Consider the following 52,260-nt stretch of genomic DNA (forward strand, 5'->3'; position numbering starts at 1 on the left):
CTAGTGTAATGCCTCGCAAATAGCTTGACAGAGGGAGACGCGGGAGGTAGCCTCCCGTCGTGTGGCATCCTGCCGCTGCGGTGGCGATCTCCGAGGGGGACCGGGCGCTCCTGGAGCGATGGGTGAGGGGCGGGAGCACCCCCCAGAGCGTGGCCACCCGGGCCCGGATCATCCTGGCCGCCGCCGAGGGGATCCCCAACGCCCGCATCGCCGCCCAGGTGGGGGTGTCCCGACCGACCGTGATCCTGTGGCGCCGGCGGTTCGCCTCGGCCGGGCCGAAGGCCCTCGCCAAGATCGAGGAGGGCCGGGGACGCAAGCCCTCCATCCCCCCCGAGAAGATCGCCGAGGTCATCTCGCTGACCACCAAGACCAAGCCGAAGGGCCAGACCCACTGGTCCACCCGATCCATGGCCCGGGTGGTCGGGATCTCGCCGGCCACGGTGGGGCGGATCTGGGACGCCGCGGGCCTGCAGCCCCACCGGGTGGAGACGTTCAAGTTGTCGAACGACCCGCGGTTCTTACAGAAGCTCACCGACGTGGTCGGGCTGTACCTGAACCCCCCGGATCGTGCCGTGGTGCTGTGCGTGGACGAGAAGAGCCAGATCCAGGCCCTGGACCGGACCCAGCCTCAGCTTCCGATGAAGCGGGGCCGGGCGGGGACGATGACCCACGACTACAAGCGAAACGGGACCACCACCCTGTTCGCCGCGCTCAACACCCTGGACGGGCGGGTGATCGGGAAGTGCCTGCCCCGGCACCGCCACTCGGAGTTCCTGACGTTCCTGCGGGTGCTGGACCGGGAGTTCCCCCGGAGCAAGGACCTGCACCTGATCGTGGACAACTACGGGACCCACACCCACCCCAACGTCACGGCGTGGCTGGCCAAGCACCCCCGGTTCCACCTCCACTTCACCCCGACCAGCTCCTCGTGGCTGAACCTGGTGGAGCGGTGGTTCCGGGAGCTCACCCAGAAGGCCATCCGTCGCGGCGTGTTCCCGAGCATCGAGTCGTTGATCGAGGCGATCCACGCCTACCTCGACGCCTACAACGAGGCCCCCAACCCGTTCGTGTGGACGGCGACCGTGGCGTCAATCGTGGAGAAGGTCAACCGTTGTAAAGCCATTTTGCAGGCGGCGCACTAGCGGCGGGGCCTTCGTCACGGGATACCACATCTACCGCGCCGACCAGGGCCCCACCCCGATCGCCACCCTCGGAGGGTCCACCACCACCTACACCGACGCCGGGCTCACCGACGGCACGGCCTACTCCTACACGGTGACCGCGGTGAACGCGGTGGGAGAGGGAGCGGGCGCGTCCGTGGGGACAATGCCCAATCCACTCGCTCGCCTGACCATTTCGCCGGCCACCGCAACCTTGCCGGCCCGAGCGTCCCAGGCCTTCACCGCGCAAGGAGCCGACGCCGCCCACCACTCCCTGGGTGACGAGACGGCCGCCGCCACCTTCTCCATCTCCCCCAACGGCACCTGCACCGGAGCCTCCTGCACCGCCACCGTGGCCGGGGACCACACCGTGACCGCCACCCTCTCCGGCAAGACGGCCACGGCCACCCTGCACGTCAACCCGGGCCCCCTCGACCACCTGTCGCTCTCTCCCGCCACCACTACCATCGCCCCGGGCGGGTCCCAGGCCTACACCTCCCAGGGCTTCGACCAGTTCGGCAACTCCTTGGGTGACGAGACGGCGAACACCACGTTCTCCATCGCCCCCGACGGGAGCTGCAACGGAGCCACCTGCAGCGCCACCGCGGCGGGCGACCACACCGTGACCGGCGCCATCAAGTACTCAGCCGTCTCGGCTGGGACCAATGCGACATGCGCCATCACTGCGGTGGGAGGGCTGAAGTGCTGGGGTGACAATGCTTTCGGGGAGCTCGGGAACCCGGGGGTCACAGACTCCTGCAATATCTTTACGTACGATATCTGCTCCTCTGTCCCGGTCGATGTGCCCGGGCTCACCGGCGCCGTGGCGTCGGTCTCTGCGAACACGTGGCACGCCTGTGCAGTCACGACGGGCGGCGGGGCGAAGTGTTGGGGCTGGAACCTCAACGGCTGGCTCGGGAACGGGACGCTCACGAACTCCTCCGTGCCCGTTGACGTCGCGGGGCTCACCATCGGCGTGGCCGCAATCTCGACGGGGTATGACCACACATGCGCCCTCACCAGCGGAGGCGGGGCGAAGTGCTGGGGGGCGAACAGCGAATATGAGGGCCCGGGGGGACTCGGCGATGGCACGAGTAACGACTCGCTTGTTCCCGTCGACGTCTCGGGCCTCTCGAGCGGCGTTGCATCCGTCTCGGCTGGCACCGGCTTTACTTGCGCCCTCACCACTGGGGGAGGGGTGAAGTGCTGGGGGGCAGAGGGCCGGGGCCAGCTCGGAAACGGGGTCAGCAACTGCTTCCCCTGCGGATCCCTAACCCCGGTCGACGTCTCGGGACTCACCAGCGGCGTGGCGGCGATCTCGGCGGGCGGCAACCACGCGTGCGCCCTCACAACCGGGGGCGGGGTGAAGTGCTGGGGCCAGAACTACTACGGAGAGCTCGGGGACGGCACCACCACCGATTCCAGCGTGCCGGTCGATGTGTCGAGTCTGACAAGCGGGGTCAAAGCGATCTCGGCAGGGCCGACCGACACCTGCGCCGTCATGACCGGTGGCGGAGTGAAGTGCTGGGGCCTCAACGACTACGGTGAGCTCGGGGATGGAACGACCACGGACTCCGACGTGCCCGTCGACGTGTCGGGACTCACCACCGCCCTGGTCGTCTCGGTGAGCAATTTCCACACCTGCGTAGTCACCACCGACGGCACGGTGGAGTGCTGGGGGAAACACGGGTTCGGGGAACTCGGCGACGGCACCACCGACAACTGCCCACCGCGCACGTGCCCCTCCGTCCCTGTCGACGCCATGGCCACCTCGGCGACGGCGACCCTCCACGTCCAGAACGTGAGTGCGGACCTCTCCATCGCGATGGCCAGGTCGCCCAACCCGGTGGTCGCTGACAGCCAGCTCACCTACACCCTCACCGTGGCCAACGCCGGAGGCTCCGGGGCCACCAACGTCGTGGTCACCGACCCTCTGCCCAGCCCGGTGATCTTCACCTCGGCGACCGCCAGCCAGGGTTCCTGCTCCGGCACGAGCACCGTGAGCTGTGCCCTGGGATCGGTGGCGAGCGGAGGATCGGCCACGGTGACCATCAAGGTCACCCCGATCCAATCGGGGACCCTGTCCAATACGGCCACCGTGGGGGCCACCGAGCCCGACCCGAACTCGGCCAACAACTCTGCGACCGCCTCCACCACGGTCAAGGCCCAGCCGAAGACCGTCTACGTCTCGGTGACCGACGCCGGGTTCTCGGCCGCCACCACCAAGCCCGTCCAGGGAGGCACCGTGCAGTGGAACGTCCTCGGCCCCTCCGCCAACGGGGCGGTGGACGGGACCGGGATGGGCCTGTTCGACTCCGGGAGTCTCTCCCCCGTCGCGTACTACCGGTTCACGTTCATCGGCGGCGGCCAGTACCGGGTGAACGACAAGCTGGGGCACCACCAGACCGTCGCCGTGCCGATCACGGTGAGCCCCAAGTCGGGCGGGACCACGACGAGCTTCACGGTCACCTGGTCCTCGGCCGCCGCCCCCGCCGGGTTCGCGTTCGACGTGCAGATCCAGCGGCCCGGCTCGACCTCGTTCGTGAACTGGATGACGAACCAGACCGCGGCAAGCGCGAGCTTCGTGCCGGATGCGGGGACCGGCACCTACAAGTTCCGGGCGCGGGTTCGGAATACGGGGAACAGCGCCGCTTCCAGCTACTCGACGGCGGTGGCGATCTCGGTCTCGTAGTGCCGTTTCTTCCCAATCCCCGGCCTCCGGTGTAGAAACCGGGGGACCATGGGAACCGACTCGCGGATCGGCACGGATCTGGCCGGCTACCGGATCGAATCCCTGCTGGGCCGGGGCGGGATGAGCCTGGTGTACCTGGCCGAGGACCGGCGGCTGAAGCGGCGGGTCGCGCTGAAGGTGATCGCCCCCGAACTGGCGCAGGACCAACTGTTCCGGCAGCGGTTCGTGCGGGAGTCGGAGCTGGCCGCCTCCCTCGACCACCCGAACATCGTCCCGATCTACGAGGCAGGCGAGGCGAATGGCGTCCTGTTCATCGCCATGCGTTACGTCGAGGGCATCGACCTCAAGGCGCTCGTCGAGCGGGACGGGCCCCTGGAGCCGGGTCGGGCGGTGGGGATCCTCCGGCAGGTGGCGGGTGCGCTCGACGCCGCGCACGCCCGGGGCCTGGTCCACCGCGACGTGAAGTCGTCGAACGTCCTGGTGGCCACCAGCGAGGGCGAGGAGGAGCACGCCTACCTCTCCGACTTCGGGCTGACCAAGCGGTCCGCGTCGGACACCGGGGCGCTCACCGGCACGGGCCAGTTCCTGGGAACGGTCGACTACGCGGCCCCCGAGCAGTTCCAGCGGGGGAAGCTCGACGGGCGCACGGACCAGTATTCCCTGGGCTGCGTGGCCTACGAGTGCCTGGTGGGCGAGGTGCCGTTCGCCCGCGAGCACGAAGTGGGCACGATGTACGCCCACCTGAACGACCCCCCGCCGCGCCCAAGCGAGCATCGGGCGGATCTGCCTCCAGCAGTTGACGCGGTCATGGCTCGGGCCCTGGCCAAGGACCCGGCGGACCGGTACGGCTCCTGCCGGGAGTTCGTCACCGAGTTGGCGGGGGCGCTCGAGACTTCGTCGGGACCGCGAACGGCGTCCGCAGCCGGCGACGTTCCGGCCGGCCGGCGACGCAGGTGGACGTCGCTGGTGATCGGGCTGGCGGCAGCCGCCGCGGTGGTCGCCGGGGTGCTCATCGCCACGCTCCACGGACACGGAGCGCCCGGGCCCGGGCCGGCGGCGTCGGGATCTCCGAGCCATTCGGCATCCCCCACAGTGCCCGCCTCCGTCGGCTCGCCGACCCCGCCGTTCGCCGTCCAACCCGGCTCGGTGCTGAAGATCGACCCGTCGTCGTCGCAGGTCGTGGCCCAGTACCCCCATGGCCTCGACTTCGTCCAGTTCGCGGACGGGAAGCTGTTCGTCTCCCAGCCGGACCAGACCATCGCGGTCATCGATCCGGCCACCGGCAAGCTGCGGGACAGCATCGCCGGGCTCCTCCGCCCGGAGATTCCCACGGCGTTCGATGGGGACCACACCCTGTGGGTGCCGACCTACCACTCGGTCACGCCGGTCAACACCCGGTCGCTGAGGCCCGGGCTGCCGGTGCCCCTTCCACAGGTGCTGTTCGACCAATGCCGGACCATCGTGGTGGGGACCTCGCTGTGGGTGACCCAGGGATGCAACATCCCTCGCGGGAACCCTGCGGAGCAGGACCCCGGGGTGCTCCTGCGCGTCGACACCAGGACGAAGAGGGTCGTGGAGCAGAAGGCGGTCGGCCAGGCGCCGCTGGCCATCGCGTCCGGCGACGGATTCCTGTGGGTGGCGAACTACGGCTCGGGGGGCGTGAGCCAGATCGACCTCTCCACGGGGAAGCAGACCCTCCTGGACATCGCGTCCAGCCCCAATGGGCTGGTGTTCGCCGACGGCGAACTCTGGATCACGAACTACGGGGACAGCACGGTCGTCGAATACGACCCGATCCTCCATCGGACCGTGAACGTCGCCCACCTCGACAGTTGGGCGGTGGAGCCCCAGGTGGGGTTCGGTCACATCTGGGTGATCCTCCCCACCTACGAGGAGGTCGACGAGATCGATCCCGGGACGGGCCAGGTGATCGAGCACATCTCCACGGGCAGCGCGAACCCGACGAGCATGGCTCTGGGTGCGGGAGCCGTGTGGGTGACCACCGAGGCACCCTAGCCGGAGAGAGACACGTGGCGGACCTCGCACCGGGAAGCGTGCTCGGCCGGTACCGGATCGAGCGGGTGCTGGGCCGGGGCGGCATGGGCGTCGTCTACCTGGCTCGGGATGCGGAGCTGGACCGGCAGGTGGCCCTGAAGGTCCTCGCGCCCGAGCTGGCCGGCGACGCCGCGTTCCGGGAGCGCTTCATCCGGGAGTCGCGGATCGCGGCGAGCCTGGAGGACCCGAACGTCGTCCCCATCCACGAGGCCGGCGAGCTGGACGGGTTCCTGTTCATCGCCATGCGCTACGTGCCCGGGACCGACTTCCGCTCCCTGATCGAACGGGAGGGGCCGCTGCCGGCGGAGCGCGCGGTGGCGATCGTGGCGCAGGTAGCCAGCGCGCTCGACGCGGCCCACCGGCGCGGGCTGGTGCACCGGGACGTGAAGCCCGGGAACGTGCTCGTGGCGGGACGCGACGGGTCCAGGGCGGAGCACGTCTACCTGACCGACTTCGGCCTGGTCCGGCGCATGGCGCAGGGCACGGCGCTCACCAAGACCGGGCAGTTCATGGGGTCGATCGACTACGTGGCCCCCGAGCAGATCCGGGGCGAGCCGGTGGACGGCCGTGCCGACGTCTACTCGCTGGGGTGCCTGCTGTACGAGTGCCTGACCGGGATGACCCCGTTCAAGAGCGACCGCGAGGTGACGGTCCTGTATGCCCACCTCGAGGAGGCGCCGCCGAGGGTCACGGATGCGCGGCCGGACCTTCCTCCGGCCATCGATCGCGTGGTGGCGAGGGCCATGGCCAAGCGGCCCGCCGATCGGTACGCGACGGCGAGCGAGCTGGCAGACGACGCCAGGAAGGCCCTTTCGGCCGGGGCTCCTGCGGCCCCGCCGTCGCGCCGTCGGCTGATGGTCGCCGCTGCCGCGGCGGCGGTCGTCGTCGTTGGCGTCGCAGCCACCATCTTCTCGCTCGGGCGGCATGCGGCCACCACGGTCCCCCCGCCCAAGCATGGGAGCTCCGCAAGCGCTCCTGGTAGCCCGGCGGCACCTGTGACGATCGCCAACGGCATCGTGGCGTTCGACCCGAAGACCGATCGAGTGACGAAGACGGTCGCGGGCACCTTCGGCAGGGGCGCGTTCGCACGCAATAACTTCCTGGAGGCCGGCGAGGCGGGGGTGTGGACCTCCGATGCGGACGCCAACCTGGTCCGCATCGATCCCGGGACGGGCGCCGAACAGACCGTTCCACTGAGCCACGTCCAGAACCCCGTCGACGGCATCACTGTCGGGGAGGGCTCCGGGTGGTCCTGCGGCCATCGGGCGGGGTCGGCTATCTGTTCCGCGTCGATCCGGCCACACTGACCGTCCTCCATCAGTACCCGTTCCAGTCCGCGGTGGGCGAGGAAACGGGATTCGGGGTCGGGTTTGGCTCTGCATGGATGTCCTTCGCGCAGGGAGTGGTCATCCGGATCGACCTGGCGACGAAGAGGGTTGTGCGCATGACCATGCCGTCGGACGCACTCTCCGTTGGCCCCGACGGCGTGTGGGTCGCAGACGGCCTCCACGACACCCTTCGCCGGATCGAGCCCACCGGCGAGGTGGGACCTCCGGCGACAGTACAGGGAGGCCTGGACGGGGTCACGGACGAGTCGGGTTCCCTGTGGGTCCTTCAGAAGTTCTCCGGCCAGGTCGTCCAGGTGGATCCCCGAACGCGCCGGGTCGTGGGCAACCCCATCCGGGTGGGGAGCGATCCCACGAGCATCTCGGGGGGCCTCGGCGCCGTGTGGGTCACCGACATGAGCGGCGACCTCTGGCGGATCGACCCCACCACGGCGACCTCGAAAGCCATCCACCTGGGGGGCGTGCTCGCCGCCGCAGCCCCCGACGACACGAACAAGGTGGTATGGGTACTGGTCGGAGGGACTTCGGGATGATCGACCTGGCGGCGGCCTACAGCGAGACCCACGAGCATCTGGTCGAGGTGCTCCGAGGGCTACCCGAGGACATGCTGGCCCGAACCGTGGAGGCAACTCCGGACTGGGACGTGCGAGACGCGATCGCGCACGTCACGGCGGAGGCCCACATCGCGGCCACCGGCGACGCCCAGCCCGACCTCAACCTACTGGAGTCGTTGCGTGATCAGGAACAGGCGGACCGACGCGACGCCTGGAACGCCCGTGAGGTCCAGTCCCGCCGGGGGCGTCCCCTGGACGCTGTGCTCGAGGAGTGGGCCGGGCTGGCCGGGCGCCTCGCGCCGATGCTCCGTGGCGAGGAACCCTTCCCGTACGAGCACCCCTTCCTGGGGGCCATCGTGGTCACGGACCTGGCCATGCACACCCAGGACGTCCGGACCACGGTCGGCGTGCCCGGGGACCGGGAGAGCGCCGGCGTCGGGGTGGCGCTCGCCGCGTTCAGCTACAGCCTGGACATGCGGCTTCGCGCCCTCGGCGTGCTCGGGCTTCGGGTGCGCTACGGGGAGAAGGTGCGCGTGCTGGGCGAGGAACCGGTCGGGGCCACGGTCACGGCCGACCGGTTCGACCTGGTCCGGGCGCTGGCGGGGCGCCGAAGCTCGGCCCAGATCCGGGCCATGCAGTGGGAGGGGGACCCCGAGCCGTACGTGCCGGTCATCCCGGCCTACGGCGAGCGGGACGACGACATCATCGAGTAGGCCTTCGTGGCCGGGGCCGCCTCAGCGCGGGAGATCGCCCAGGCCGCGAACGCGATCTCGGCCTGGCCGGCCCGGCGGCCTCAGTCGAGCTACCGCTCGATGCGGAACCTCACCCGTACGTGGGTGTGGTACTCCTTGATCTGGTCGCCTTCCACGGTGGCGCTGGTGTCCAGCACCTCCATGCCCTCGATCCCCCGCAGGGACTTGGTCGCTTCGGCCAGGGCCTGGGCGGCGGCGTCCCGCCAGGACTCGGTCGACACCCCCACCAGGTCGATCGTCTTGATCACCGCCACGGTGAGCCTCCTTGGTCGGTCGTTCCCGCGATTCTAGAGGACGGCGAACCGGCCGTGAAACGAGGCCGGGCTCAGCCCCCCGTCGCGTGACCCGCGAGCACGATCTGCCGGGCGGCCGGGTCCGGATTGAACCCCGCGACGCACGGCCACTGGCTGCTGAGCTGGTGGTCGATGGTCACCGTCCAGTCCGAGAATCCCGCCGCGTCGACCGCGTCCTGGACCCGCCGGAGCAGGTCTGCCTGCGGGCCGCAGCTGTCCCGGTCGATCGTGCCCTGGACGGCGTCGGCGAGCTCCGGCCGGATGGCGGCCTCCAGCGTGGCGATCCCGTTGACCGGATCGAGGTCCGGCCGGCCGCACGGCGCGTCGTCGCTGAACCGGCCGGCCCGAACGGTCCAGCTCGTGTAGCCGTGGTCGTCCAGAATCCGGCGCGCCGTCTGCATACCTGCCGCCCGGCCGATGCATTCCGACTCCGGGAACGAGGCGAACATTTCCTGTTCCAGAGCCGCGTATCGAGCAACCGCCTCGCCATAGTCCGGCGGGAGCGGCTGGAGCCCGAGACGCCCGCACAGGCCGGCGTCCTCACTGGGGAACACGTCCACGCCGCCGGCCTGGCCCACGCACGCGATCCACACCGCGGGCGCCGGACCCGGGGCCGGGGAGGTGATGCCGCCGGAGGTCCAGGCGTGCTCGCACTGAGCCGCGAGGCTCTGGCCGGCCGCCGAGGGAAACCCGGCCGCGGCGGAACCGAGGTCGGGGGCCGCGAAGCACGTGACCTCGTCCGCGACCTGATCCGCCGTCCGCAGTGCCCCCGAGGCGACGGCGACCGCCGTCCCGAGCAGCGCAGCCGGGACCAGGACCAGGGCGACGCGCCAGGAGCGGCGGCGTCGCTTGATCGGGCCGCCGCCGGAGGCGCCCGTGCCCGCCGCGTGCTCGACCAGCGCTCGGCGATGCGCGGCCAGCCGCCCCGAGGGGAGGTCGCGCTCCTGTTGCGGCGCCAGCAGGGCCAATTCGTCGTGCATGTCAGGCCTCCTTCCGTTCCGTGAGTGCGCGAGGCAGCTCGGGAGGATCCTCCGAACCGGTGTCCGGCGAGAGCGAGCGGCGAAGCCGTTCCCGGGCCCGCGACAGCCGGGACCGGACCGTCCCCACCGGGACACCCAATGCCACGGACGTCTCCTGGTAGGACAACCCCTGCCAGACGCACAGGCTGAAGATGTCCTGGTCGTCCTCGGACAGCGCGCGAAGGCGCTCCAGTACCTCGGCCATGCGCCGCTCGGCGTCCAGCCGGCCGGCCACGTCGTCGGCCGGATCCGCCGACGACGCCGACGCCGACGCCGACGCCGCATCCGCCGCGCCCGGTTCGACCCCGGAGACCCGTTCGACCAGCGAGCGGTCCCGGTCCGCGCGCCGGCGCAGGTTCCGGACCAGGTTGGCCGCGATCCCGTACAGCCACGGCAGCACGCTGGCGCCGTCGAACCGGACCTCGGACCGCCGCCGCCATGCGTGCATGAACGTGGTGGACATGACGTCCTCGGCCAGGGCCCAGTCCGCCGTCCGGCGGAAGCAGTAGTTGTAGATGGCCCTGGCGTGGCGTTCGAACAGGCCCCCGAACGCCTCCGGCTCACCGCCCACCGCGCGGCGCCACAGCTCGATGTCCGTGGATCCGCCCACCGGGTCGCGCGCGTTCGTCATCGACCGGTACATGTCGGGAACGGCGCCCGAGTTCCCGGTCAGGCCACGGAATCGGGGCTGGCGAGCGGGAGCCCGAGCCTCAGGCCCCGGAGGCCTCCCGGTAGACGTCGATCATCCGGCGGTAGTTCGCCGCGATCTTCGCGGCGGCGTCCTCCCGAGGGGATTGCCCGTCCACGAACGCCTTCAGCGGGTCCCACCAGATGGTCCGCCCGATGGCGAACCCGATGTAGCCGGGAACCCCGGCGCCCTGCCGGAGCCAGTGGATGACGGCGTCGTCGCTCGCGCCCCGGCCCAGCACCACGCACGCCACCCCGTCGCGGCCCCCGGCCCGGGTCTGCTCGGCGATCATCTGGCAGTCCTCGCGCCGGTCGAGGCCCTCGATCTTCCAGATGTCGGGCTCCACGCCGTCGTCCTGGAGCGCGGCGATGGCCTGGCGCATCAGCCCGGGCCGGAGCTCCTTGTCGAAGCGGTCCGCGTCGCCCCCCACCTGGTCCAGCTGCGACTGCTCCGCCGGCACCAGAAGCTCGAAGAGGAACTTCCGGTCGCGCTCGTGCAGCCAGTCGGACAGCCGGCGCAGCCGCTCGGTCTGGCGCCCGTTCATCTCCTGGTCGCCCTCGACGTTGTAGCGGACCAGGACCTTCGTGAACACCGGGTCGAACTCCTCGATGTGCGCCCCGAAGTCGTCCCCGTAGTCGAAGTCGAACTCGTCCTGCCCGCTCTTCTCGACGGGCATGGCGAAGATGAAGCCTTCCTTCTTGGCCGTGCGCGCGATGTCGGCGCCGAACTGCTCGTCGACGAGGAGCCCGCACGACTCCTTGGGCGCTCCCTCCTCCACCGCCCGTCGGAATCCCTCGAAGATCACCGTCTTCGCGTCCGCGATCCGCTCGGTCTCCTCCGCGTTGGGCTGTCCGGAGAGGCCGAAGAACTTCTTCACGAACGAGCCGCGGTGGTCGAACGCCAGGACGTACAGGGACCGGTCGTAGCCCAGGGCCATGGGACTCCCTCCTCCAGGTCGATCCGTTGGATGAGCCGTGAGACCCCATTCTTCCAAGTTTGGGGCGGCGCCGATACCCTACGAACGTCCCCCCGCGGTTAGGTCATCTCGAAGGGGTTCCGTGGCTCCAGCAGCTCCACCTGGACCGGCGAGGACTCCCGCCGGAACGTCTCGGCGTCGGCCGGCGTGCCCACCACGAACCCGTAATGCATGGGCACCGCGAGCTGCGGCGAGATCGCTTTGGCCGCCTCAGCAGCTTCCGGGGCCGTCATGGTGTAGGTCCCGCCGATGGGCAGGAACGCCACGTCCGCCTTGACCTGGGCGAGCTCCGGCGTGTGGTCGGTGTCGCCAGCGTGGAAGTACGAGTTCCCGCCCAGCTCCAGGATGTAGCCGACCCAGTTGTTGGCCCGCGGATGGTTCTCCAGGCGGTCCTCCACCACGTTGTACGCCGGGATGGCGTGGCCTTTGATCCCCTCCACCTCGAAGGAGTCGCCCGGCGCGACGGCGGTGACGTCGCCGGAGAGCTCCAGGGCGATGTCGCGGGGGGCCACGACCTTGGTCCCGCCCCGGCGGACCTTCTCGAAGTCCTCAGGGTTGTAGTGGTCGAAGTGCGCGTGCGTGATGAAGATGACGTCGGCGGGCGGGTCGCCCGTCACGCCCCACGGGTCGATGTAGACGTTTTGGCCGTCGCCCTTCCACAGGTAGGCCGACTGCCGGTACCAGGTGAACCGCTCCAGCATGGTCGTGCTCCTTTCTCCGTGGGCGCTCGTCCTCCTTAGTAGTCTGGCCCACCGCCATGGAACCTCGCGAACTGGAAAGCCTGGGCATCCCCCGAAGCGGCCTGCGCGGCGGGCTCTCCCTGCTCTCCCGCAACGCCGACTTCCGCAACCTGTACACCGCCCAGCTGATCTCGTTCGCGGGGGACTGGTTCCTGCTGGTCGCCCTGTACGGCCTGATCCTGGACGTGACCGGGTCGCCCGTGATGGCGTCGCTGGTGCTGATCGCGCAGCTCGTGCCCAGCTTCCTGGTGTCCCCCATCGCCGGCGCGCTGGTCGACCGGATGAACCGCCAGGTCCTCATGATCGGCGCCGACGCCACCCGCGCCGTGCTGTGCCTGGGGTTCCTGTTCGTTCGGCACCCCGGCGACATCTGGATCGTGTACGTGCTCCAGGTCCTGCTGGCGGTGTTCGGGGCCGTGTTCGAGCCGGCGTCCTCGGCCGCCGTCCCCAACCTGGTGGACCCCGCCGACCTGGCCATGGCCAACACGCTGGTCGGCTCGGCGTGGGGGACCATGCTGGCGGTGGGAGCCGCCCTGGGAGGGCTGGTGGCGGCGACCCTCGGACGGCACGCCGCCTTCATCGGTGACGCGGTGTCGTTCGCGTTCTCCGCGGCCCTGCTCATCCAGATCCGGCGGGCGTTCAACGAGACCAGGGCCGAGGAGCAACCGGGAATCGTCGCCGCGACCGTCGAGACGGTTCACTACGCGCGCCGGGACCACCGCGTGCTCGCGCTCCTCGCCGTGAAGGGCGGGTTCGGGCTGGCCGGCGGCGTGCTCGTGCTGCTGCCGGTGTTCGCGAAGAAGGTCTATCACCAGGGCGACGCCGGGATCGGGGTGCTGTACGGCTTTCGCGGGCTGGGGGCGCTGATCGGCCCGTTCATCGGCCGGCGGATCGCCGGGAACACTCTGCGCGGCCTGTTCATCGCCATCGGCATCGCGCTGGCGAGCTTCGGCGTGTTCTACGGGGTCTTTCCGCTGATGCCCACGCTCCTGGCGGCCGGGCCACTGTCCGCGGCCGCGCACCTGGGCGGCGGGGCGCAGTGGACGCTCTCCACGTACGGACTCCAGACCCTCGTGCCCGACCGGATCCGGGGACGGGTCTTCGCCTTCGACTTCGCCCTGGTCACCCTCACCATCACGCTGTCGAACCTGGCCGCGGGGTGGGCTGCCGAGGCCTTTGGCCCCCGGGTCGCCATGGCCGCGCTGGCGGGCGTGGCACTGGTGTACTCGGCGGTGTGGTGGCTCGCCACCCGTCGCCTTCGCGCGGAACTCCGCTAGGAGTTTCTCGGTCTCCGGGTACACGTTCGAAGCACGATCCGGCCCTGGGGAAGGGTGGACCCGGTGTGAGCGTGGAGACCCGGCGCGATTTCGCGCGGCTGTACGAACAGGAGGGCCGGCGGGTGTGGCGGGCCGTCTATGCCTTCGCCGGCGACCGAGAGGTGGCGAGCGACGCGGTGGCCGAGGCCTTCGCCCAGTGCATCAGGCGTGGCGAGGCCGTGCGCGATCCCAGGGCCTGGGTGTGGCGGACGGCCTTCCGGATCGCTGCCGGAGAGCTGAAGGAGCGACGCCGCCGGACGACATTCACCAAGGAGCCGACGTACGAGATGGACGAGCCTCCAGGGCCGCTGCTGGCCGCCCTCGCGGCGCTGCCCGGGAACCAGCGGGCCGCCCTCGTGCTCCGCTACTACGCCGGACACGACACGGCCGCCATCGCGGACGCGCTGGGGTGCAGCCGGGCCACGGTGCGGGTCCACCTCAGCCGGGGGAAACGAAGCCTCCGCGGGATGCTGGAGGGACAGACATGATCGACCTCGAACGCGAGCTTGCCTCGCTCGACCTGCTGGAGGCGCCGGACCTGTCGGTGGAGATCGATCGCCGGGCCGGGCGACCGGACCTGGACGTTCCCGGGGAGCGCGATCGGCGGCGAGCTCCGCTCCGGCCGGGGCCATTGGTGGCGGCGGCCCTTGCCCTCGCAGCGGGCGTGGCTGCGGCGGTCCTCCTGATGCTCGCCTTCCGCCCGCCACCGTCGGGGTCTCCGGCCACCACCCGGCCGACCCCATCGAGCATCGCCACGACAGCGCAGGACCCCTGGGAGTCGCTCCCGGCCGGATGGACCAGGGTCGCCAACCTCCCGGGCCACCGGACCGGTGCCGTCACGGTGTGGACCGGCCGCCAGCTCGTGTACTGGGGCGGGGTCACCGACGCCGGGACCGGTCCGCCCGACGGCTTCGCCTACGACCCGGTGGCCGGCACATGGCACCCGCTTCCCGAATCGCCGCTCTCGGCACGGGAGGAGGCATGGCCCTTCTGGACCGGCACCGACGTCCTGATCTGGGGCGGCCGGTCGTCCGGAGGGTTGCCCCTCATGGATGGAGCCGCGTTCGACCCGTCCACGGACACCTGGCGGACGATCCCGAAGCCTCCGCTCAATCCAAGGTTCCCTGCCGCGGTGGTGTGGACCGGCAGGGAGCTCATCGTGTGGGGAGGGGGGCCCGATCGAGCACAGACGTATCGGGACGGGGCCGCGTTCGATCCGGAGTCAAACAGCTGGCGAACGATCGCGCCCGGTCCTCTCCTCCTGAACCTGGCCACGTCGGTGTGGACGGGAAGGGAGGTGATCGCGTTCGGCGCCGACCTCGACGGCGGCAACCAGGCCAATACCGACTTCGCTCGAGGAGCCGCGTACGATCCGGCCACCGACTCCTGGCGGGTGATCGCACCCTCGGACCTGTCGCCGCAGGCATCCGCCGTGGCCTGGACCGGCCGCGAGATGGTGGCCTGGGACTACGAACTGCACGCGGCCGCCTACGATGCCGAGACGGACCAGTGGCGCGATCTGCCCCCCATTCCCCTCGACTTCAGCGAGTGCTACCCGAGCACCGCCTTCGCCGCCAGCACAGTCCTGGCCTGGTATTGCGGCGGAGCCGCCGTCCTCGACGTAGGCACCGGCACCTGGACGGAGGCGACGCCCTCGATCGCCTCCGCCTTCCGGCCGGGGCTCCCGGTGGCGGCCGGTAGTGCGATCGCCATCGCGACGGAGCAGGGGGTCAACAGAGGTCCCAGCGACGCCGGGCAGGGCCTGTGGATTTACAGGCCCGCCACTGGCTGAGGGCCACTCGACCGGCACCGCGACCCCTCAAGGCAAGCGGGCGTGCGTCCGAAATCGCATGTATGACGCCGACTCGAAACGGGGGATCGTTGATCCGTCGAGGCGCAGCGGTGCTGGCCACGGTCGGGCTGGTCCTGTCGTTCGCGTTGCCGGCCCGGGCCGCCGGACACGGCGTGTCGCCTCGCCGGGCCTCGCCCGTGTGGGAGCAGCTGCCTGCCGGCGGGTCGGGATTCCTGGTGTGGTCCCAGAACTCGCCCGGCCGTCCCGACCACTTCGACCTCTACGCGCGCCCGAAGCACGGCCCCGCCTTCCGCGTGAACCCGCCCCGGTCTCAGGCCTACGCGGGCGGCATTCGCGGATCCTTCCTGGTGTACCAGCTCATCAAGGGCAGGCACTCGGACCTGCGCTTGTACGACCTGGCCACCCGCCACGGCTGGAACCCGCCCGCGGGCGTGAACACCTCGCACGAGGAGTCCGCCCCATCGATGTTCGGCTCGTGGCTGCTGTTCACCCGGAAGCTGACGGAGACCTGGCCCGTATACAAGGTCCTGCTGTTCAACCTGACCACCCACCGCACCCTGCGGCTGGCGGTCGTGCGCGGGCCGCACGTATACGCGGCCGCGGGGCAGGTGAACGGCGACTTCGCCACGTGGCAGGAGTGCACCGACCACATGAAGTGCCAGGTGTTCCGGTACCAGATCTCGACCGACCGAATCCTCCGCGTCCCGAACCCGAACGCCTACCAGTACGCGCCGTCGGTCGCCGCCGACGGGACCGTGTTCTTCGCGCGAAGCGGATCGGCCTGCGGGGCCGACGTCCGGCTCCTCCGGTACCGCGGCATCGGGTCACCCCACCGGGTCACGGAACTCCCCGGGGGCATCGACGTGGGCGACACCTACGTGGTTCGGGACGGCTACGGCGGGGAGCACCTGCTGTACGACCACACCAGCTGCGATCCGTTCACCGCCGACATCTACCGGATCGCGCTGGGCTGACCTGCCCGTATGGGCGCCCTCCGCCGTCAGCCCGAGAAGCCACCTCCACCCGGCGGCGACGACCCGGGCGCGGGCGGCGTCGGAGCGGGCGCGGGCTCCCCCGCACCGCGCACGGGGCTGGTCCCGAACGTCACGGCCGGACCCTGGTCGGCGAAGCTGACCTGCGGCACGCCGGCGTCCCGGATGGCGTCGGGGATCTCGAAGAACTCCTCTTCTTTGAAGTTGAACATCCGGGCGATGAGCATCGACGGGAACTGCTGGATCCGCCGGTTGTAGTCCTGCACGTTGTTGTTGTAGAAGCGCCGCGAGGTCTGGATGCGGTCCTCGGTGTTGGACAGCTCCGCCTGGAGCTGCTGGAAGTTCTCCGTCGCCCGCAGCTGCGGGTAGTTCTCGGCCACCGCGAACAGCCGTCCCAGGGCCTGCACGAACGGCCCTTCCGCCTGGGCCTGCGCGGCCGGCGAGCCGGTGGCCTGCATGGCCGTCGCGCGCGTCCGCGCGACCTCCTCGAACACCTCGCGCTCGTGGGCGGCGTACCCCTTGACCGACTCGACCAGGTTGGGGATCAGGTCGTACCGCCGGCGGAGCTCGGTGTCGATGTTCGCCCACGCGTTGCGGATGAGGTTCCGCTGCGAGACGAAGCGGTTGTAGGAGAGGATCGCTGCCAAGAGCAGCAGGACGACGATCCCGAGGATCACCCACACAACGATCATTGGTCCCCCCTGTGCGTCGAGTTCAGGAGGTCACACTACCCGACGCGCCCGAGCCGTACAGCCCGTAGACGACCCGGGGGATGTGCTCCCGGAACTCCTTCATGGTCCCGAGCAGCGGCGTCAGCTCCACCGGCCGAAGTCGCTTGTGGTAGCAGAGGAGGTGCGGCCCCGACAGCTCGTAGGCCCACCCGTTCTGGGTGGCCAGCATCCACTGCATCATGCGGGCGTCGATGAGGTCGGTGGCGAACTTGCGGTCCTTCGACTTGATCTGGAACTTCCGGTTGAAGTCCTCGGACTCGAAGTTGATGTCCTCGAACCCCAGGTGGTCGGCCAGCCGGGTGAACAGGTTCTCCCTGGTCACGCTGAGGTGCGGGCTGGCGAACGGAAGCACGGACACCACGCACGAGAACCGGTAGTAGTTCTTGGTCCGGTTGCCCTTGGAGTCGGTCGACTCCTCGTAGTACCAGTAGTCGAACTCCTGGAGCGGGATGTCCTGCCACGTCCCCGACAGGACGTTCTCGGTTCCCCGCCCGTCTCCCAACCGGAACAGCCCGAACGGCAGCCGCAGCAGGTTGAAGGAGTCCTGCGGGGAGTACTCCAGCCCGAGCTGCGTGGCCATGCGGGCCAGCTCCTCGCGCCGCTTCTTCTTCGCGTACCAGCCGAAGTAGATGCCCGCCGCGATGACGGCCAGGATCACGATGACGATCAGGGCAGGTCCCATGGAGGGGAGTATCGGGGATCGCCCGGTCGAGGGGAAGGCCGGTCAGCCCGCCGAGGAGGCGCGCACGATGGGCACGACCTCGCGGGCCAGCCGTTCCTGCTGTTCCGCTGTGTCGCCCACCGGCCACAGGTTGAACGCCGTGAAGCCGATGCGAGCGAACCCGGCAAGCGCCTCGGCGACCCGGTCGGGTCCACCCGACACCATTCGCCCGGGCCGCGGGGTGGCCTGCTCGTCCACTCTCACGCCGACGTTGTAGGCGTAGGTGAGCGCGGTGGGGTCGCGCCCCGCCGCTTCCGCGGCGCGCCGGATCCGTTCCATCTTCTGAGGGACCACGTCCGGCGGCGCGAACGGGTAGGAGGGGATCCAGCCGTCGGCGGCCCGGCCCGTCAGCTCCAGGGCCCGGTTGCCGTAGGTGCCGAGCCAGATGAGGATGGGCCGGTCCGGCTTCGGTTCCAGCTCCGCGCCCTCGGTCCGGAAGTGCTTGCCCTGGAACGTGGACGACGGCGTGGTCCACATGCCTCGGAGGATCTCGATGGCCTCGGCCAGGGCCTCGATCTTCTCCCCCGGCGAGCGCAGCGGAAGGCCGTAGCCCAGGAATTCCTCGTCCGAGCCGCCCGCCCCCAGCCCGAGCGTGAGCCGGCCTCCGGATAGCAGGTCGAGCGAGGCCGCCATCTTCGCCATCACCGAGGGCGCCCGGTACGGAAGGCCGAGGACGTCCGTGACCAGGCCGACGCGAGCGGTCGATGCCGCGATCCAGGTGAGCAGCGTCCACGTCTCGTGGGTGGGTCGGGTGCCGTGCAGGTGGTCCGTGACGCTCACGAAGTCGAACCCGAGGTCCTCGGCCCGCCGCGCCTCGGCGACCGGGTCCGCGTCCGGCGCCGCCGACTGGTTGATGCTGACGCCGAAAAGCAGGCCGCCCAACGACACTACAGCCCCGCGGCCTGCGGGATCACGTCGCGCCCCACGATCTCGATGGGCGTGATGTGGTGCACGCCTCGCAGCGCGCCGATCGCGGTCTGTGCGCCCGCTTCCGCCAGCGCGCCCAGCTGGTCCACGACCCGCGAGGCTCGCTCGCCGTCTTCCCCGACGTCCACGGTGAAATAGACGGTCTTCTCGATCTGGTCGTAGTCGCGACCCTCGGCCTCGCAGTGCCGCCGGAGGACATCGAACTTGTGTCGGGCCGTGTCGGGGTCGCCGAAGACGTTGCAGGCGTCCGCATACCTGGCCACCAGCCGAAGGGTTCGTCTCTCGCCGCTTCCCCCGATCATGACCGGCGGGTGGGGCTTCGAGACCGGCTGCGGCGAGCACAGCGTCTCGTCGAGATGGTAGTACCGCCCCCGGAACGGGCCGTCGTCCTCGCTCCACATCTGGAGGCAGATCTGGATGGCCTCCTCCATCCGGCCGAGCCGCTCACCCGCGGGCGGGAACGGCACGCCCAGGGCGCGGTGCTCGCGCTCGAACCACGCCGCCCCGATCCCCAGCCAGGCCCGCCCGCCGGACAACACGTCGAGCGTCGTCACCGTCTTCGCCAGGACTCCGGGGTGCCGGTACGTCACGCCGGTCACCAGCGTGCCCAGCCTGGCCCGCGAGGTGTGCCCGGCGATGAAGCTCAGGGCGCTGTACCCCTCCAGCATGGGTTCCTCGACCGGGCCCACCCCACCGATCTGGAAGAAGTGGTCCATGACCCAGATCGAGTCGTAGCCCGCGTCGTCGGCGGCCCGGGCGATCCGCACCAGCGTTGGGCCGATCTGCTCGGGGCCGCCGGGCCACGTGAACGAGGGAATCTGGAGGCCGAGCCTCACACCCTCACCCTACGCGCTGGACTACGCGCCGGTGATCGGGCCGGCCGAGCGGACCTTCTGCACGTGGGTGAGGGCCTCCTCGAGGTCCTTCAGCCACTCGCCCTGCTTCTCCGCGACGAGCTTGACGCACCAGGCCAGGGCGTGGCTGCGACTGCGGGCAACGCCGGCGTCCACCAGCGTGTCCAGCACCTTCCGCTCGGGCATGCGCAGCCTGGTCATCATCGGGACTGACACCGTGGTGAACAGCTCTCGCTCGCCGCCGCACACCGCACCCCACGAGACCTTCCGGCCGAAACGGTGCTCCGCCTCCCGGGCGATCCGCATCCGCGCCTCGCGAGTGTCCTCCCGGAACTGCTTGATCCGCCCGGCGCGGGCAGCCGCCCTGGTGGCGTCGGTCGCGTCGGCGCCCGCATCCACGTCCGGGAGCGTCCCCACCACCAGGATCTCCTCGCGGTCGACCGTTACCTCGGGCGCGCCCTCGAACCAGCCGTCCGGAATCCGTCCCGCGAACCAGCCCTGAAGCTTCTCTTCCCTCTCACCCATCCTTCGCCTCCTCTCTTGTGCGCTTACATGATTACAGAGCAACGCGACGCTAGCACAACCTCACAACCTTCGTGGAAGCCCGGGGTGGAGCGTGGAGCGGGGACATGCCGTAGCCTCGCGGTAGCGTCCCGCGCCGTGGGAGGTGAGGTGCGATGGCGATCGAGCAGACGACCGGCCTCACGTACGACGACCTTGGGAAGTTCCCGGAGGACAACCTCCGGCGCGAGCTCATCGATGGGGAGCTCGTCGTGACCGCGGCACCGTCGACCCGGCACCAGCGCGCGGTCGCGTTCCTGGTTCTAGAGCTGGGTCTGTACGCCCGCGGACACGGCGGCGAGGTCTTCCCGGCGCCCACCGATGTCTACTTCTCGGACACCAACGTGGTCGAGCCCGACGTGCTCTTCGTGCGCGGCGACCACGCCGAGCGGGTCGAGAAGAAGTTCGTCCGCTCCGCCCCAGACTTGGTGGTCGAGGTGTCCTCTCCTTCCACCCGGCGGCTCGAGCTGGTCCGCAAGCGCGAGCTGTACGAGCGCTTCGGCGTCCCCGAGTACTGGTATGTCGACCTCGACGCCGACCGGATCGAGGTGTACCGGCTCCACGAGGGCCGTTACGTCACACCGGCCCTGCTGGGCCGAGGGGAGCGCCTGGGCTCAGCACTCCTGCCGGGGTTCGAAGTCGGCGTCGGCGAGGCTCTCGGGCCGCCCGAGGAAGACCTGGTCGACGGCTGACCGGATCGTGGACGCAGACCCCTGTTCGTCCTCGGGACGGAAGCCCGGCCGCAGGGGATAGAGCGAGGCCGTCACGCGAGGCGCCGCGCGCACCAGCGCGCTTGCCATCGTGCAGGAGCCGGATGACCGACGTCGGCGGCAGCTGCCTCGACACCAGGAGCAGCCGGTTCTCGGACAGCGCCAGCGTCGTCGGCTTGGGCAGCGCGAGCAGGGCGTCCATCACCCTCGGGTCGAGGAACGCCACCGCGAACTGGGGATCCTCACACCGGACATGGAACCTTCGCCTGAACCGCTCTGACTCGAGCGGCACTGGCATGCCCGCGATGTCCGCCACGCGGTCTCGGAGCCGCTTCGGCTTGACCACGAGCTTCGGGCACGACGCGGGGACGCCGCCGACCGGAGAATCGCCGAGTCAGTCCGATCCAAGCGGCCAGGCCGGGCGGCGGCGCCTCGAACGCCACCTGCGCCGCCCCGTCCCGGTCCGCTCCCTCCCGGTACCAGTAGTCGAACGCCCGGACGTCCGCACCCTCGAACTGGCCGTAGACGACGTTCTCGATGCCCCGGGTCCGGCCCATCCCGAACAGCCGGAACGGCTCCCAGCGCTCGTCGAACACGTCGGTGGCCGCGTATCCCAGTCCGAAGGCATCGGCCAGCCGCAGCAGCGCCGCCTGGCGGCGAGCCCGGCTTCGAGCTCGAACCGCCGCCAACACCACCGCGCCCACGGCAAGGACAACCCAGAACAGGAGCGTCACGCTCCAGGAGATCGGCCCCGGGCCGGCCTGGCTTGAAACGAGCTACGGCAACACCGTCGTGGGGTCCCCGACGCGGAACTCGAGGCCCTCGGGGCCGCGGTCGATGTCGAGGTGATCGCCGTCGCGGATCTCGCCCGACAGCAGCTTCATGGCCAGGGCGTCCTGGACCTCGCGCTGGATCAGCCGCTTCAGGGGCCGCGCCCCGTACGTCGGGTCGAACCCCCGGTCGGCCAGGTAGTCGCGGGCCGCGGCCGTCAGCGTCACCGTCAGCTTCCGCGCCGCCAGGCGTTCCTGGAGCAGCCGCAGTTGGATGTCCACGATCTGGGCGATCTCGTCCCGGCCGAGCGGCGAGAACACGATGATCTCGTCCACCCGGTTCAGGAACTCCGGCCGGAACGTGGCCCGGACCTCCGCCATCACCTTCTCCCGCCGCTCCTCGGCGCTCGCCGTGAGGTCGGTGTAGACGTACGAGCCCAGGTTCGAGGTCATGATCACGACGGTGTTGCGGAAGTCGACGGTTCTTCCCTGCCCGTCGGTCAGTCGGCCGTCGTCCAGCAGTTGCAGCAGCACGTTGAACGCGTCCTGGTGCGCCTTCTCGATCTCGTCCAGCAGCAGCACCGAATAGGGGCGGCGGCGGACGGCCTCCGTGAGCTGGCCGCCCTCCTCGTAGCCGACGTAGCCGGGCGGCGCGCCGATGAGACGCGAGACGGTGTGCCGTTCCTGGTACTCGCTCATGTCGATGCGGACGATGGCCCGCTCGTCGTCGAACAGGAACTCCGCCAGGGCCCGGGCCAGCTCGGTCTTGCCCACGCCGGTCGGCCCCAGGAACAGGAACGATCCGATCGGCTTGTTGGGGTCCGACAGCCCGGCGCGGGACCGCCGGATGGCGTTCGCCACCGCCTCGACGGCCTCGTGCTGGTCGACCACCCGCTCGTGCAGTGCGTCCTCCATCCGCACGAGCTTGGCGACCTCGCCCTCCATGAGGCGGGACACGGGAATGCCGGTCCACTTCGACACGACCTCCGCGACATCCTCCTCGTCGACCTCCTCCTTCAGCATCTTCTGCTCGGACTGGAGCTCGGCCAGCGCGTCGTTCTCGGCGTCGAGCTGCTTCTGGAGCTCGACGATGCGGCCGTATCGGAGCTCAGCGGCTCGTTCGAGGTCGCCGTCGCGCTCGGCCCGGTCGGCCTCGCCGCGCGCGGACTCGATCTGGGACTTCAGCGAGCGGATCCGGTCGATGTGCTCCTTCTCACGCTGCCAGTGCGCCTTCATCGCGCCGCTTCGCTCCCGGAGGTCGCCCAGCTCGCGCTCCAGCTTCTCCAGGCGCTCCTTCGAGGCCTGGTCGGTCTCCTTGCGCAGCGCGGCCCGTTCGATCTCGAGCTGCTTGATGCGCCGCTCCACCTCGTCGATCTCGATCGGCATGGAGTCGATCTCGATGCGAAGCCGCGACGCGGCCTCGTCCACCAGGTCGATGGCCTTATCCGGCAGGAACCGCCCGGAGACGTAGCGGTGCGAGAGCAGCGCCGCGGCCACCAGCGCGGAGTCCTGGATCCGGACGCCGTGGTGCACCTCGTAGCGCTCCTTCAGCCCGCGGAGGATGGCGATGGTGTCCTCCACCGTCGGCTCGTTCACCAGCACGGGCTGGAACCGGCGCTCAAGGGCAGGGTCCTTCTCCACGTGCTTGCGGTACTCGTCGAGGGTCGTGGCGCCGATGGCCCGGAGCTCGCCGCGGGCCAGCATCGGCTTCAGCATGTTGCCGGCGTCGACGGAGCCCTCGGCCGCGCCGGCGCCGACCACGGTGTGCAGCTCGTCGATGAACGTGATGATCTCGCCCTGCGAGTCGGCGATCTCGCGGAGCACGGCCTTGAAGCGCTCCTCGAACTCGCCGCGGTACTTCGAGCCGGCCACCAGGGCCCCGATGTCGAGGGCCACCACGCGCTTGCCCTTCAGCCCTTCCGGCACGTCGCCGGAAACGATCCGCTGGGCCAGCCCCTCCACGATGGCGGTCTTGCCCACACCGGGCTCGCCGATCAGCACCGGGTTGTTCTTGGTCCGGCGCGACAACACCTGGATGACCCGGCGGATCTCGTCGTCCCGCCCGATCACCGGGTCGAGCTTGCCGGAGCGGGCCAGCTCGGTGAGGTCACGCCCGTACCGCTCCAGGGCCTGGTACTTCTCCTCCGGGTTGGGGTCGGTGACCCGCTGGCGTCCCCGGACCTGGGCCAGCGCCGACAGCACGCCCTCCCGGGTCAGGCCCGCCTCCTTCAACAGCCGGGCCACGTTGGACGCCCCCTCCAGCATAGCCAGCAGGAGGTGCTCGGTGGAGACGTACTCGTCGCCGAGGGCGGCCATCTCCTGGAACGCGCGCTCCAGGATGTGTCGGGTCGCGGCCGACAGGTAGATGTCCGGCCCGGCGCCGCCTCCCGCGCTGCTCTGCGCGTACACCTTCGGCATCCGGTCCAGCGCCTCGTCCACCCGGTCCCGGAGCGTGCGCGGCGACGTCCCCATGCTGTGCAGCAGCGGGAAGATCACGCCCTCCGGGTCGGACAGCAGCGCGAACAGGACGTGCTCGGGCTCGATGCCCTGCTGGTTGCGGGCGGAGGCCTGTTCGCGCGCGGCCTCTAGCGCCGCCTGTGTCTTCAGTGTCAGCTTCGAAAGGTCCATGTGGTGTGTGCGTTCTCCCAGTCGTCTCTCGTCATCGCGTACATGCAGTGGTCCCTGCGCTCCTCCGCCGTCGGCATGAAGGAACGCAGCACGCCTTCCATCACGAACCCCAGCCGCTCGTTCACCGTCCGCATGGGAACGTTCTCGACGTCGGTGGGGGTCTCCACCCGCTCGGCGCCCTCGTGCTCGAACAGGTACGAGGTCAGGAGCGCGACGGCCTCGCGGCCCACCCCCCGGCCCCGGCGCTCCGGCTCGAGCGTGATCCCGATCATGAACACACCAGGCGGGAAGCATCGCGGCGAGTTGTGCGCCTGGATCATCCCGGCGAACTCGCAGTCGGCCTCGATGGCAAGCTCCAGGTGCGAGTCCACGAACCTTCCCGAGGTCTCGACGCGCTTCAGCAGCTTCTCCCGGGGCGGTCCGAACGCGCCGGCGAAGCGGCGGTCCGCCTCGTCCGAGGGCTCGAACAGGGCCACGTAGCGATCGGTCTCCTCGGCCCGGAGCGGACGGACCACGACCCGCTCTCCGCGCAGCTCCACCAGGTCCGGGGCCACGTTCACGAGGTCACCTCCCACGGCATCCGCTGCACCTCTCGCAGGAGCACCAGTGAGGCCTGCCGGTTCTCGCGACGCCGCCGCTCGAGCTCGTCGCCCAGAAGGCGGCGGGTCCGGTCCAGCTCGCGGGCCGTGGCCTCCAGCTGGCGACGGGTCCGCTCGAGCTGGTTCTGGAGCTCCACGATCATCTTCACGCCGGCCAGGTTGATGCCCTCGTCCTGGGTCAGGCGCTGGATGGTCCGCAGCCGGGCGATGTCGCGCTCGGAGTACCGCCGGGTGTTGCCGGCGGTCCGGGAGGGCCGGAGCAGGCCCCGGCGCTCGTAGATGCGAAGGGTCTGCGGATGCACCCCGGCCAGCTCCGCCGCGACGCTGATGATGTACACGCCGAGGTCGTCCGGACGGCTGTGGTCACTCCGCTTGGCCATCTCTCCTCCTCGAGGCGCTCACCGTTCCACTCCCAGACGGGCTCGCGGCGACTCCTTCTGCGCGTCCTGGAGCTTCCGCAGCAGGTCCTTCTCCTCCCGGGACAGCTTCTGGGGGACGTCGACGCGAATCGTCACCAGGAGGTCGCCGTGCCCGCCGCGCTTGGGCGCTCCCTTGCCCCGGATCCGGAACGTCTTCCCGGCCGTGGTCCCCGACGGGATCTTCAGGGTGACCGGGCCGTTCAGGGTGGGGACCTCGACGTGCGCGCCGAGGGCCGCCTCCGGGAACGTGACCGGAAGCTCGAGGGTGAGGTCCGGCCCTTTCCGCCCGAAGAGCTGGTGGGGCGCCACCCGCACCACCACGTACAGGTCGCCCGGCGGCCCGCCCGCCCGTCCGGCCTCGCCCCGACCGGACAGCCGGATCCGCGCCCCGTCCTGCACCCCGGCCGGGATCTTCACGGAGAACTGGCGGGTCTTCTGCTCCAGGCCGGACCCCTGGCACGTGTGGCAGGGGTGCTCGACGACCCGTCCCGTTCCCCCGCAGCGGGGACAGGTCTGGGCCATCTGGAAGAACCCCTGGTTCACGGAGACCTGCCCGGAACCGCCGCACTGCGGACAGGTGACCGCCGAGGTCCCGGGCTCGGCGCCGGACCCGCCGCACGTCGGGCACGGCACGGGTCCCCGGATCTTGACCGGGACCGTGGTGCCCTCCATGGCGTCCTCGAACGAGATCCGGACCTCGGTCTGGAGGTCGGTCCCGGCCGAGGGCTGCCGGCCGCCCCGGCCCCGTCCCCGCCCGCCGGTGAACACGCTGAACAGGTCCCCGAGGTCGCCGATGCCCTCGGCGCCGAACGGGAACCCCTCCACGTGGACCCGCTGGCCACCCGGGCCCCCGAATCCGCCGAAGCCGCCCGAGCCACCGGGACCTCCCGCGCCGCCGTACCCGGAGCCGGCCATCTGCCGGACCTGGTCGTACTGCTTACGCTTGGCCTCGTCGCCCAAGACGTCGTAGGCGACGGAGATCTCCTTGAAGCGCTCCTCCGCCTCCTTGTTCCCGGAGTTGGCGTCCGGGTGGTGCTTCTGGGCCAGCTTCCGGTAGGCCTTCTTGATCTCGGCCTGGGAGGCGTTCCGGGGGACGCCCAGGACCTGGTAGTAGTCCTTCTCCAGCCACTCCCGGCGGACGTCCCCGTTCACGGTCTGGGCCTCCGGATCACTTCCGCACGACCTTGACACCGGACGGACGGATGACCCGGCCCTTCAGGGTGTAGCCCTGCCGAAGGACGTCCGCCACCACTGGCTCGCCGTCCTGCTGGCCCGACTGCATCAGCGCCTCGTGGCGCTCGGGGTCGAATGGCTTGCCGTCAGCCTCGATGCGCACGAGCCCCTCGGACCGCAGGATCTCCTGGAGCTTCGCGTACACGAGCTCCACGCCGTGCAGGAACCGGTCGAAGTCCGGCTTCTGCTCCGCCGCCATCAGAGCCAGGTCGAACTCGTCCAGCACCTCGAGGAGCCGCCGCACCAGCGGCTCCGAGGCCATCTCGACGGCCCGGGTCTGCTCCTTCAGAACGCGCTTGCGGTAGTTGTCGAACTCCGCCTTGATCCGCTGGAGGTGCTCCAGGTACTCGGCGGCCTGGCGCTTGGCCTGCTCGAGGTCGTCGGACGGGACGCCCTCGCCCACCCCGAGCACCGGGTCGCCGCCCGCCTGCATGACCGGCGGCCGCTCGTGGCCACCGTGGCCGGCGGGCTCGTCGGCGTGCACGCGGCGCTTGTCGGTCACCTTGACCTTCGGCCGCTCCTCCGGCTCGTCGTGGCGATCGCGCTCGCCCGTCACGACGCACTCCCCTCGTCCACGATCTCGCCCTCCACGACCTCGCCGTCGCCGCCGGACTCGCCGGTCGCGCCGGACTCGCCGCCCGGACCGGCCCCGCCCGCGGCGGCCTGCTGGCCAGCCTCCGCCGACGCCTGCTGGGCCTGGTACATGGCCTGACCGACCTTCTGGAACGACTGCATGGTCGTCTGGGTGGCCGAGCGGATGGCTTCGACGTCGTCGCCCTTCAGGGCCTCCTTCAGGGCGTCGTTCGCCGCCACCAGCTCCTCACGGTCCGAGGACGGGACCTTGTCCCCGTACTCGGTGAGGGCCTTGTCCACCTGGTAGGTGAGCTGGTCGCCGGAGTTGCGGGCCTCGGCGGCCTCGCGACGACTGTGGTCTTCCTCCGCGAACTTCTCGGCGTCGACCATCATCCGGTCGATCTCCTCCTTGGAAAGGGCCGTGCCGCCGGTGATGGTCATGGCCTGCTCCTTGCCGGTGGCGAGGTCCTTGGCCGAGACGTTCACGATGCCGTTGGCGTCGATGTCGAAGGCCACCTCGATCTGCGGCATCCCCCGCGGCGCGGGCGGGATGCCCATGAGGTGGAACTTGCCCAGCGAGCGCACGCCCGGCGAGTACACGGTCTCGCCCTCACCCTGGAGGACGTCGATCTCCACGGTGGTCTGGCTGTCCTCCGCCGTGGTGAAGGTCTCGCTCTTGCGGGTGGGGATGGTGGTGTTGCGCTCGATCAGCTTGGTGAAGATGCCGCCCAGCGTCTGGACGCCGAGCGACAGCGGCGTCACGTCCAGGAGCAGGATGTCCTTGACGTCGCCCTTCAGCACGCCGGCCTGGATGGCCGCGCCGACCGCCACGACCTCGTCGGGGTTCACGCCCTTGTGGGGCTCCTTGCCTCCGGTGAGGCTGCGGACGAGCTCCTGGATCATGGGCATGCGGGTCGACCCGCCCACCAGGATCACGTGGTCGATCTGCGAGACGTCCTTGCCCCAGTCCGCCACGGCCTGCTTGAACGGACCCTTGCACCGCTCCAGGAGGTCCTCCGTCATCCGCTCGAACTCCCCGCGGGTGAGCTTCATCTCCAGGTGCAGCGGGCTCATGGAACCATCCGGCTGCGGCGCCGCCGTCACGAACGGCAGGTTGATGGTGGTCTCGGTGGTCTGGGACAGGTCGATCTTGGCCTTCTCCGCGGCCTCCTTCAGCCGCTGCTGGGCCATGCGGTCCTTGGCCAGGTCGACGTTCTCGCGCTCCTTGAACGTCTTGACCATCCACTCGATGATCCGCTGGTCCCAGTCGTCGCCCCCGAGGTGCGTGTCGCCCGAGGTCGCCTTGACCTCGAACACGCCCTCGCCGATCTCGAGCAGCGACACGTCGAACGTCCCGCCGCCGAGGTCGAACACCAGCACGGTCTGGTCCTGCTGCTTGTCGAGCCCGTAGGCCAGGGCTGCCGCGGTGGGCTCGTTGATGATCCGGAGCACCTCGAGGCCCGCGATCTCGCCGGCCTCCTTGGTGGCCTGGCGCTGCGAGTCGTCGAAGTACGCCGGAACGGTGACGACGGCCTGGGTGACTTTGTCGCCGAGATAGGCCTCCGCGTCCCGCTTCAGCTTCGCCAGGATCTGCGCGGAGATCTCCTGGGGGGTCCACTTCTTCCCGTCGATCTCGAGGGTCCAGTCCTTGCGTCCCATCTCTCGCTTGATGGACCGGATGGTGCGGTCGGGATTGGTGATGGCCTGGCGCTTGGCGACCTCGCCTACCAGGATCTCCCCGCCCTTGGAGTAGCCGACCACGGAGGGCGTGATGCGGTGCCCCTCCGCGTTGGGGATGACCGTCGGCTCCCCGCCCTCCAGCACGGCCACGACGGAGTTGGTCGTGCCGAGGTCGATTCCCACAGCTCTAGCCATTGAACGTGCCTCCTGACTTGGAGTTTCCTTAGCTGAAGAAAAGGATAAAGATTGAGTGTCTTAGTGTCAAGGTTCAGAGGCGATCCGTGACGGGTGCAGCCACCGTACATCCTTGCGTGAGGACTCCGCCCAGAGGGTTGGCCCTGGCTGTCGGCGTGGTCAATTTCGTGCTGGCCGGAGCGCTGGTCGGGCTGTCCCTCGGATCGCTCCGGAGGTCGTTCGGGCGGGCCACCGGCCTGTGGCACCCGTGCCTGCCGGGGAGTTCAGGTCATGGCGCCGAGCGATGGTCACCGCTCCTGCTGGCCGTGGTCGCGGTGCCGGTCATCGTCGGCGTGCTCGTGGCCGCCACCGGTTCCCCAGGACGACTCCGCGGACTCGCCGTGGCGGGCACGGCCGTCCTCGTCGTCGTGGCCCTCGCGCTCGTGGCGATCCCGACGGCCACCTGCGTCACCTGATCCGGCGTGGTCAGAGACCGGCCATGCCGATCCGGCCCGGACAGGTGTGGAACGGGGTCCCTCCCAGCTCCGCGAAGTGCCCGAGCCTGGAGTCCTGCACCACCAGGTGACGTTTCCTGAAGAGGACGAACCGCTGACCCTCCAGTCGGAAGAACGCTCGCGTGACGTCGTACGTGGCCGTGGCACCCCGCCCCTGGTAGCTGGTCTGGACCACCGTCCGCGGAGCTCCGCTGATGCAGCCAGTCGCGTCTCCGTACTCGGCCGACTGGGGAAACCAGATGTTCCCGGTGTATCGGGAGTCCCACCGCTCACCCTCGAAGGCCAGCCGGCGGATCGAGGAGCCCCGGACCATGTACAGGGTTCCGTGGCTCCCCGAAGCTCCCAAACCGAGCCGCACGTAGATCAGCCGGCCCCGCTCGCCCGGGAGGTGGAACATGCCTTCCGGAGCCAGGAACATCTCGTAATCATCCCGGGCCGTGCTGTTCCGAGGCGGAGTCGGAAGCTGCGTCGTGAACCGGCCCCGGGAGGTCCGGACCGACAGCCAGTACCGGCACGCCCGGTTGGTGGGCCGGCGGGCGTGGACGGTGACCTGATCGACGCTTCCGTCGCCGTCCACATCCCCCATGAGCGGCCCCGAACCATGTCGCCGGGGATGAGGATGTCCCCCGAGAAATCCAGAAAGCACGAATGGGCCGAGTGACCCCGGTACCGCCTGACCATCGCCACCAGGTCCGGACGAATCCGATCCTGCCCGGGCCGCACCCGGTCCGCGGCTCGAACTCGCGCCGGCGCATTGGCCGCGGCTCGGGAGGACCGGGTGGTGACGCTGCCCCGAGCCGCGGGGCCGGCTCTCCCCGTCGCTGCCAGGAGCACGGCCGCAACAACGAGGAACGCGGCGGGACGTCGGGCGAGCACGAGCGCACTTTAGAGGTCGAGAGCTGGCCGGTCCATCAAAAGGAAATGGACCGGATCATGCGGGTCGCGGCGTCGAGGTCACTACGGTGGTCCCAGGCATCCGTGCCGATCTTGAGGGTGGCGAGGAAGACCTGCTCTCCGGGCCCGGCCTGGAACCAGATCGTAGCCATCGAAGGGTCGTCCGCAGTGGAGCTTCCCTGAAGCCACCCCGCTGGGTAGGACAGGGGCGGCGAGGCGATGGGGCCCTGTCTGGCCACCTTGGAGTCCTGGTCCGTGCCGATGACGAGCGCGATCCCGCGTGCCGGGAGGACCAGCCCGTTCGCTTGGATCGGGAACCCGGACCGGACGATGGGGGGCGGGAGCCGGAAGTTGGAGATCTGCGCCCCGGCCGCCTTCACTCCGCCGGTTGACGAACTGAAGGGGACCACCCGCCAACCCGGCTCGACCTGGATCGACCACCCTGCGGGGTCGCGATAGATGCCGCCAGATGTCCCGGACGGCAACGGGGTGGGACCGCCTCCGCCCGTACAGGACGCCAGGGCAATCACGGAGAGGAGCATCAGGAGTCCCTTCCTGATGCCACGGAGGGCTTCGGGCCCGGACATCCACACCCAGGGTATCCCTGGTTGGGCCTCGATCGGGGCCACAACCAGCGTCATGTACAGTCGGGCCGCTGGTCGGTGTCGACCGATCCACTGTCTGGAGGTGGAGTGGAAGGGACGCTCGCCGCGTTCGCGGGACCCGGACGTCCGTTCGAGCTTCGATACCGGGACGTTCCTCCGCCCAAGCCTGGCGGGATGGTGGTGCGCGTGCTCCAGGCCAATATCTGCGGCAGCGACCTGCACTTCTGGCAGGGGCACATCGACTTGGTCGCCCTGGGGCGAGCCATGCCCGTGGTCCTGGGCCACGAAGCGGTGGGCGTGGTGGAGGCCCTCGGTGACGGCGTCGAGACGGATGCCGACGGCCTGCCTCTGTCGGTGGGCGACCGGGTCGCGTGGAGGTACTTCCTCCCCTGCGGTCGCTGCCGCAACTGCGCCGCGGGTCGGAGCCGGGCCTGCCAGCGCAACCACCACTTCCTGTCCCAGGGGCAGTCCGCCAGCGAGCCGCCGTTCTTCGTGGGCCCCCTGGCCACCCACCACCATCTTCCCCCCGGACAGATCGTCTACCGGGTCCCGGATCGTCTGTCCGACGCCGTGGCCGCAGCCGCGAACTGCGCCGTGGCCCAGGCCATCCAGGGCCTGGACGCGGCGGGTCTTCGGGTGGGCGAGACCGTGGTCGTCCAGGGCGCCGGCGGCCTGGGGCTGTTCGCCTGCGCGGTGGCGAAGGCCATGGGCGCCGCACGGGTCATCGCCCTGGACGCCGTGGCCTCGCGCCTCGAGCTCGCCGCGGCCTTCGGCGCCGACGTCACCCTGGACCTGAACGAGCTGCCCGATGCGCGCTCACGCGTACGAGCCGTTCGGAAGGAGACCGACGGGGGCGCCGACGTCGTCTGCGAGTTCGTCGGGCACCCCGACGCCGTGGCCGAGGGGATCGGGATGGTCCGGCCGGGCGGCCGCTACCTGGAGTGCGGCTGCGTCCATGCCGGGGCCTCGTTCGACTTCGATCCGTCCCAGGTCACGCTGCTGAGCCGGACCATCATCGGCTTGATCTGCTACGAGCCGTGGGCGCTCCGGGAGGCTCTGGCCTTCCTGGACCGCACCGACGGTCCGTGGGACCGGCTGACCCCGACCGTCTACCCGCTCGCGGCCGTGGACGAGGCATTCGCCGACGCCGCGGCGCGGCGCGTTCCCCGCGCCGCGGTGGCACCCGGGTAGCGACTGTGGACTTCTCCACGCCGCGCGAGCTCGTCGATATCCGCGCGGCCGTCCGGGAGGCCTGCCAGGCGTTCCCGCCCGCCTACTGGCGGGAGCTGGAGCCAGACCGCTATCCGGAGGAGTTCGTCCGGGCCATGACCGCCGCCGGCTGGCTCGCCTGCCTGATCCCCGCCGAGTACGGCGGCGCCGGACTGGGGGTGACCGAGGCCAGCGCGATCCTAGAGGAGATCAACGCGTCCGGCGGCAACGGGGCGGCCTGCCACGCGCAGATGTACGTGATGGGCACGATCCTGCGGCACGGATCCGACGACCAGAAGCGTCGGTACCTCCCTTCCCTGGCCGACGGGTCGCTCCGGCTGCAGGCCTTCGGCATCACCGAGCCCACCGCGGGCTCGGACACGACCAGGATCGAGACCACGGCCGAGCGGACCGCCGACGGGTACCGCATCCGGGGGCAGAAGGTGTTCACGTCCCGGGCCCTCCAGTCCGACCTGATGCTCCTGCTGGCAAGGACGACGCGCATGGAAGAGGTGGAGCGGCCCACCGACGGCCTCTCCGTGTTCCTGGTGGACCTTCGGGAGGCGGGTGACCGGGTGGCGATCCGGCCCCTGCCCACCATGATGAATTCCGCGACTACCGAGGTGTTCATCGACGGCCTCGCGGTTCCGCCCGACGCGCTGATCGGCGAGGAGGGCGGCGGATGGCGCTGCATCCTGGACGCCATGAACGCCGAGCGGATCCTGATCGCCTCGGAGTGCATTGGCGACGGGCGGTGGTTCGTGGACAAGGCGGCCCGGTACGCCACCGAGCGCGCCGTCTTCGGCCGGCCCATCGGCGCGAATCAGGGCGTGCAGTTCCCGATCGCTCGGGCCCACGCCGCGGTGGAGGCCGCGGCGCTCGTTCGCTCCAGGGCCGCCTGGCTGTTCGACCGGGGCGAGCCCTGCGGCGCGGAGGCGAACATGGCCAAGCTCCTCGCCTCCGAGGCATCCTGGCAGGCGGCCAACGCGTGCCTGGACACCCACGGGGGCTGGGGGTTCGCCCGCGACTACGACGTTGAACGCAAGTTCCGGGAGACCCGCCTGTACTCGATCGCACCGGTCTCCAACAACCTCATCCTGGCCTACGTCGGGCACCACGTGCTGGGCATGCCTCGCTCGTACTGAGGCGCTGCGTTGCATTGGCGCGCCTTCCCTCGACGCGTGTGACGGAACCTACCGGCGGGTAGGATGCGGCGCGGAGCAAGCTGTTCCTAGACTCGCGCGTCCTGAACAGGGAGGCTCGGTGGTTGGCGCCATCTTGATCTCGCTCGCGCTCGCGGCGGCGATCGCGATCTTCGCCCGCCGGACGTTCCTGCTGTATCGGTTGGTGCGGCTGGGGCAGCCGGTGAACCGCTTCGACGATCTCCCGAAGCGCCTGGAGCTGGAGACCACGGTCGTGCTGGGGCAGCGGAAGCTGCTCCAGCGGACCGTCCCCGGGCTGATGCACGCCTTCATCTTCTGGGGGTTCCTGGTCCTTTTGACCACGATCCTCGAGGCCATCGGGCAGATCTACTCCCGGAGATTCGACATCCCGCTGATCGGCGGGAGCGCAGGGCTGAACCTGATCCAGGACCTGTTCGCCGCACTCGTGCTGGTCGGCGTGGCCACGGCCTTCCTCATCCGGAAGGTGCAGCGGCCCGACCGGTTCCAGGGGTCGCATCTGCGCGAGGCCGACTACATCCTGCTGTGGATCGCGGGCATCATCTTCACGCTGTTCGGGATCAAGTCGACAGCCATCGCCATCGCGGGAGGCGGCGGCTCCAATCAGTCCTGGTACTTCATCTCCAATCCGCTCTCACACCTGTGGACGGGCCTGGGCCCGCACGCGCTCTCCAGCCTGAACTACGCGTTCCTGTGGGCGCACGTCACCCTGATCCTGGCGTTCCTGGTCTACATCCCGTACTCCAAGCACCTCCACATCATCACCAGCGAGTTCAACGTCTTCTTCTCCAACACCAAGGCCCGGGGGAAGCTCCGGCCGTTGAAGATCGACATGGAGGCGTTGGAGACCTCCGACGAGATACCGACGCTCGGCGCCGCCACGCTGGAGGACCTCACCTGGAAGGAGGCGCTGGACCTCTACGCGTGCACGGAGTGCGGCCGGTGCCAGAGCGTCTGCCCCGCCTGGAACACGGGGAAGCCGCTCTCGCCGAAGCTGCTGATCATGAACCTCCGGGACCACCTGTTCGACCAGGGACCGAAGATCCTGGCGGCGCGGAAGGCCGGCCAGGACTACGAGAAGGCGCCCCTGAACCCCGACGTGGTCGACGACGAGGTGGTGTGGTCCTGCGTCACCTGCGGTGCGTGCATGCAGGAATGCCCGGTGAACATCGAGCATGTCGACCACATCGTCGACATGCGCCGGAACCTGGTGATGGCGGAGTCGCGGTTCCCGGCCGAGGCCGGGACCCTGCTCAGGAACCTGGAGAACGCCAGCAACCCCTGGGGCATGACGCAGGGCACCAGGGGCGACTGGGCGAAGGATCTCGACGTGCCAACCTGGGAGGGGAACGGCCAGGCGCCCGAGTACCTGTACTGGGTGGGGTGCGCGGGCTCGTTCGACGACCGGGCCCGGAAGATCTCGCAGGCCGTGGCGCGGGTGCTCCAGAAGGCGGGCGTGTCCTTCGCCATCCTGGGGCCGGAGGAGCTGTGCAACGGCGACCCGGCCCGGCGGATCGGGAACGAGTACCTGTTCCAGACCCTCGCGGAACAGAACGTCGAGACGCTGAACTCGAAGGGCGTGAAGAAGATCGTGGTGAACTGCCCCCACTGCTTCAACACGCTCCGCAACGAGTACCCCGACTACGGCGGCACGTACGAGGTGATCCACCACACCCAGCTGTTCGCCCGGCTCATCGACGAGGGCCGGCTGAAGCCGACCGAGGACGTCGAGGGCCTCATGACGTACCACGACCCCTGCTACCTGGGGCGGCACAACGGCGTGTACGGCGAGCCCCGGCGCGTCCTCGACGCCATTCCCGGCCTGGAGACGGTCGAGATGCCTCGCCACGAGGAGCGCGCGTTCTGCTGCGGAGCCGGAGGTTCCCGGATGTGGCTGGAGGAGCATCTCGGCAAGCGCATCAACCGGGAGCGGACCGAGGAGGCCATCTCCACCGGCGCCAAGCGCCTCGGGGTGGCCTGCCCCTACTGCCTGATCATGCTGGACGACGGGTCCAGGGACAAGGGCGGAGCCATCGAGGTGCTGGACGTGGCGCAGGTGGTGGCGCGCTCGATCGGCGTCGACGGGGGCCCCCGCCCGGCCCCGGAGTCCCCCGCCCAACCCTGAGGGTCCGCCGCTCGCCCTCCGCCACACGACCGTCCGGCCCGGGCGCCCCTCCGCCTGCGGCCACGCCCCTCCCGGACGGCCGAGGCCATGTGCTCAAGCCTCCAAGTGGAACGGCCGAAGAAGAGGCTAGGCCAAATGGGTGGAGTCCCTGTGAGCGAAGACAACCTGGGGTCGGCAGACGCCAGAGGCGTCCGGAGGACCAAGGGCGTACTCCGGCACTGTGCCGTGGACCCGTTCCGGAGGCCCCGCCGCCTCCCAGATTTCGGTTGTGCGTTGCTTGCTCCCCCCCCGGTGGCCGGGACTAGAATGTCCGGCTACGCCCAGTTCACCGCTTTCTTCACCGTTCCGGCAGAGCCGGGAGCACGGGCTGGGGCACTGAGTCACTCCGGCAGCAGCCGGGGTGGCCGGCGCCGGGTGGGGTCGTAGGGGCAGGGGACGCGGTGTCATGCAGCGCGTCGTCGACCCCCCCAACAGGGCTCATGTTTCCGAGGACCGGAGGAAGACCGACGTGAACGAACCGGCGGCCATTCATGCTGCCTCCCCCGTCGCGGAGGAGTGCAGACGCCTGGCAGAGCTGTTGCGCCTCGATGTCGTCGGCGTCGCCACGACCTCGGGCGGCGAGCGCAAGCTTGCGCTGTGGACGGACCCCAACGGTCCGCCCGTGCCGGCGCGCGTCGACGACGTCCTGGAAGGCCCCGTGGACGGGTGGATCGTGTGCCGGCTGCCCGGCGGGGACTCCGCGGTGTTCGCCAGGACCACGGATGCCTCCCCGGAACGGGCGGTCGACGTCCTTCGGGCCGTCGGGCCCTCGCTCGCGGCGGAGGTCGCGGAGAACGGGACACCCGCAGACCACAACATGGCGGTGGCCCCCCAACCGGAGACGCTCCCGGCCGCCGAGGTCCGCCGACGCAGCCTGGCGGAGCTCCTCGGACTGGTCCGCAGCCAGACGGGCTTCGACACCGTCAGCCTGTTCGAGCCGAACGGCTCGGGCTGGCGCATGATCGGCCGGTCCGGTCCCGTTCGGGGATGGCACGCCGTCCTCGATCCCCGGGTGGCCGGAACGACGGCCGGTGACGCCCTGTTCCCCGACGCCGGCGCCGTCCCCGGAACCGGGGAGCGGCTGGCCACGATGGGCTGTGGCTCCATCGGCGTGCTGGCTCTTCCCCACGGGTCCAGGCTCGTGCTGGACTCCGGCGAGCCCCGGGCCCCCCAGCGAGGGTGGGGAGCGTTGTCGCGTGCCCACCTGCAGCAGCTGGGGGCCGTTCTCGCCGGTGACGTCTCAGTTTACGCCGCCCCCCCGACGGAGCTGGATGCGATCGAGCGGGTGACGGACTGGGTCCGGCGAGCCCTCGAGGACCCGGCCACCGACCTCCCGGGGCTGATGGCCGGATTGGCCGCCGCGATGGAGGCCGACGAGATCTGCCACCTGGTGGAGCGAGGCGGCACCGTCGACATCGTGTCGCATCCGGCCACCCAGTGGCCCCGCCGGTTCCCGCAGGAGGTTCGATCCGCGCTTCGAACCCTGGCCGCACCGGAGCCCCTCGAGGAGGCGACGGCCCGCCAGCTCGGCGTGGTGCTCGGGTTGTCCAGCTCTCAGCTGGTGGCGGCGGCCATCGCCGACGGCCCGGCGCTCGAAGCGCTGGTGGCCGGATGGCGAAGCGGCCCGGGGCTCTCGCCGCGCGCGTTGCGCACGGTGCTCCGCCTGACCGGGGCCGCGCGCGCCGTCATCGAGGCCAGGCGGCACGCCGTGGACTCGCTGATGGTTCGGGAGCGGAACCGGTGGGCCTCCGAGATCCACGACGGGCTCACGCAGGTCGTGACCACCGCCGTGCTCGAGCTGGAGGCGATGGGGCAGCGGATCGAGCGCGACCCTCAGGGAGCCATCGAGACGCTCACCGCAACCAAGGCGGAGATCCGCAAGTCGCTCTCGGAGCTCCGCGGAGTGCTCTTCGATCTGTCCCGGGAGGGAGGATCGGGCGGCTCCAGCTCGCTGGAGCCGCTGGCAAAGTACGTGGACGACGTGGTCCAGCGCTGGAGGCTGCCGGCCCGGGTATCGGTGGAGGGAGACCTCCCCGAGGTGCCGCGGCCGGTCCTGGCGGCGGCCTACGTCGTGATCAGGGAGTCGCTCGCCAACGCGGCCAAGCACGCGTCGCCGGCGAGCGTCAGCGTCAAGGTACGAACGACCTCCGACGAAGTTGTCGTGGAGGTCGGGGACACCGGCCGGGGGTTTGTCGCTTTCGATGCGCCGTCACGCGCGCGGGCCCGTGGCCACTTCGGCCTCGACATGATGAAGAGGCGAGTGGCCGAGGTCGGGGGGACGCTGGACATCCAGTCGACCCCCGGCGAGGGCACGCGTGTGGTGGCGCGCCTGCCGGTGCGAGGAGGGGAATCGTGAAAGTCCTGCTGGTCGACGACCACACGCTGGTCCGTCGCGGGCTCGCGTACGTCGTGAAGAACTGCCTTCCGGAAGCCGAGGTCAGGGAGGCCGAGGGGACCGACGAGGCGATCGAGATGCTCAAGATGGAAACCGTCGACGTGGCCCTCGTCGACATACGGATGCCGGGCCGGGACGGCCTGGAACTGCTTCGCGAGATCAAGTCCACCTGGCCCGAGATCGCGGTGATCATCCTCTCGACGTACGACACCGCGAACTACGTGAAAGCCGCGCTGGGCGAGGGCGCCGACGGCTACATGCTGAAGGACGCCAGCCCCGAGGACCTGGACCAGGCCATCCGTGTGGCCATCTCCGGCGGGGGGAACGTCCTGTCGGCCCGGGCCATCCGCAGCTTGTTCGAGGACACCGGGGAACGGCACGAGGTCGACAAGGACAGGTCCCAGCGCCCGGAGAGCCTCACGCAGCGAGAGACCGACATCCTGGCGCATCTGTCCGAGGGGCGGAGCAACCGCGAGATCGCCCGGTCCCTGTTCCTCTCCGAGAAGACGGTGAAGGCCCACCTGGCCGCGGTGTTCCGCAAGCTGGGAGTGGCCAACCGGACCCAGGCGGCGATGGCCGCGGTGAGCATGGGCATCGGCCCACGCCGGTTTGGACCCAACGACGAGGACGAGCCGGCCGAACGCGTCGCCGGCTGGCGAGCATGACCTGAGGTTGGATCGAAGATCACGAAGATCACGAGGATCACGAAGATCGCAAGGAGCGGCCCCCGATGAGTGACAAAGACCAGTCCAAGCGCGGAATCCTGGCCAGCCTGCTCGGCCTGTTCGGCGAGGAAGAGGAGACCGAGGGGAGGCAGACCGGCTTCGAGACCCTGGAAGAGCGCGCCCGAACGGAGGCGAGTTCGCCGGAGCCGTCCGAGCCAGAGGCGCCTCCCGCGCCGCGATACGAGCCGCCCGCCGCCCCCCCCGTGCCGGGTGAGCAGCCGGTGGTCCGGGAGTCCTACGAGCCAGGGTGGTATGCGGTCTCCTCGTCCCAGTGGTCTCCCCCGCAGGACGATCCGCACGTCGAGTCCGAGCCGGAGCCGCCGGCCGAACCCCTGGAGCCCGTGAGGAGATTCGTCCCGGGCGACGTATTCCCGAAGAAGAGCGCATCCGCGACGGCGTCCATCGAGCCGGTGGCCGTCCCGGAGCCGATCGAGCACCCCGTTTCGGCCCAGGTCGAGATGTCGTCCCCGGAAGCCGGCGTCGCGATCCCGGAGCCCGAGGCTCCCCCGGTGGCGACGTTCTCCTACGGGCCTCCGGTCGGAGCGGATGAACACGCTGACTGGGAGGCCGCGGAACCACAGAGGTACGCCGAAGAGCCCAGCCTCGAGATGGCGGAGCCAGCCTTCGAAGCATCGGAGCCGGCGTTCGAGCCATCGGAGCCCGAGCCCCAGGTCAAGGAGCCGGAGCCGGAGCCGGAGCCGGAACCCGAACCCGAACCGCAGCCTGAGCTCGAACAGGCGGAGACCGAGCCCCAGCCGGAGTGGGAGCCCGAGCCGGCGGTGGCAACCCCGGCGCCTGCCCCCGTTTCCGCCGGCCTGTTCTCGCGGGCCGCGTCCGACCGACGCGACGCCCTGCGAGCCCTGGTGGACCGAGGTGTCCAGGACGAGGACGTGGACAGCCTGGCCCGGTTGCTGACCGACCCTGAGCGCGACATCCGGCGCGAGGCCATCGAGGCGCTCACGCAACGGGCCGACCGGGTCGACGCGGCCACCGTCCGCCAGGCCCTGCTCGATCCGACCGACGAGGTCCGAGCCGCCGCGGTTCGCCTGGCTGGGGCCCGGCCGTTCAACGACGTGCCCGAGGTCCTCCCGGTGGTGGCCTCTCGCCACTGGCCGCTGTCCCAGCAGGCGGCGCTGTCCGCGGTCCCCGACCTGGTGGCCCGGGCCGGACCGGACGAGGCCGGCCTGACGTCGCTGCTCGCGGCGGTTGGCGGGATGGACTCGCAACCCGTGGAGGCCGAACGGGCGGGGTTCACGGCCTTGGCCGACGTCATCGGTCCCCGCCGCCTGACCGAGGCCCTGGGCCGCGGTGGAAGCGAAGGACTGGGAGCCGCTCGCCTGCTGGTCGAGGAGGGTTCCACCGAGTCGCTCCGGGCCGTGGCGGCCCGGTCGGACGGCGACGAGGACATGCAGAACGTGGCCCAGATGGCAGCCGACCTGCTGGGCGAAGAGGCACTGCCAGAGCAGGAGGTTCCCATGGAGACGGACACGTCGTTGGAGACGAGGGCGGCCGAGCCGGAGACCACCCCAAATGCGCAGACGGAGATGGTCGCGGGCCTGGCCCGGGCCCTCCACGACCCGGACCAGGTGGTACGAGACCGGGCCCGCGAGGCGCTGGCCGGCCTGGGCCCGGAGATGCTCGAGGGATGGGTGCACGAGGCGCTGGGCGGTCGCGACACCGAGCAGGCGTCGCTGGCCGCGGAGGTGGCCGGTGCGGCGATGATGGCCGGGTTCGCTCCGCAGATCCTGGAGCGTGCGGCTGATCTCGCCCCCGAGGCGCGCGGCCCGTTCGTCCGGGCCCTGTCCAGCTTCGAGCTCAATGCCGCCGGCATGGTGGGGCTGGTCCACTCGGTGGACTCGTCGCGCCGGCCGGAGGCCATCCGGGTGGTGTGGCAGGTGGCTGGGCGCCCCGCCCTGCCCCATTTCCGTGAGCTGCTGGACGATTCCCAGGCTGCCGTGCGGGTGGCCGTGCTGGATGCGTTCGGCGAGTCCGGCGATCCCACCGCCATCGAGGTGGCCGCCGGCATGCTGGAGCGCGACTCCTCGCCGGTGGTCCGGGCCACCGCCATCCAGGTCATCGGGCGGGCGGGCCTCGACCAGCGGGAAGCCGCGCTGGCCCAGGCCCTGACCGACCCCGACCCCGACGTCCGGGCCACGGCGGTCGAGGTGCTGCCCGCCGGCATGGGGGCCCGGGCCGGACAGCTCCTGCTGGACGCGCTCTCCGACCAGGACGAGCGGGTGTGGCGGGCCGCGATCCGGCACCTCGCGTCCCTGCCGGAGCGAGACCGCGCCGTGGCGTGGCTGGCCATCCTGCGGTGCCCCGAGAGCAGGCGGGAGGAGCTCGTGTCCACGCTGGAGCGCAACAGCGCCGAGGCGCTGGCCCTGCTGGCCATGGACCACATGTCCTCGCCCGACGCCGCGGAACGCGCCCTGGCGTTGACCCTGGCCGGCCGGGCCGGGAGGCCGGAGAGCGTTCGTGGCATCGCGGGCGCGCTCCAGGACCCCACGCCGCAGGTCCGCCGGGTCGCCGCTCGGGCTTTGACCTCGGTTCGCTCGAGCGACGCCATCCCGGCACTGGCCCGGGCGCTGTCCGACCCCGACCTGGAGGTCCGGATCGCGTCCGTCCAGGCCCTGTCCATGATCGACGACGACGACGTGCTCGACCCCCTGATCACGGCGCTCAAGGACCCCGAGGTGCGGGTCCGCGAGGTGGCCGGGGAAGCGCTGGTCCGGTGGCGTTCGCCCGCCGTGGCGCGGCGCCTGGCCGTGGCGCTCTCCTCGCCGTCGCTCCGCCGGCCTGTCGGCGAGGTCCTCAAGCGCATGGGGACCGCCGCGGTCGACCCGCTGGTGGACATCCTCCTCGACGACGACAGCGACCTCTCCGCCACCGTGGGCCAGCTCCTCCAGGACCTGGTCGGTCCCGACCCGTTCCTGGACCGGCTGTCGTCCATGGACGCGGACGAGCGCATGCGCGCGGTCGAGGTGCTCGGTGCGCTGGGCGGCGATCGGGCCCTGGAAGGGATGATCCGGACGCTGTCGGACCCCGTGGAGCAGGTCCGGATCCGGGCGGTGACCCTGCTCGGCGAAACGGGATCCCCCCGGGCGTTCGAGGCGGTCAAGCAGACCTTCCTGTCCGACCCCGTGCTCGAGGTGGTCGCGGCGGCCGAGGAGGCCCTGCGGCGGCTCCAGCCGGGCGACGAAGGCGTGTCCCCTTAGGAATCCCCCGGCCGGGGAACCGGCGACAGCCTTAGGGCTGAGTGGGGCCCGTTCGGCCTAGCACTCCGCTCCATTCGGAGGATGCTCGGGGGGCGCCGGCGGCCTAGGCTGCACCAATGCGGGGACATGCGTCACGGGGAACGCTCCCGGAGCGGAGAACCGGGAGCGATCGCCTCAGGGTCCTGCTGGCCACGGAAGGGTTCCCGGACACCCGGGTCGGCCCCGGCGACGTGGCCGAGACCCTTGTCCACAACCTCCCCGAGGTGGAATTCGTCGTTTGGAGCCTGGTCCCCGGGCCCTCCCCGGATCAGGCCCGCGAGCTACCACCCAACGTTTCGTCCCTTCTGGAGGTCCCGGTCGCGCCGGGCCGGGAGCCCCCGGCTGCCAGCGGCCCCCGCCCGCGAGGCGGGCGAGCGAGCCGGAAGACCGCCCGGGTCACCGATCGAGAGGTGGAACGGGCCTTCGTCCCCCTGTTCCACGAGCTGCTCGACGAGTTCACCACCAGTCGCTTCGACCCCGATCGCTTCGGCCGGCTGCTGTCGGCGCTGCGGGTTCACTTCGAGGCGTGGGACTACCGGACCACCTGGCGCTCCCGCGCGGTGTGGGACGCGTTCCGGGAGCGGGCGGTCTCGGCCGACCAGGTCCTCGGGGATCAACGCGACGGCACCCTGATCGGGTCGGCGTGGGCCTTCCCGGGGGAATCCGAGAGCGCGTTCGGCAACGACGCGCCCACGGTCGGCGAGACCAGGGAGGCCCTGCGCTTCCTGTACCGGTCCCTGTGGCCAGTGACCGCCGAGCTTCCCGTCACCGACCTGACGCACGCCGTCTCCGGTGGCCTGTGCTCCATCCCCGGCATCCTCGCGAAGATCGAGCGGGAGACGCCCTTCCTGCTGACAGAGCCGACGCTCTTCCTGCGCGAGCAGTACCTGGCCCTGTCGCGAGAAGGGCTGCCCTTCGCGCTGAAGCGCCTCCTGCTCCGGTTCTCGAGCGCCCTGGCCCAGACCGCCTACCACCTTGCCGACCGGGTGGCGCCAGTGTGCGAGTGGGGCGGACAGTGGGAGCGGACCTACGGCGTGCCCGCCGGTCGCATCGACGTCATCTACCCGGGGGTGGACGGCGAGACCTTCCGGCCCATGCCCGTGAGCCGCTCGCCCCGGCCGACCGTGGTCTCGTTCTCGCCGGTGGCGCCAGCCGAGGACCAGCAGACCCTGCTGGAGGTGGCCGACCGGGTCCGCCGGGAGGTCCCCGACGTGCTGTTCCTGCACCACGGGCCGGTGGCCGACCAGGCCTACTCGGAACGGGTCCGGGCCATGTGCAAGGAGCGTCTCCTCGAGGCCACGGTGAAGTTCATGGGGCCCACCGAGCGTGTGGCCGCCACCTTCAACGCCGCCGACGTCACGCTGTCGACCTCGACGTGGGAGGGCTTCCCGCTGACGGTGATCCAGTCCCTGGCCTGCGGCACGCCGGTGGTCGCGACCGAGGTGGGCGGGATCCACGAGGCGCTCGACGGCCCGGGACTGACCGCTCCTGCCGGCGACGCGGAGCGCCTCGCGGAGGCCGTGGTGGCCATCCTGTGCCTCCCGGCCGACCAGCGGGAGATGCTGAAGGAGGCCGCCCGGAGCTCCGCGCTCCAGAAGTTCGGATTGCCCGCGTTCGTCGACCGGTACCGGGCCGAGTACCAAGCGCTGGCCGGCATGCCCGCGGAAGAGGAGGCGGAGGCGGAGGCGGAGGCGGTGGCGCCCACTCGGAGAGAGGAAATGCCCGTGACGGTCCTGGTGACGGATGGCGAGGAAGTGGCTGCGCCGGCTCTTGCGCTGATCCCTCCCCCACCGCCCATGCCGGTTCCGGCGGAAGCCGCGGCGGAGGCCGCGGCGGAGGCCCCGGCGGCCGCATCCGGCCCCGCGCCCGACCAGGTTCCGACCATCCCGTCGCCCGTCCCGGAGGTGCCGGAAGTGGAGGAGGTGCCGTCCACCCCGCTGCATCGGCCTGCGGCCGCCTCCGTGCCGGCCGAGCGATCGGGGTCGGGCCGGACACCGCTGCTGTGGGAAGTGCCGGCCCCCGAACTCACGGGCCGCGGCAACGGGTTCGCGCCGCATTCCTCCGGCGACCATGCGTTGGGGCCCCCTCCCTCGAGGGACCTGCGCTTCGCGCCCCACCGCTCCGGGGACGTCTGGCTCGAGCCGGGCTCGTCCCTTCCCACAGACTCCGACCCGGAGCCGGCCGAGCCGCTCCACTCCGTCCCGGAGCCCGCCGAACACGATTCGGTCCCGGAGGCACCCCAGCCCGTTCCGTCCGGTCCTGCCCCGTTCGAGACGGCCGGTCCAGCTCAGCTCCCCCGCCCGCCCACGTCGGTCCCGAACGGGATGGGATCGGAGGAGCTGCGGCGGGCTCTCCAGGACGACGACCCCTTCGCCCGGGCGGGAGCGCTCAGCCGGGCGGGCGACAGCGAGGACGTCCTGGAGGTCGTGGCGGAAGCGCTCGCCGACGACTACCCGCAGGTGCGGCGAGAAGCCGTCCGGGCCCTCCGGCGAATCGGGGGCCCGCTGTCCGGCCGAGCCCTCGCCGACACGCTCGCCAACGATCCCTCCTCCGAGGTCCGCGAGGAAGCGGTGGCCGCCCTCGCTGCGCTGCTCGCGCGTAGGATCCGGAGGCAGGAGAGCGGGGCGTGACGGGACTCGCACTCGAGGGACTCACCGAGAGGATCACGGACTGGGCGGGGAGGCTGGAGGGCCCCGCGGAGGCCGCCGCGCTCATCGAATCGCTTCATGTAAAGGACGATCGGGGGCGCCCGCTTGCCCCGGAACAGGCCCACGAGCTGGGCACCCTGGTGTTCGAACACCAGACCCTGGACCCGCCGGCATCACGGCGGGCCATCGAGGTCGAGGAGTCCCGGCGACGGGCCTGGCTGGAACGCCGCGCGGCGCTCGGTGTCGCCGGGCCGTCGCGCCAACCCGCCCTCGTCCTGCCGGCGGTACTCGTCCTCGCCTCGGTTCCCGTGCTCACGCTTCCGTGGTGGACGGGAGGCCGCGCGGCTCCGGCGAAGGCCACCGCGATCGGGCTGGGGGCGCTGGCCGCCACCGCCGTCGCGGGAGGATTCCGGTTCGTCCTGCACCGAATCGTCTCGGACTCGTCAGGGTCGAACCCGAGGGCCGCCCTTGGCCGCTGGGTGCGCACGACCGCGCGGCAGGCCGCGACGACCGCGGTGGCCGGCCTGGCCCTGTGGGGCATCCTGGTTTCGGTCCCCACGATCCCTCAGCCCCAGGTGGGCCGGGCCCTCCTCGCCTACACCACCCTCTCGGTGCTGTGGGCATCGCTTGGGGTGGGAGCGGCACTGGGCCGGCTTCGCCGGTCCTCCCCCCGAGCGACGACGGAGCGACGGCCCACCGTTCCCAGCGCGGACGCGCCGCGCAGAACGGCCGTGCTCTTCGCGTACGGGCTGGCCCTGGCGACGTTCCTCATGGCCGATCGCCTCATGGCGTGGGCTGGGACGCCCCACCGACGATCGCTGCACCTGTGGTTTCGGGCGGACTACGAGCTCGCGTTGGGAGTGGCCTTGCTCTGCTCGCTGCCGGCCTTCGTGGTGGTGGCCGCGGCCGGGCGCCAGATGGTCCGGCTCGTAGCCAGGGCGGCGTTCGTGTGCCCCCTGCCGCGGCGGGACCAGATCTCGGCCCGGCTGGGGTCCTCGCTCCGGCGAACCGCGCGGCGGCTGGCTGTGGTCGGGGTGGCCGGCGCGATCGCGGGGGCCGTGGGACTCGGGATGCTGGGGCGCGTCGTTCCGTCCGTCGGCCCGCTGGTGACCGCCCGATCCCTGGCCGTATTCGGCGCCGCGATGGTGAGCTACGTGCTGCTTGCCTGGTCGCTGCTGAACCAGGGCCTCGCGTTCGCGCTGTCGCGTGAAGACTTCGCGCTGTGGGCTGTGGCCCCGGCCCTGCTGGTCGACCTCGCCGTCGGCATCGGCCTGGGCCACTTCGTCGCGTACCGGCTCGCCGTGCTCGGGCTGTTGGCGGGAGCGGTGGTGTGCAGCGCGCTCTCCACACGGTTCGGACGGACCTTCGTTCGAGACGCCGACTACCTCTTCTACGCGGGGTTCTGACATTCCGCTGCGATCCCCGTAGCGCCGTCAACCCTCCGAGGAAGCCGAGCCGTTCGACACCTCGACCCACCGTTCCAGCACCCCAGCGGCCGCTCCCGAATCGATGGACCCCTCGGCGACCTCCACGCCCAGCCGGAGGTCCCCGGCCCGGTCCGCCACCACCAGCGCCGCGGCGGCATTCAACAGCACCACGTCCCGGGGCGGGCCCGGCTCTCCAGCCAGCACGGCGCGAGCGATGGCCACGTTGCGCTCGACGTCGCCGCCCCGGAGGTCCTCGGGGTCGGCCCGCGGTAGGCCGGCTTCCTCCGGGTCCAGCTCGAACTCCAGGAACTCTCCCTCGTCGATCCGGTACACGGTGGAGGGGCCGGTCGTGGTCAGCTCGTCCAGCCCGTCGCCCCCCCGGAACACCATGGCCCGCACGCCCCGGCGCGCCAGCACCTCGGCCACCAGGGGCAGCATGCGGGGGTCCGAGACGCCAACGATCTGCGCCACGGGTCGGGCCGGGTTCGTCAGCGGGCCCAGGAAGTTAAAGGCGGTCGGGACCCGGAGCTCCCGGCGCACCCCCGCCGCATGCGCGGCAGCCGGATGGAACACCGGCGCGAACATGAACCCGATCCCGGCCTCCTCCAGGCACCGCTCGACGCCGCGAGGCCCGAGGTCGATCCTCACGCCGAGGGCCTCCAGCAGGTCAGCCGAGCCGCACCGGGATGACGCCGCCCGATTCCCGTGCTTGGCCACGGCCAGCCCGGCTCCCGCGCACACGATCGCCCCCAGCGTGGAGACGTTCAGCGTGCCGGCGCGATCTCCCCCGGTCCCGCACGTGTCGGCCACGGGCCCGGGAGCCCGGACCGGCTGGGCGAATTCCAGGGTGGTGTCGGCCAGCCCCTCGAGCTCCTCCGTGGTCTCGCCCTTCGTGCGCAGGGCCATCAGGAAGCCGGCGATCTGGGCCTGGGTGGCCATGCCCTGCATGATCACCCGCATGGCCTGGCCGGCCTCCTGCTTGGTGAGGGACTCCTGGGCCGTGAGGCGGCCCAGGATGGTCGGCCAGAACGTCGGGCTCGGCTCGCCGGCGGGGGTGGAAGCGCTCACCCGCGAGTCCTCGTACCGCTGTCCATGGGAAGCCGAAACCTAGCAGGTTGGCAGCGTGGGGGGTCCTACTTCCACGAGCGCGGCGCCTTGCTAGACTCCCGTGCTGAGCCCTCGGGCTCTCGCGCGGATGTAGTTCAATGGTAGAACGCAAGCTTCCCAAGCTTGAGGTGGGAGTTCGATTCTCCTCATCCGCTCCACCGATCCTTGACGCATCGATCTCGACATTCAGTGTTATTTCGGGCGAGGATGCCGCCGCGTGCCCGCGAAGCGTCTTCGTCGATCGGCCGATGCCGACGCTGTCCCGGGGCGTGGCGGCCTCAGCGATGGACGGGGGAGGTGGCTGAACGCAGTAGGGCGCCACCGAGTCGGTTGATCTCATCAATTGGAAGGGGGTCCAGGTGAACCCACTGAGAAGGACTGCGTTCGTTGCAGGCGTGCTCTTCATCATCACCTTCGTCACCTCTATTCCAGCCGCGCTCGTGCTCTACACCCCGGTCCTCGACCACGCCCGCTACATCGTCGGCGCCGGCGCTGACAACCGCATCGCCCTCGGAGCGCTCCTCGAGATGATCCTCATCATCGCCAATGTCGGCACGGCCGTCGTGCTGTTCCCGATCCTCAAGCGGCAGAACGAAGGCCTCGCTCTCGGCTATGTCACCGCCCGTCTCGTCGAGAGCGCCTTCATCGCCGTCGGCATCCTCAGCCTGCTGGCGGTCGTGACGTTGCGCCAAGACGTCGGCGCCGCCGCGGCGGATGCGGGCTCGCTCGTCATGGTCGGAAGGTCGCTCGTCGCGATCCACGACTGGACGTTCCTGCTCGGGCCTGGCTGGGTCGTCGGCGTGGGGAACGGGTTGCTGCTGGGCTACCTGATGTACCGATCCGGCCTCGTGCCACGGGGCATGGCGATGCTGGGGCTGATCGGAGGTCCGCTGATCCTCATATCGGGGAGCCTCGTGCTGTTGAACGTCATCGACCGGGGCTCCGCCCCGCAGGCCATCGCGACGGCCCCGGAATTCGTTTGGGAGTTGTCGCTCGGCATCTACCTCATGGTCAAGGGATTCAAGCCGTCTCCCATCACCGCTGGCCTGGCGTCACCGGCCCCTACAGCGGCTGCGGTGTAATCCCCGCCGACCCAGGTGTAGCTCGAAGCCCCGGCTTCGGCCGGGGCTCCTTGGCACACGCGAACTCGCCGTATCCCCTCCTACCGATCCGGGTTGTGACCTGAAGGTTGTGGAATGCCCGGTCCCTAACCTGCGGCCACTCCCGCCGGGGGTCACCGTTCGAGCAGGTCAGCGACTTTCGGCAACAAACCCTCCCACCCACTCACCAGTCACTTCTGGGCTCGTCCGCGCTTCGGTCTCTCGCTGAGCACGTCGGGTGCCGTGGGGCACAGGTCCTGGAGCGGGCACACCTCGCACAGCGGGCGGCCCGGCTTGCAGATTTGCCGCCCCAGCCGGATCAGCCCCACGTGCATGGACACCCGCAGCCTGGGTGGGACCAGGTCCTCCATGGCCTCGTGCGCCGGCGCGGCGCCGAGGGTCGGCGGGATGAGCCCGAGCCGCCTGGCGGCTCGATACACGTGCGTGTCCACCGGCAACGCCGGGCGCCCCAGCGAGAACGCCAGCACGCAGGCCGCCGTCTTGGGGCCGACCCCGGGGAGCGAGACGAGGTAGTCGCGGACCTTTTGGTCCGGCGCCCGTTCCATCCATCCCAGGTCGAGCGAGCCCTCCCGATCCTGGATCTCCCGGAGGATGGCCAGGATCCGGGGCGCCTTGGTGTTGGCCAGCCCCCCGGGGCGGATGGCGTCGGCGACCTCCGAGGCCGGCGCGGCCGCCAGCGCCTCCCACGTCGGGAACCGCTCGCGCAGGGCCGCGTACGCGCGATCCCGGTTCACGTCGCTGGTGTTCTGGGAGAGCACGGTGAGGATGAGCTCCTCGAGCGGGTCCAGCCGCCGGGGCGGATCGAGGGGGCCGAACCGCCGGGCCAGCCGCCGGTGGATCTCCCGGACCCGACTCGCATCGCCCGGGTCCGGGCGCGCTACCGGGGCGGGCTTCGTCGCACGTGCTCGCGCCGTCACGAGCCGGAAGCGTAGTTCCGGAACTGCGTGAGGTGCGGCAGGAAGGTCAGCTTGACCGTCCCGGTGGGCCCGTTGCGGTGCTTCGCCACCACGATGTCGGCGGTGCCCTTCACCGACGGGTCCTCGGAATCGTCACGGTGGATGAACATGACGATGTCGCTGTCCTGCTCGATGGCGCCTGATTCCCTCAAGTCGGACAATTGCGGTCGCTTGTCCGCGCGGTTCTCCACCTGGCGGTTCAGCTGCGAGACGGCGATGACGGGAATCTCCAGCTCCTTGGCCAGCATCTTCAGGGACCGGCTGATCTCCGCGATCTCCTGCTGGCGGTTCTCCGTCCGGCCGTGGTGCGACATCAGCTGGAGATAGTCGACCACCACCAGGCCGAGGCCGTGCGACTGCCGCATGCGGCGGGCCTTGGCCCGGATGTCGACGATGGTGACGTTCCCCGCGTCAACGATGAACAGCGGCGCATCGTGCAGCGACTCGGCGGCTTCCACGATCTGCGACCAGTCCTCCGGTGCCACCCGGCCGGCCCGGACCCGGTCCCAGGGAACCCGCGCGTCGCCGCACAGCAGCCGCATCCCGATCTCCCACCGGGACATCTCGAGCGAGAACATCGCCACGGGGACCCGTTCGTCCACGGCGATGTTGCGGGCCAGGTTGGTGACGAACGACGACTTGCCGACTCCCGGGCGGGCCGCCACCACGATGAGGTTCCCTTTCTGGAGGCCCGACAGGAGCTGGTCGATGTCCCGGAACCCGGTGGCCACGCCGGCGTAGGCCGACTCGCGCTGCTGGATGGTCTCGAGGTCCGCCATGGCCTGGTCGACCAGGGTCCGGACCGAGACGACCTCCTCCTGGTCCTGGTGGCGGGACACCGCGTAGATGATGGATTCGGCCTGGTCGGCGGCCCGCTCGGTGTCCTCTGGGACCGAATAGGCCATGTCCATGATGTCCGCCGCCGCCTGGATCAGACGGCGAAGGACAGCCAGCTCCGCAACGATCCTCGCGTAGTAGGCCGCGCTGGCCGGGGTGGGGACGCGCTCCACCAGCTCGTGGATGAACAACGGGCCGCCGACATCCTCCAGGATTCCCTTCCTGGTCAGCTCCGCGGCGACGGTGATGGCGTCCACGGGCTCGCCGCGGCCATAGATGTCGAGAAGGGTCTGGTAGATCTTTCGGTGCGATCCCCGGTAGAAGTCCTCGGGCCGGACGAGCTCGATGACCTCGGCGATGGCCTCCGCCGAGAGCATCATCGAGCCGAGGACCGACTCCTCCGCTTCCAGGTTGTGGGGCGGGACCCGGTCGGGCCGCAGCTTCCTCGGTTCATCGACGACCCGTGCCATGCTCCCCTCCCCCCGACGAAACCCTAGGAAGCTCGGGGGCCTGGTGGAAGGGGAAAACCCCTGTGGAATGCATCCGCGCAGGTCGCGCGGCGAGATTCCCTGTCACTCCCCGGTCCACCTGCGGTTTCCACCTGTGGAGAAGCATGTGGACAACTGTAGATACCGGGTGTGACAAAAACGGAGTGACGGCGGCCAGAGGCCGCCGCCCTTACTCCGTGTGGATCTCGACGGACAGGGCCGCGTCGACCTCCGGGTGGAGGTGGATCCGGACCTCGTGCACGCCCACGCTCCGGATCGGCTCCTCGAGATGGACCATCCGCCGGTCGATCTTCTCGCCCGTTTGCTGCTCGATCTCCTCGGCCAGGTCGGCCGCGGTGACGCTGCCGAACAGCTTGCCCCCCTCGCCGGCCTTGGCCCGGACCTTGAGGGGACCCGCCGTGATCCGCGCTGCCACGGCCTCGGCTTCCTTCTGGGCCTTGGCCACGCGGCCCTGGTGGGCCCGCCGCAGGCTGTCGGCGTGCCGGACCGCGCCCTTGCTCGCCGGGATGGCCATCCCGCGGGGCACAAGGTAGTTCCGGGCATACCCGTCGGCGACCTCCACGACGTCGCCGGGGGCCCCGAGCTTGTCGATCTCCTTCTGGAGGATGATCTTCATCGGGAGCTGAACGGCAGCAGGGCCATCTCGCGGGCGTTCTTGACCGCGGAGGCCACGTCACGCTGGTGCTGGACGCAGTTCCCGGTCACCCGGCGGGCGCGGATCTTGCCCCGTTCCGAAACGAACTTCCGAAGCAGCGTCGCGTCCTTCCAGTCGACGTGCTCGATGCGCTCCTCGCAGAACAGGCAGACCTTGCGCTTGGTTCGCTTCTGCCAGCCCTTCTCTTCCTTCTCGCGTCTGGGTGCTCGCTTCTTCTTACCCGCCATCCAGTGGTGTCTCCTCGTCCGCGCCGCCGACACCGACGCTGACCGGACCCGACCACTCGCTGCCCGCGCGGGCCTGCTTCTCCACCTTCGTGGTGGCCCACTTCAGGCTCGGCCCGATCTCGTCGGCCTCGATCTCGACGACTGTTCTCTTCTCGCCCTCCTGGGTCTCCCAGGATCGCATCTGGAGCCGCCCGACCACGACGACCCTGGTGCCCCGGGTCAGCGACTCCGCGACGTTCTCCGCGAGCGTCCGCCACCCGTTCACCGTGAAGTAGGACGTCTCGCCGTCCTTCCACTGCCCCGACTGGTCCTGGTACCGGCGGTTCACCGCCACGCGGAACTTGACCACGGCCGCGCCGTTCGGCGTGTACCGAAGCTCCGGGTCGTCGGTCAGGTTCCCGACGATGACCACCTGGTTCATGCTCGCCATCTCCATCACCACCTTCTGTGTGCTCCGCTCCGTCCGGCCGATGGCCCGCCGGGTGGAGGGGGAAGGATCGACCTTACGCCGCTACGCCGCCCGCACCCCGACCTTGTGCCGGATGACCTCGTCCGCCAGCGTCAGGACCCGCTCGAGCTCGACGATCGCCGCCGGCTCCGCGGTGAACTCGACCAGCAGGTAGTAACCCTCGGTCAGGTGCGCGATCTGGTAGGCCAGACGCCTGCGGCCCCAGCGGTCGATCTTGTCGATCTGGCCTCCGCCTCGCTGGGAGAGCGCCTGGGTGATGCGATCCGTCACCCGCACGACGACCTGCTCGTCGGCGTCGGGGGGCAGGATCAACAAGATCTCGTACTTCCTCAAGTCCACCTCCTCTGGACTGGGCGGCCCCCACGAAGGGAGCAGGAGTGGAACCC

At 70.5% G+C, this 52,260-nt stretch carries 46 protein-coding genes, 1 tRNA gene and 3 pseudogenes; 24 read left to right on the forward strand and 26 right to left on the reverse strand.

From position 1 onward, the window contains the following. Window positions 1-59 precede the first annotated feature (59 nt). From M3Q23_05425 to M3Q23_05450, 6 genes are all read left to right on the forward strand, one after another. Entirely contained in the window at window positions 60-1,142 is a 1,083-nt protein-coding gene (locus M3Q23_05425; protein MDP9341543.1) for an IS630 family transposase, read from the forward strand. A 133-nt stretch (window positions 1,143-1,275) separates the two neighbouring features. After that, window positions 1,276-3,852 (forward strand): hypothetical protein, encoded by a 2,577-nt coding sequence (locus M3Q23_05430; protein ID MDP9341544.1) that lies wholly within the window; start codon window positions 1,276-1,278, stop codon window positions 3,850-3,852. A gap of 48 nt (window positions 3,853-3,900) precedes the next feature. Beyond that, on the forward strand, window positions 3,901-5,868 hold the full coding sequence (locus tag M3Q23_05435; GenBank protein MDP9341545.1) for a protein kinase: 1,968 nt from the start codon (window positions 3,901-3,903) through the stop codon (window positions 5,866-5,868). Between the two features lie 14 nt (window positions 5,869-5,882). Then, complete coding sequence (locus M3Q23_05440) at window positions 5,883-7,214, forward strand: serine/threonine protein kinase (GenBank protein ID MDP9341546.1); 1,332 nt, start codon at window positions 5,883-5,885, stop codon at window positions 7,212-7,214. Then, window positions 7,154-7,786, forward strand: a complete 633-nt coding sequence (locus M3Q23_05445) for a hypothetical protein (GenBank protein ID MDP9341547.1) — start codon at window positions 7,154-7,156, stop codon at window positions 7,784-7,786. The genes M3Q23_05440 and M3Q23_05445 overlap by 61 nt, the downstream gene beginning before the upstream one ends. Continuing rightward, complete coding sequence (locus tag M3Q23_05450; GenBank protein ID MDP9341548.1) at window positions 7,783-8,520, forward strand: maleylpyruvate isomerase family mycothiol-dependent enzyme; 738 nt, start codon at window positions 7,783-7,785, stop codon at window positions 8,518-8,520. Before M3Q23_05445 ends, M3Q23_05450 begins: the two co-directional genes overlap by 4 nt. An 89-nt stretch (window positions 8,521-8,609) precedes the next feature. Here M3Q23_05450 and M3Q23_05455 read toward each other — a convergent pair whose 3' ends face one another. From M3Q23_05455 to M3Q23_05475, 5 genes are all read right to left on the reverse strand, one after another. Further along, the gene (locus M3Q23_05455; GenBank protein MDP9341549.1) at window positions 8,610-8,813 is read right to left on the reverse strand and encodes a dodecin family protein; all 204 of its coding nucleotides are present in this window, start codon (window positions 8,811-8,813) and stop codon (window positions 8,610-8,612) included. Between the two features lie 71 nt (window positions 8,814-8,884). Continuing rightward, complete coding sequence (locus M3Q23_05460) at window positions 8,885-9,832, reverse strand: hypothetical protein (GenBank protein MDP9341550.1); 948 nt, start codon at window positions 9,830-9,832, stop codon at window positions 8,885-8,887. A 1-nt stretch (window position 9,833) separates the two neighbouring features. Further along, the gene (locus M3Q23_05465) at window positions 9,834-10,502 is read right to left on the reverse strand and encodes a sigma-70 family RNA polymerase sigma factor (protein MDP9341551.1); all 669 of its coding nucleotides are present in this window, start codon (window positions 10,500-10,502) and stop codon (window positions 9,834-9,836) included. A gap of 79 nt (window positions 10,503-10,581) precedes the next feature. Then, window positions 10,582-11,496 carry a DUF2090 domain-containing protein gene (locus tag M3Q23_05470; GenBank protein ID MDP9341552.1) on the reverse strand — a complete coding sequence of 305 codons (915 nt, stop codon included), beginning with the start codon at window positions 11,494-11,496 and terminating at the stop codon, window positions 10,582-10,584. Window positions 11,497-11,594: 98 nt separating this feature from the next. Then, window positions 11,595-12,236 carry an MBL fold metallo-hydrolase gene (locus M3Q23_05475; protein MDP9341553.1) on the reverse strand — a complete coding sequence of 214 codons (642 nt, stop codon included), beginning with the start codon at window positions 12,234-12,236 and terminating at the stop codon, window positions 11,595-11,597. Window positions 12,237-12,292: 56 nt separating this feature from the next. Here M3Q23_05475 and M3Q23_05480 point away from each other — a divergent pair, with 56 nt between their 5' ends. The 4 genes from M3Q23_05480 to M3Q23_05495 all read left to right on the forward strand — a co-directional run bounded on the left by M3Q23_05480 (window position 12,293) and on the right by M3Q23_05495 (window position 16,378). Further along, window positions 12,293-13,552, forward strand: a complete 1,260-nt coding sequence (locus M3Q23_05480) for an MFS transporter (protein ID MDP9341554.1) — start codon at window positions 12,293-12,295, stop codon at window positions 13,550-13,552. Window positions 13,553-13,617: 65 nt separating this feature from the next. Further along, window positions 13,618-14,079: a sigma-70 family RNA polymerase sigma factor gene (locus M3Q23_05485; GenBank protein ID MDP9341555.1), complete on the forward strand. Its 462-nt coding sequence runs from the start codon at window positions 13,618-13,620 to the stop codon at window positions 14,077-14,079. Then, on the forward strand, window positions 14,076-15,383 hold the full coding sequence (locus M3Q23_05490) for a hypothetical protein (GenBank protein ID MDP9341556.1): 1,308 nt from the start codon (window positions 14,076-14,078) through the stop codon (window positions 15,381-15,383). Before M3Q23_05485 ends, M3Q23_05490 begins: the two co-directional genes overlap by 4 nt. 89 nt (window positions 15,384-15,472) lie before the next feature. Beyond that, on the forward strand, window positions 15,473-16,378 hold the full coding sequence (locus M3Q23_05495; GenBank protein ID MDP9341557.1) for a hypothetical protein: 906 nt from the start codon (window positions 15,473-15,475) through the stop codon (window positions 16,376-16,378). Between the two features lie 26 nt (window positions 16,379-16,404). Here M3Q23_05495 and M3Q23_05500 read toward each other — a convergent pair whose 3' ends face one another. Genes M3Q23_05500 through M3Q23_05520 form a run of 5 tightly spaced genes read right to left on the reverse strand, consistent with a single transcriptional unit; the run spans window position 16,405 to window position 20,154 of the window. Further along, window positions 16,405-17,088 carry a LemA family protein gene (locus M3Q23_05500; GenBank protein MDP9341558.1) on the reverse strand — a complete coding sequence of 228 codons (684 nt, stop codon included), beginning with the start codon at window positions 17,086-17,088 and terminating at the stop codon, window positions 16,405-16,407. Between the two features lie 22 nt (window positions 17,089-17,110). Further along, window positions 17,111-17,809 (reverse strand): hypothetical protein, encoded by a 699-nt coding sequence (locus tag M3Q23_05505; GenBank protein MDP9341559.1) that lies wholly within the window; start codon window positions 17,807-17,809, stop codon window positions 17,111-17,113. Window positions 17,810-17,851: 42 nt separating this feature from the next. Next, window positions 17,852-18,730 carry an LLM class flavin-dependent oxidoreductase gene (locus M3Q23_05510; GenBank protein ID MDP9341560.1) on the reverse strand — a complete coding sequence of 293 codons (879 nt, stop codon included), beginning with the start codon at window positions 18,728-18,730 and terminating at the stop codon, window positions 17,852-17,854. Between the two features lie 5 nt (window positions 18,731-18,735). Next, complete coding sequence (locus tag M3Q23_05515) at window positions 18,736-19,611, reverse strand: LLM class F420-dependent oxidoreductase (GenBank protein ID MDP9341561.1); 876 nt, start codon at window positions 19,609-19,611, stop codon at window positions 18,736-18,738. 21 nt (window positions 19,612-19,632) lie between these two features. Beyond that, complete coding sequence (locus M3Q23_05520; GenBank protein ID MDP9341562.1) at window positions 19,633-20,154, reverse strand: hypothetical protein; 522 nt, start codon at window positions 20,152-20,154, stop codon at window positions 19,633-19,635. A gap of 152 nt (window positions 20,155-20,306) precedes the next feature. Here M3Q23_05520 and M3Q23_05525 point away from each other — a divergent pair, with 152 nt between their 5' ends. Beyond that, entirely contained in the window at window positions 20,307-20,882 is a 576-nt protein-coding gene (locus M3Q23_05525; GenBank protein ID MDP9341563.1) for a Uma2 family endonuclease, read from the forward strand. A gap of 260 nt (window positions 20,883-21,142) precedes the next feature. Here M3Q23_05525 and M3Q23_05530 read toward each other — a convergent pair whose 3' ends face one another. From M3Q23_05530 to dnaK, 7 genes and pseudogenes are all read right to left on the reverse strand, one after another. After that, complete coding sequence (locus M3Q23_05530; protein MDP9341564.1) at window positions 21,143-21,634, reverse strand: hypothetical protein; 492 nt, start codon at window positions 21,632-21,634, stop codon at window positions 21,143-21,145. A gap of 42 nt (window positions 21,635-21,676) precedes the next feature. Beyond that, entirely contained in the window at window positions 21,677-24,298 is a 2,622-nt protein-coding gene (gene clpB / locus M3Q23_05535) for an ATP-dependent chaperone ClpB (GenBank protein ID MDP9341565.1), read from the reverse strand. After that, complete coding sequence (locus M3Q23_05540) at window positions 24,280-24,873, reverse strand: GNAT family N-acetyltransferase (protein ID MDP9341566.1); 594 nt, start codon at window positions 24,871-24,873, stop codon at window positions 24,280-24,282. The genes clpB and M3Q23_05540 overlap by 19 nt, the downstream gene beginning before the upstream one ends. Before the next feature lie 167 nt (window positions 24,874-25,040). Then, window positions 25,041-25,187, reverse strand: a pseudogene (locus M3Q23_05545) (MerR family transcriptional regulator). Between the two features lie 108 nt (window positions 25,188-25,295). Further along, window positions 25,296-26,468: a molecular chaperone DnaJ gene (gene dnaJ, locus M3Q23_05550; protein ID MDP9341567.1), complete on the reverse strand. Its 1,173-nt coding sequence runs from the start codon at window positions 26,466-26,468 to the stop codon at window positions 25,296-25,298. Between the two features lie 16 nt (window positions 26,469-26,484). Then, window positions 26,485-27,105: a nucleotide exchange factor GrpE gene (locus M3Q23_05555; protein MDP9341568.1), complete on the reverse strand. Its 621-nt coding sequence runs from the start codon at window positions 27,103-27,105 to the stop codon at window positions 26,485-26,487. Continuing rightward, on the reverse strand, window positions 27,102-28,997 hold the full coding sequence (gene dnaK, locus M3Q23_05560; protein MDP9341569.1) for a molecular chaperone DnaK: 1,896 nt from the start codon (window positions 28,995-28,997) through the stop codon (window positions 27,102-27,104). The genes M3Q23_05555 and dnaK overlap by 4 nt, the downstream gene beginning before the upstream one ends. Window positions 28,998-29,134: 137 nt before the next feature. Between dnaK and M3Q23_05565 the strand changes: the two genes are divergently transcribed. Further along, window positions 29,135-29,452, forward strand: a complete 318-nt coding sequence (locus M3Q23_05565) for a hypothetical protein (protein ID MDP9341570.1) — start codon at window positions 29,135-29,137, stop codon at window positions 29,450-29,452. Window positions 29,453-29,462: 10 nt separating this feature from the next. Here the strand turns inward: M3Q23_05565 and M3Q23_05570 are convergent, their stop codons facing one another. After that, window positions 29,463-30,077, reverse strand: coding sequence for a hypothetical protein (locus tag M3Q23_05570; GenBank protein ID MDP9341571.1), 615 nt, complete (start codon window positions 30,075-30,077; stop codon window positions 29,463-29,465). Window positions 30,078-30,402: 325 nt separating this feature from the next. Then, the gene (locus M3Q23_05575) at window positions 30,403-30,927 is read right to left on the reverse strand and encodes a hypothetical protein (protein MDP9341572.1); all 525 of its coding nucleotides are present in this window, start codon (window positions 30,925-30,927) and stop codon (window positions 30,403-30,405) included. Between the two features lie 150 nt (window positions 30,928-31,077). Between M3Q23_05575 and M3Q23_05580 the strand changes: the two genes are divergently transcribed. From M3Q23_05580 to M3Q23_05625, 10 genes and pseudogenes are all read left to right on the forward strand, one after another. Then, complete coding sequence (locus M3Q23_05580) at window positions 31,078-32,181, forward strand: zinc-binding dehydrogenase (protein MDP9341573.1); 1,104 nt, start codon at window positions 31,078-31,080, stop codon at window positions 32,179-32,181. A 5-nt stretch (window positions 32,182-32,186) separates the two neighbouring features. Then, window positions 32,187-33,344 carry an acyl-CoA/acyl-ACP dehydrogenase gene (locus M3Q23_05585; protein MDP9341574.1) on the forward strand — a complete coding sequence of 386 codons (1,158 nt, stop codon included), beginning with the start codon at window positions 32,187-32,189 and terminating at the stop codon, window positions 33,342-33,344. 118 nt (window positions 33,345-33,462) lie between these two features. Continuing rightward, window positions 33,463-35,505: a (Fe-S)-binding protein gene (locus M3Q23_05590; protein ID MDP9341575.1), complete on the forward strand. Its 2,043-nt coding sequence runs from the start codon at window positions 33,463-33,465 to the stop codon at window positions 35,503-35,505. 508 nt (window positions 35,506-36,013) lie between these two features. Further along, on the forward strand, window positions 36,014-37,900 hold the full coding sequence (locus M3Q23_05595) for a sensor histidine kinase (protein ID MDP9341576.1): 1,887 nt from the start codon (window positions 36,014-36,016) through the stop codon (window positions 37,898-37,900). Further along, on the forward strand, window positions 37,897-38,604 hold the full coding sequence (locus M3Q23_05600) for a response regulator transcription factor (GenBank protein ID MDP9341577.1): 708 nt from the start codon (window positions 37,897-37,899) through the stop codon (window positions 38,602-38,604). Before M3Q23_05595 ends, M3Q23_05600 begins: the two co-directional genes overlap by 4 nt. A gap of 65 nt (window positions 38,605-38,669) precedes the next feature. After that, entirely contained in the window at window positions 38,670-41,879 is a 3,210-nt protein-coding gene (locus M3Q23_05605) for a HEAT repeat domain-containing protein (protein MDP9341578.1), read from the forward strand. 116 nt (window positions 41,880-41,995) lie between these two features. Beyond that, window positions 41,996-43,438, forward strand: a pseudogene (locus M3Q23_05610) (DUF3492 domain-containing protein). A gap of 137 nt (window positions 43,439-43,575) precedes the next feature. Beyond that, window positions 43,576-43,767 (forward strand): annotated as a pseudogene (locus M3Q23_05615) (hypothetical protein). A 475-nt stretch (window positions 43,768-44,242) separates the two neighbouring features. Continuing rightward, a complete protein-coding gene (locus M3Q23_05620) occupies window positions 44,243-44,548 on the forward strand; it encodes a HEAT repeat domain-containing protein (GenBank protein ID MDP9341579.1) in 306 nt (101 codons plus the stop codon). Then, window positions 44,545-45,972 (forward strand): hypothetical protein, encoded by a 1,428-nt coding sequence (locus M3Q23_05625; GenBank protein MDP9341580.1) that lies wholly within the window; start codon window positions 44,545-44,547, stop codon window positions 45,970-45,972. Before M3Q23_05620 ends, M3Q23_05625 begins: the two co-directional genes overlap by 4 nt. A gap of 27 nt (window positions 45,973-45,999) precedes the next feature. On the opposite strand, the gene trpD is transcribed toward M3Q23_05625, so the two are convergent. Further along, window positions 46,000-47,061, reverse strand: coding sequence for an anthranilate phosphoribosyltransferase (trpD, locus tag M3Q23_05630; protein ID MDP9341581.1), 1,062 nt, complete (start codon window positions 47,059-47,061; stop codon window positions 46,000-46,002). A 123-nt stretch (window positions 47,062-47,184) separates the two neighbouring features. On the opposite strand from trpD, the gene M3Q23_05635 reads away from it, so the two are divergent. Both M3Q23_05635 and M3Q23_05640 read left to right on the forward strand, forming a co-directional pair. Then, window positions 47,185-47,258 (forward strand) — tRNA-Gly (locus M3Q23_05635). A gap of 237 nt (window positions 47,259-47,495) precedes the next feature. Next, window positions 47,496-48,182 carry a DUF4386 domain-containing protein gene (locus M3Q23_05640; protein ID MDP9341582.1) on the forward strand — a complete coding sequence of 229 codons (687 nt, stop codon included), beginning with the start codon at window positions 47,496-47,498 and terminating at the stop codon, window positions 48,180-48,182. Window positions 48,183-48,391: 209 nt separating this feature from the next. On the opposite strand, the gene M3Q23_05645 is transcribed toward M3Q23_05640, so the two are convergent. From M3Q23_05645 to rpsF, 6 genes are all read right to left on the reverse strand, one after another. After that, window positions 48,392-49,138: an endonuclease III gene (locus M3Q23_05645; GenBank protein MDP9341583.1), complete on the reverse strand. Its 747-nt coding sequence runs from the start codon at window positions 49,136-49,138 to the stop codon at window positions 48,392-48,394. Further along, the gene (dnaB, locus tag M3Q23_05650) at window positions 49,135-50,484 is read right to left on the reverse strand and encodes a replicative DNA helicase (GenBank protein ID MDP9341584.1); all 1,350 of its coding nucleotides are present in this window, start codon (window positions 50,482-50,484) and stop codon (window positions 49,135-49,137) included. The genes M3Q23_05645 and dnaB overlap by 4 nt, the downstream gene beginning before the upstream one ends. A 208-nt stretch (window positions 50,485-50,692) precedes the next feature. Continuing rightward, window positions 50,693-51,139, reverse strand: a complete 447-nt coding sequence (gene rplI / locus M3Q23_05655) for a 50S ribosomal protein L9 (protein MDP9341585.1) — start codon at window positions 51,137-51,139, stop codon at window positions 50,693-50,695. After that, window positions 51,136-51,405, reverse strand: a complete 270-nt coding sequence (gene rpsR, locus M3Q23_05660; protein ID MDP9341586.1) for a 30S ribosomal protein S18 — start codon at window positions 51,403-51,405, stop codon at window positions 51,136-51,138. Before rpsR ends, rplI begins: the two co-directional genes overlap by 4 nt. Then, complete coding sequence (gene ssb / locus M3Q23_05665) at window positions 51,395-51,835, reverse strand: single-stranded DNA-binding protein (protein MDP9341587.1); 441 nt, start codon at window positions 51,833-51,835, stop codon at window positions 51,395-51,397. The genes rpsR and ssb overlap by 11 nt, the downstream gene beginning before the upstream one ends. Before the next feature lie 81 nt (window positions 51,836-51,916). Continuing rightward, the coding region (gene rpsF / locus M3Q23_05670) for a 30S ribosomal protein S6 (protein ID MDP9341588.1) at window positions 51,917-52,260 on the reverse strand (344 nt) is incomplete at its 5' end.

This window comes from Actinomycetota bacterium (assembly GCA_030774015.1).
GTDB lineage: Bacteria > Actinomycetota > UBA4738 > UBA4738 > JACQTL01 > JALYLZ01.

What these genes read in the sequence shown, in the direction of transcription:
- M3Q23_05435 (MDP9341545.1), top strand. Translation starts at nt 3,901, where the DNA reads ATGGGAACCGACTCGCGGATCGGCACGGATCTGGCCGGCTACCGGATC.
- M3Q23_05450 (MDP9341548.1), top strand. Translation starts at nt 7,783, where the DNA reads ATGATCGACCTGGCGGCGGCCTACAGCGAGACCCACGAGCATCTGGTC.
- M3Q23_05460 (MDP9341550.1), bottom strand. Translation starts at nt 9,832, where the DNA reads ATGCACGACGAATTGGCCCTGCTGGCGCCGCAACAGGAGCGCGACCTC.
- M3Q23_05465 (MDP9341551.1), bottom strand. Translation starts at nt 10,502, where the DNA reads ATGACGAACGCGCGCGACCCGGTGGGCGGATCCACGGACATCGAGCTG.
- M3Q23_05470 (MDP9341552.1), bottom strand. Translation starts at nt 11,496, where the DNA reads ATGGCCCTGGGCTACGACCGGTCCCTGTACGTCCTGGCGTTCGACCAC.
- M3Q23_05475 (MDP9341553.1), bottom strand. Translation starts at nt 12,236, where the DNA reads ATGCTGGAGCGGTTCACCTGGTACCGGCAGTCGGCCTACCTGTGGAAG.
- M3Q23_05480 (MDP9341554.1), top strand. Translation starts at nt 12,293, where the DNA reads ATGGAACCTCGCGAACTGGAAAGCCTGGGCATCCCCCGAAGCGGCCTG.
- M3Q23_05490 (MDP9341556.1), top strand. Translation starts at nt 14,076, where the DNA reads ATGATCGACCTCGAACGCGAGCTTGCCTCGCTCGACCTGCTGGAGGCG.
- M3Q23_05500 (MDP9341558.1), bottom strand. Translation starts at nt 17,088, where the DNA reads ATGATCGTTGTGTGGGTGATCCTCGGGATCGTCGTCCTGCTGCTCTTG.
- M3Q23_05505 (MDP9341559.1), bottom strand. Translation starts at nt 17,809, where the DNA reads ATGGGACCTGCCCTGATCGTCATCGTGATCCTGGCCGTCATCGCGGCG.
- M3Q23_05520 (MDP9341562.1), bottom strand. Translation starts at nt 20,154, where the DNA reads ATGGGTGAGAGGGAAGAGAAGCTTCAGGGCTGGTTCGCGGGACGGATT.
- M3Q23_05525 (MDP9341563.1), top strand. Translation starts at nt 20,307, where the DNA reads ATGGCGATCGAGCAGACGACCGGCCTCACGTACGACGACCTTGGGAAG.
- clpB (MDP9341565.1), bottom strand. Translation starts at nt 24,298, where the DNA reads ATGGACCTTTCGAAGCTGACACTGAAGACACAGGCGGCGCTAGAGGCC.
- dnaK (MDP9341569.1), bottom strand. Translation starts at nt 28,997, where the DNA reads ATGGCTAGAGCTGTGGGAATCGACCTCGGCACGACCAACTCCGTCGTG.
- M3Q23_05570 (MDP9341571.1), bottom strand. Translation starts at nt 30,077, where the DNA reads ATGGGGGATGTGGACGGCGACGGAAGCGTCGATCAGGTCACCGTCCAC.
- M3Q23_05575 (MDP9341572.1), bottom strand. Translation starts at nt 30,927, where the DNA reads ATGCTCCTCTCCGTGATTGCCCTGGCGTCCTGTACGGGCGGAGGCGGT.
- M3Q23_05605 (MDP9341578.1), top strand. Translation starts at nt 38,670, where the DNA reads ATGAGTGACAAAGACCAGTCCAAGCGCGGAATCCTGGCCAGCCTGCTC.
- M3Q23_05620 (MDP9341579.1), top strand. Translation starts at nt 44,243, where the DNA reads ATGGGATCGGAGGAGCTGCGGCGGGCTCTCCAGGACGACGACCCCTTC.
- dnaB (MDP9341584.1), bottom strand. Translation starts at nt 50,484, where the DNA reads ATGGCACGGGTCGTCGATGAACCGAGGAAGCTGCGGCCCGACCGGGTC.
- rplI (MDP9341585.1), bottom strand. Translation starts at nt 51,139, where the DNA reads ATGAAGATCATCCTCCAGAAGGAGATCGACAAGCTCGGGGCCCCCGGC.
- rpsR (MDP9341586.1), bottom strand. Translation starts at nt 51,405, where the DNA reads ATGGCGGGTAAGAAGAAGCGAGCACCCAGACGCGAGAAGGAAGAGAAG.
- ssb (MDP9341587.1), bottom strand. Translation starts at nt 51,835, where the DNA reads ATGGCGAGCATGAACCAGGTGGTCATCGTCGGGAACCTGACCGACGAC.